Here is a 43,172-nt window from a genome sequence, read left to right on the forward strand (position 1 = left end):
TGGGGAAACGCCCGGTCCCTTTTCGAACCCGGTAGCTAAGCCCATTTCATGCTGATGGTACTGCATTCGTTGGGGTGTGGGAGAGTAGGTTGCTGCCAACACTAAAAATTCATAATGTGGTGGGGTGGGGTAGTAGGTTGTACTACCCCACCCCACTTTATTTGTTTGTGTTTCTTCTTTTTTGTGCTAAAAACACAAACAAAAACACACGGGAAGGAACACGGGTATCGACAGCGTCCCTTCCTGCGTATGAAAATTGACAATAAGTTATATCGAGTATTCTCGTTTTTCCCCGCTCAGCGGATCGGTAAAGGCAAGACCGATGGCCCGCAAGCGCAAGGGACGATCAAAGTCCTCCTCGGTTTGGCTCACGGTCGGATATAGCGGATCGCCGTCAATGGGCACCCCGGCGGCGGCCATGTGCACGCGCAGCTGGTGGGTCCTGCCCGTGTGCGGGCGCAGCAGGTAAGCGGCCTGCTGCGGGTGTGTGAGGCGTCGAACCCCCAGCAGCGTGGTATGTGCGTTGGGCTGTCGTTGCGGCCAGGTGCGGGCCTGGAGTTCCCCCGGGGTCTTGGTGATGTGCGAGGTCCATTCGATGGGGCCGCGGGTGCAGGATTCTGCGAGGGTGGCGTCGTAACGCGCACGGGCCTCGTATGTCTTTGTTACCTTCCGCGAGGCAAAGAGCTCCTGATACGCGCCGCGTATCTCGGGTCGCTTGGTAAAGAGCAGGAGCCCGGAGGTAAGGCGGTCGAGCCGGTGCGCGGGGGTGAGGTCGTTGTTTCCGGTGCGTCGGCGCAGTCGCACGGTGGCGGTTTCCGTGATGTGTTCGCCGCGCGGCATGGTGGCGAGGAAGGGTGGTTTATCTACCACCACGAGCGATTCGTCTTCATGGATGATCGGCATCTCATGGGGTACGGGTTTCTCCGGTGCGGGGGTGCGGTAAAACCACAGGTCCGTGCCGGGGGCTACCTCCTCGTCGGGGGCTATGGCGCGCCCGTCGCGCAGGCGCACTTCTCCGGCATGGAATCGGGCGAGGATGGCCTGGGCGTCGTCGGCGGGGTGGCGGTGCCGCTGGGTGGCGATCAGGTGGCTGAGGAAGTCGAGGGCGATAAGGCGTGTGCCCTCGGGGACGCGGGCGCGGGAGGGGTTGAGCCCGTCGCGGATGGGCAGCGGCGGGGGTAGTCGCCGGCGTCGAAAAGCAATCACGTGTCCACTGTAGAGGGGTAATATGAGGGGTGCCAGAGTCCAGTCTGAGGAAAGGGGACGCGATGAGCGCCGAAGGAATCATCGTTGTGGCAGTTGATGGCTCGGAGGCGGCTAAGATGGCCGTGCGATGGGCCGCGAATACCGCCCAGAAGCGCGACGCGCCGCTGCGCCTTGCATCGAGCTACACCATGCCGCAGTACCTCTACGCGGAGGGAATGGTACCCCCGCAGGAGCTGTTCGATGATTTGCAAAGCGAGGCCCTGGAGAAGATCGAGGAGGCCCGCGGCATCGCCCACGAGGTGGCTCCGGACATCAAGATCGGGCACACCATCGCGGAGGGCTCCCCGATCGACATGCTGCTGGAGATGTCGAAGGATTCCACGATGATCGTCATGGGCTCTCGCGGTCTCGGCGGGCTTTCCGGCATGGTGATGGGTTCCGTGTCCGCCGCGGTGGTCTCGCATGCTTCCTGCCCGGTCGTGGTGGTGCGGGCGGATAACCCGGTAAACGCGAACACCAAGTATGGCCCGGTGGTCATCGGTGTGGATGGCTCCGAGGTCTCCCAGCGCGCCACGGAATATGCCTTTGCGGAAGCGGATGCGCGCGATGCGGAGTTGGTGGCGGTGCATACCTGGATGGATATGCAGGTGCAGGCCTCCCTGGCGGGCCTCTCCGCCGCACAGCAGCAGTGGGAGGAAGTCGAGGCCGAGCAGCGGGAGCTGCTGGATTCGCGCCTGGCCCCTTTCATCGAGAAGCGCCCGAACGTGGAGGTGCGCAAGGTGATCACCCGGGATCGTCCGGTGCGCGCCCTGGTGGAGGCGGCGGAGGACGCCCAGCTGTTGGTGGTGGGTTCTCACGGCCGCGGCGGTTTCAAGGGAATGCTGCTGGGTTCGACCTCGCGGGCCTTGTTGCAGTCGGCCCCGTGCCCTATGATGGTGGTGCGTCCAGAAAAATAGACATAAGGAGTACTGTATGGGTGGCTTAAGCATGGGCTTTCTCGCGTGGATCATCATTGGCGGCCTGGCCGGTTGGATTGCGTCCAAGATCAAGGGCACCGATGCCCAGCAGGGCCTGGTTCTCAACGTCCTCGTCGGTATCGCCGGCGGCTTGCTGGGCGGGTGGCTGCTTAATCTCTTCGGCGTGGACGTGGCCGGCGGTGGCTTGATCTTTAGCTTCCTTACCTGCCTGCTCGGCTCGGTGATCCTGCTGACGATCGTGAATAAGATCAGCCGCTAACCTCCCCGCGGGAGCTTTCCCGGCCCTGGTCTCTGTGCGAGTGCGCACAGAGACCAGGGCCGGTTCCGTTAAACGGACAGATTTGTCTATTATGTGGGGGTACGTATCGCGTCGTGTGTGAGGGAAGGAAGCATCAGTGGCCACCACCAAGGGGCGGAAGTCTGCGTCGAGTACCTCGCGCAGGCGCAGCCGCCCGAGCCCCCGGGAACGCCTGCTGACATCCGCGACGAATCTTTTTACCACCGAGGGCGTCCGGGTCATCGGCATTGACCGCATCCTGCGCGAGGCGGATGTGGCCAAGGCCTCCCTTTATTCCCTCTTCGGCTCCAAGGACGCCCTCGTGGTGGCCTATATCGAGCGCCTCGATGCCGCCTGGCGCCAGGCCTGGACCGAGCGCACCAGGAATGCGCAGGATCCGGATGAAAAGCTCTTGGCCTTCTTCGATCAATACATCGAGCAGCTGCCCGCGGAGAACTATCGCGGCTCTCATTTCCTCAACGCGGTGTGCGAGTACCCCAAGCCGGAGACGGAGGCCGAGCACGCGATCATTCGCGCGGTGATGGATCACCGCCAGTGGTGCAGGAGAACTATCACGCAGCTGCTGACCCTCCGCAACGGCTATCCCAGCGATGCGCAGGCCGGTCACCTGCTGATCTTCCTCGATGGCGGGGTGGCGGGTGCGCGCCTGGCGCACAGCATCGAGCCGCTGGAATCGGCCCGCGCCCTGGCCCGTCAGATGCTCGCGGAGCCTCCCGCGGATTACTCCATCTAAGGCACCCGGCGGTGGCGCCCGCCGTGACCTCGATGGTCCTCGGGTACCTCCACCCGCATGCGGCCTGCCCACTCCCGGTCGAGAGAGTGCTTGCCCACGGTCGGGGTGGCGGAGGGGATCGCCTTCCGGACGTTGTGCGCCTGCGCCCCGGCCCGCTGCTTTTTGCTCGCGGCCTTGGCCTCCGCGATGATCTCGCGGCGGGCGTTTTTCTTTGCCCGGGCGGTATCCCTGCGGTGCTTCTTCTCCGCGGCGCGCTGTATCTTGCGCAGCTGCGCCTTCTGCGCGCCTTGGCGGCGGTGTTCCCGGGAGGTCAGCCCCCGCAGCCGCAGCGCCCGGATTTCGCGGCGGCGCTGGTGTTCACGCTGGCGAATCTTCCGGTGCTCCTCGCGCTGCCGGAGGAAGTAGGCGCGGTGGTCCTTGTCCAGGGGGAGGCGGCGGGACAGCAGCAGATGGATGAGGGCGTTTTGCAGGAGCGTCCAGAGATTGTTGCCAAACCAGTAGAGGATGATTGCCACCGGCAGGGGGCCAAAGAGTCCCGCGTTGACCAGCATGAACGGGATGACGATGGCCAGCAGCAGCGTGATCTTATAGATATTGAGGGCAAAGCTCGAGGCGTAATCCAGCGACTGCCGGTTGCGATGCAAGGAGAGTGCCATGTTGAGGGTGGTAAAGACCACGGCCAGCACGAGGAAGGGCACGATCAGGGCGGTGACCTCGGTGCGCGTAGTGCCAAGCCCGGCGAGCTGCTCGGAGCTCATGGTGCGGTAGGCGGGCAGCGGCACCCCCAGGAACGTGGTGTGGAGGAAGGAATCGACGTCGCCGGCGTTGAGGAAACCGATGCGATGGTGCTGGCCGTCGATGCCCTCGGTGGGCCGCGCGATGCGCAGCAATAGGCGGTAGAGGCCGAGGAAGGCCGCGATCTGGATCAGCGGCGGGATACAGCCCGCGGCCGGCCTGTAGCGGAAGCGCTTGCGCAACCTGCTGGTCAGCGCCATCTCCTCGAGGATGCCGCGCCGGTCGGTGCGCTCGGCGTAGGAGCGGCGTACGGCGTCGAGATGCGGGCGCATGAGCACGGAGATGCGGGCAGCGCGGAACTGCATCCAGGCGAAAGGGGCGATGAGGGTGCGCACCGCGACGATGAGGCCGACGAGGCTCAACAGCCAGGCGTGGTGCTCTTCGATCCCCAGGAGGGCATGGAAAAACAGGTGCCACATCTTCATAATCCCCGAGATAGGGAGGACAAAGAGGTTCAGCACGGTGGTCCCGCCTTTCCGGTTTGTGGTGCGCAAAGAGGTGCTGGGAAACTGCTGCTAAGCGTACCGTGTGGAATATGACCACTGCGGAACGCCCGGAGCGCCCGGGGGAAAATAGCCTGACGAACGGGATTCACGTGCTCACCTCCGTGCTGCTCATCGTGACGGTCAGTGCCTCGGTGCAGCTGGAATGGAAGTTCGCGGTGATCAACGTGATCATTTGCGCGCTTTTTGCCTTTCTCTACTTCTTCGGTTCTGATCTCTGGGAGGGCTGGCCGCCGATAGCACAATCGACGTGGCTGCTGGGCCTGTCCGGGTTGTGGGTGCTCATGCTGCCCTTGGCGGACGTGGGCGTGTACCTCCTGCTTTCGTTGTTCTTCCTCTATCTCCGCGTGTTCGATGACTACCGCGGCGTGGCGGCGGTAGTCATCGCCACGATGGTCTCGATCGGGGCGCAGATACCCAAGGGACTGACCGTGGGGGCCATCATGGGCCCGGCGGTCTCGGCCCTGGTGGTAGTGGCCATCTACTACGCCTTTCGCACCCTGTGGCAGGTGAGCACGGAGCGTCAGGAACTCATCGACCAGCTCATGGCCACCCGCACCCAGCTCGCGGCCTCCGAGCACGCGGCGGGCATCGCCGCCGAGCGACAGCGCATCGCCCACGAGATCCACGACACCGTGGCCCAGGGGCTGTCGAGCATCCAGATGCTGCTGCACGCCGCCGAGCGCGACCTGCGCGACACCGGATTGAGCGAGCGGCAGGCTGCGCCCGTGGTGACCAGGATCGACCAGGCGCGACGCACCGCCTCCGATAACCTTGCGGAGGCGCGCGCCATGATCGCCGCGCTGCAACCCGCGGGATTGTCCTCGGCCTCCCTGGAGACGGCCCTGCGACGCGTGGCCACCAGCTTTGCGGCTAGCGTGGACATGGACATCGAGGTGGATATGGAGGGTGAGGTTCGCGCCCTGCCGATGAAGACCGAGGCCGTCTTGCTGCGCGTGGCGCAGGGCGCGGTGGGCAACGTGGTCAAGCACGCGAAGGCCAGCCGCGCGCGGATCACCGTGAGCTACGAGCCGACGGAGGTGCGCCTGGACGTGGTGGATAACGGGCGGGGCTTTGATCCCGAGGCGGTGGCGCAGCGGCCCGCCGGGTTGGGGCACGTGGGTCTCGACGCCATGCGACGCCGCGTCGAGGAGGTGGGCGGCACCCTCACCGTGGAGTCCGCGCCGGGGCAGGGAACGGCGATGTCGGTGGCCATTCCGGTGCGCAATGAGGTATTAGACTCTAGGAAAGGGACACGCCCCGGTGCGGAAGGGAAAAGAGATGGGTCGTTCAACGATTAGGGTTCTTTTGGCCGATGACCATCAGATCGTGCGAATGGGGCTGCGCGCGATCCTGGATGGGGCGGAGGATATCGAGGTCATCGGGGAGGTGGCCACCGCGGATGCCGCCATTTCCGCCGCCTATGCGGGGGGAATCGATGTGATCCTTATGGATTTGCGTTTCGGTGCGGGCGTGGAGGGCACCAAGGTGACCACCGGGGCGGAAGCAACCCGTGCGATCAAACAGGCAATGGCGCGCCCGCCACGGGTATTGGTGGTGACCAATTACGATACGGATGCCGATATCCTCGGTGCCATTGAGGCCGGGGCCGTGGGCTATTTGCTCAAGGATGCTCCCCCGGAGGAATTGCTGGCGGCGGTGCGTTCCGCCGCGGAGGGAGATTCCGCGCTCTCCCCGGTGGTAGCGGATCGCCTGATGACGCGCGTGCGCACCCCCCGCACCTCCCTGACCCCTCGGGAATTGCAGGTTCTTGGTTTGGTGGCCGACGGCTGCTCGAATCGGGAAATCGGCCAGCGGCTTATGCTTTCCGAGGCCACGGTGAAATCCCATTTGGTGCATATTTACGATAAGTTAGGTGTGCGTTCCCGCACTTCCGCGGTGGCTTCCGCCCGGGAACAGGGAGTCATTTAGACGTAAAGAAAGGCGGTGATCGCCCCCGCACGGGGGCGATCACCGCCGTATACGCTTAGGCCTAGCGCTGGTGGGCCTGGTTATAGGCCTCGATCACCTCAGCGGGGATCTTGCCGCGCAGGGCGATGTCCTTACCCTGATCGAGGGCCCATTGGCGGATCTCGCGGGCCTTGCTGTTGCGCGCCGCGCCGGTGTTGCGACGCCCGCTTACCGGGGTGGCGTGCTTGCGGGCCACGGCCAGGTAAGGACGGAACATCTCGCGGAACTTCTCCGCGTTTTCCGCCGAAAGGTCAATGATGTAGTTTGTGCCATCGAGGGCGAAGCGAACCACGTTGACCTCATTGACATCCAGCGGGGTGCCGGTCAGATCATCAAAGTACTGGGTGACTTCCTTGCGTGCCATGGCGATAACCTCTCCGTTGCGTGACCGGAATGGGCGTCGCCCTCCGGTTTATTTCTCATGGTGACTACCACTGTACATCCTATTGTGTGCGTGTACATAGTTGTGGGGCCACAAAGGAAAATCATAGTTATCTACCAGGAAATATATCGCTAAACGTAATCATGAGCGTTGTTTGAGTCGTCCCTGAATCTCATTGGTCACCTGGTCAATGTCCCTGGAGATGCTGGTATGGGCGCGTCGCCGCTGTTCCTCCGTCATGTACTCCGCATTGTCTAAGGAGGTGGAAAGCTCCGCCAAACGATCCTCCACATCCCGGACAAAGCCGGAGGGCAGACCAGAATCCTTCAGGGATCGAGAAATCCCGTGGATGCGGGCCTTCAGTGGGGCGCCGTAGCCGGAGAATTGCGCCATTTGATCCGGGGTGACGCCGAGCCGTCGCGCGCGGGAGGAGTTGGCCTGCTCTTGCAGGGCGGTCAGCCCGCGGTAGGCAAGGGGCAGAAGAATGGGAGTGAGCAGCCGGGCTGCGCCCGTCCACCGCTTCACGTTATCCGCGTTGAATTTTCCGGCCTGAATCTGTGCCAGCTTTGTTTCTGCCATCTTGCGTTCGTGCTTACGCTTGGCCCGCAGGCCCTTTTCCTCCGCCTTGAGCAGACTCTTTTCCTGTTTGGCCAGCAGTTTTGCCTGACGCTGGCGGGCCTTGGCCTGGGCCTTGACTTCCGCCTTGGCGCGAGTCTTGGCGGCCTTGATCTGGGCCTTGGCGCGGGTGCGTCGTTTTGTGAGGTTTTTCAGGAGTCCCATTGTTCTGCGATCCTTACGTGGTCGGTCAGTGTGCGTCTTCGTCGCTTCAACCTTACCCGCGCCCATGTCTTATGCTCTTGTGCATTGTGGAAAAATCATCGTCGATTGTCCCGGTGGGGACCCAGGAACTTCTGGGATGCCGCTATAAGCAGGTGCAACGTCGCCGTTTCCCCCATACTCCGCCCACCGAGGCGGCCGTGCACCGCGCTCGTCGCAAACATACCGCCGTGGCGGAGGTGGCACGGCTTTTACCCACGGGCCCCGCGCCGGGCGACCCGCGGGCGCGTCGCTTTACGCGCGTGCGCATCGACACCGCGCAACCGGACGCGGATCTCGACACCCTGGAGGCCCTCGCCCAGGGGGCCACCCTGATCGAAGGCGCCGTCTTTGAGGGAACACACGCCGGGCGGCCCTGGCGCACGGAGGTGGAGATCCTGGCGCTGCTGCCCGAGGGCGCCTATCTGCCGGTCGCGGTGACCAATCACCGCGTGGCCCGCCCCGCGCCGGAGGCGGCCACGCCCGTGATCGCCACGCCGCGCCTGGGCCTGAGCCGCCCCCACCTGGAGGAATATTCCCTCAAACACCATTCCTCCGATAGCTTTCGGTTGGCCCTGGCCGCCCGAGCGCTGCACGACTACGGACTCGGCGACGGCCTCGGGGCGCTCATCGGTCAGGATCGACGTCGCGTCTTTCTCACCCCCACGGCGGCCTTCCAGCGCGCCGTCGATAGCGCCCTGGAAGCACCCCCGCCCCCGGGGCCGCGCCGACTCAAAGAGTGCGCCGACTGCCGCTTTTGGTCGCACTGCGAACCCGCCCTGCGGGCCGCCGATGACCTCAGCCTCTTCCTGCCCGGGGATCGCGGACAGCGCTTTCGCCAGCGCGGCATCGAAACGGTCACCGCCCTGGCCGAGGCGAACCTCGGGGAGCCGTCTGCTCTGGCGGCGGCCTGGCAGCGCGGCGTGGCGGTGCTGCGCCGCGACACCGTGACGGCCCCGCCGCGGGCGGGGGTGGAAATCGACATCGACGTGGAGGCCTACCTTGACCAGGGCGCCTACCTATGGGGGACCTACGACGGGGCACGATATCGCCCCTTTGCCACCTGGACGGGCCTGGGCGGAGAGGACGAGGCCCGGAACTTCGCGGCCCTGTGGGACTGGTTGATGCAACGGCGCGCGCGGGCGCATGCGGGCGGGCAGACGTTTCGGGCTTATTGCTACGCCCGCCACGGGGAAAACCACTGGCTTCGCTCCTCGGCGCGCAGATTGCCCGGCGGTCCCACGGAGGAGGAGGTGCGCACCTTCATCCGCAGCGAGGAGTGGGTGGACGTCTTCGACTCCGTGACCGCCTCCCTGGCCGGGCCGCGCGGCCTGGGCCTGAAGACGGTGGCCCCGCGGGCGGGGTTCGGCTGGCGCGACGAGGGCTTTGATGGGGAGGCGTCCGTGAATGCGTATCGGGTGGCCGTGGGCCTGGACGCGGGCGACCCCGAGGCGGCCCGCCGTCTGCTGCTGCGCTACAACGAGGACGATTGCCGTGCCACCGCCGCCGTGCGGGCATGGTTGAACCGGGGCGCGCCGGGGATCGAGGGGCTGTCCGCGGGTTCCTAGGGGGAGGCGGGGTCCACCAGGACGTCGAAGGTCATGCCCTTGGTGTGATGGCCCGCGATAGTGCACCAGCCCGGTACGTCGGCGGTGATGATCCCAGCGTCGATCTCGACGCTTTTCCCGGGGGTGAGCCGCCCGGAGCGCGCCCCGTTGCTGAGCTTGAGATCGTGGGCCTGGGAGTCCTCGTTGCGCAGCTCGATGAGGAGGCGATGACCGGAGGGAACGGTCACGCTGGCGGGTTCAAAGACCATATCCCCGGCGGTGACCTCCACGCGGGTCACATTCCGTTCCTCGGTGTCGGAGGCCGGAGGCGCGGCGCCCGGCCTGCCGAGGCCGCTGCACAGGGCGGTCAGCAACGCCAGCAGCGCCACCCCTAGGGCCACCTGGCCGGAGGTGCCCCGGGCGTGCGGGATCTCGGGGCGCGACTCGTGGTTCTCGAGGCCGCGATTCAGCTGCGCCCGCACCGCGCGCCCCATGAGGGGGAGGAAGGCCACCAGTCCCAGGAGGGCCAGCGCCGAGGCCCCTACCCGCAGCCAGGAGTTATCTGCGGCCAACCACAGGGCCAGCCCGCCGTTGGTGAGCGTGAACCGCAGCATTCCGCCGCGGTAAGTCTCGCGCAGGCCCCACGCCGCGCGCACGCGCATGGTGGTGGGGAGGAGATAACTCATCACGCCGATGAGCAGCTGTCCGCCGAAGCCCACCAGCAGGGCCGTGGTGGGTAGCGCCGCCTGCGTGCCGTGGCGCAGTACCTGCATGGCTAGCCAGAGCAGGCAGGCCAGCAACCACAGCACCGAGGCGGTGACGGACAGGGAACCATACGTGGTCTTGTCCAGGCCCGCACGGGTGATCACCGACGCCCACCGCGCGCAGGATAGGCCCCAGCCCAGGGCGTAAACTAGGAGCCCTCCGCCGGTGAGCCAGGAGGAACCGGCGAGGGCACCCGTGACCGCGAGGAGGAGGCCGCAGACCTCAATCAGCAGGTCGACCCAGGCCCGGGAGCGAGGCGGCCGGGTGCGCCAGATCGCGGGAAAGAGCACTACGAGCGAGGCGGCCGCCGCCAGCCCCAGGAAGCCCAGGACGTTGAGGATCAGGTGCGCCTGGAGGAGACGGGCGTGGAGGGCGACGTCGTGTACGGAATCGGAGGTCGGGGAGGCCAGCAGGGCACCGAGGATGGCCCCGGCTGTGAGCGACAGCGCCGAGGCCACGTACCCGAGGACCGAGGGCAGCAGGCGGCGTGCCGCCTCGGCCTGGTGGCGTTGCACCCGGCGTATCTGTGTGGTGAGGGAACAGGCGTGCCACAGCAACGCGAGTGCCACCACCGCCGCTCCGGCGTGCGTGAGGGGCAGGACACTGGCGATCTGCCCGGCGAGCACGACGACGATTCCCGCGTTGAGCAGCCATATCTTGCGCAGCTGCCACGGTCGGGCCTCCTCGGGGAGGCGCTGGTGCAGGAACCTCTCCGTGAAGAACTGCGACCACACGACGATCGAGTTCGTTACGGCTCCCAGGGTAAAGGCGTGGATGAGCACCCAGCGGTACTCCGGAACGGCGGGATGTCCCAGCCCCACGAGCACGATGATGAGTAACCAGACGGTGATCGGTTTGCTGGCGCGGCGGTGCCAGCTGCGTCGACCGGTATCCGGGGAATTCTGCGCCACTGTCATGGCCTCATGCTATGCCGCGGGGGTGGCGCGGGGGTGGAGGGGACGGGAAGGGCTGGTGTTCGATACGTCAACGCCGCGCCCGGTCCCCGTGGGCGGGGTGGGCGCGGCGTCCTGAGGCCGACGCGGGTGTCTTACTTCTGCGCGGCGGCGAAGCGCTCGGCCACGTCCTCCCAGTTAAAGACGTTCCACACGGCCTTGACGTAATCCGGCTTCACGTTCTTGTACTGGAGGTAGAAGGCGTGCTCCCACATGTCCAGCATGAGCAGCGGGGTGAGGTTCACGGAGGTGTTGCCCTGCTGGTCGGTGAGCTGCTCGACCACGAGGCGCCTGGCGATGTGGTCGTAACCCAGCACGGCCCAACCGGAGCCGTGCAGCCCCAGGGCGGCGGAGGAGAAGTGGTTCTTGAACTGCTCAAAGGAACCGAAGTCCCGGTTGATGGCCTCGGCCAGCTCACCGGTGGGCTCGCCGCCACCGTTGGGGGAGAGGTTCTTCCAGAAGATGGAGTGGTTGGTGTGGCCACCCAGGTTGAACGCCAGGTTCTTGGACAGGGCGCGGATCTGATCGGGGTTGGTGCCCTCCTCGCGGGCCTTCTCCAGCGCTTCCAGGGCGGCGTTGGCGCCGGCCACGTAGGTGGCGTGGTGCTTGGAGTGGTGCAGTTCCATGATCTCGGCGGAGATGTGAGGCTCGAGGGCGTCGTAGGCGTAGTCAAGCTCGGGAAGCTCGTAGACAGCCATGAGGTGTAAGTCCTTTCGTCTAAGTGCAGTTGCGCGGTCACACACCGCGTGCCACCCCATGATAGGAACTTTAGTCTCGGTTGCAATGTTTTATGTTCGCGCGCAGCGGGCGGGAAGAACGTCGGAATACCCCGTGCGCCGCTATGGTTGCTGTACACAACCCGCAGCATGAAGGAAATGAGGTAACCCCCGTGGGCTGGCTTTTTAGCAGCAATCCCGAGCTCGTCGATCCCGCCGAGGCCCTGACGGGGCGCGATACCCCGATTCTGGCCGACCCTCATCCCCACGCCGTGCTGGGCACGCCGCTGACCGGCCCTTGGCGGGAGGGGCAACGCAGCGTGTTGGTGGGCATCGGCTGCTACTGGGGAGTGGAAAAGATGTACTGGCAGATGCCGGGGGTCGAGGCCACCTCGGTGGGCTTTGCCGGGGGTGTGACCCCAAATCCCACGTACCGCGAGGTCTGTACGGGCCGTACCAACCACGTGGAGGTGGTGCAGGTGGTATTCGATCCGCAGCGCGTCTCCCTGGAAAAGATCGTCACCACGGCCCTGGAGGCGCACGACCCCACTCAGGGCTACCGGCAGGGCAACGATGTGGGCACGCAGTACCGCTCCGCCTTTTACACCGAGACCGAGGAGGATGCCGCGCTGATCCGTTCCCTGGTGGGGCGCTACGGGACCACGCTGTCCGACGCCGGCTTCGGCCCCGTCACCACGGAGGTCGCCACGCTGGCGGATACCCCCGCCGGGGCCTACTACCTGGCCGAGGAGGATCACCAGCAGTACTTGCACAAGGTGCCCGGCGGGTACTGCCCCCACCACGGCACCGGCATCGCCTGCGGGTAGGCACCCTGGGTGCGTGTTATTTCCGGCACAACATCCCCGATAGTCCCGAAAGAACGGGCAAAAAGCCAACTAACCGGGCATAATGAGCCGGGAAGGGAGCACAGTAATGAAGCAAACCATTGGCAATAAGGTCGTTCTCATCGGAGCCGGAGACGTCGGCGTGGCCTACGCCTACGCGCTGGTGAATCAGGGGATCATCGATCACCTGGCGATCATCGATATCGACGAAAAGAAGCTCGAAGGCAACGTCATGGATCTTAACCACGGCGTCGTCTGGGCGGGCTCGCGCACCCGCGTGACCAAGGGCAGCTACGCCGACTGCGAGGACGCCGCCGTGGTGGTGCTCTGCGCCGGCGCCGCACAAAAACCCGGGGAGACCCGCCTGCAACTCGTGGACAAGAACGTGGCCATCACCAAGTCCATCGTCGAGGAGGTCATGGCGCACGGCTTCGATGGCCTCTTCCTGGTGGCCTCCAACCCGGTGGACATCCTCACCTACGCCACCTGGAAGTTCTCCGGCCTGCCCACTCAGCGCGTGATCGGCTCCGGTACGGTGCTGGACTCCGCTCGCTTCCGTTACATGCTCGGTGAGCTCTACGAGACGGCCCCCAGCTCCGTCCACGCCTACATCATCGGCGAGCACGGGGACACCGAACTCCCGGTGCTGTCCTCGGCCACCATCGCCGGGGTATCCATGCGCACCATGCTGGAGAAGGACCCCGCGCTGGAGGGCCGCCTGGAGAAGATCTTCGAGGAGACCCGCGACGCCGCCTACCGCATCATCGACGCCAAGGGTTCCACCTCCTACGGCATCGGCATGGGGCTGGCCCGCATCACCCGCGCGATCGTGCAGAACCAGGACGTGGCTTTGCCCGTCTCCGCCTACCTTGAGGGTGAATACGGCGAGAAGGACATCTACATCGGCACCCCCGCGATTATCAATCGCCGCGGCGTCCGGCGCGTGGTGGAGCTGGAACTCTCCGACCACGAGCGCGAACGCTTTGCCCGCTCCGCGGGCACCCTGAAGGAAATCCAGGGGCAGTTCTTCTAGGGCGTCACCCGGTTCTCGCCCGGCGGCGTAGGGAGGGGGCGCTCCCACTGGCGAAGATATTCGGTGACCGAGGGGGCGTGCCGCGACAGCGTGCTCCTCCACGAAAGGATGCCTTCGCTTTGGAGGCGGCCGACGAGGACAATCGGGTGAATCTGAAGTCGAGCCGCTTGCTCCTCGATCCAGGAAGCTTCGATGGTGTTGGGGAGCGCTGGGAGTTGGAGAATGAGGAGGTTTTTTGCGAGTCGATCGGCCTCGTCCTCCCTCTGAGTACTGTTGGCGGAGAGGTCATCGAGGATAATTTTTTCTTCATCATCCACGTGCCCGAGGAAGACGTGAGCCGCCTCGTGGAGAATGGTGAAGAGTACTTTGTCGAGGCGTTTTCCTCGTCCTGATACGCCGATAATGGGGTGATGATCAACGCGCAACGCGCAGCCGTCCAGCTTTCCTTCGGGGAAGGACTCCACATAAACTATCTTGACTCCCGCCGTCGCAAAAAGTTTCTGGAATTCTACAAAAGATGCAGGTTCTTGGGCGCGCCGGGGTAGGGAGATGGCCACGTCGTGCAAAATTTCTGGTGAATATGGAGAGGCGTGTAATAGTTGGGCGCTTGAGCGCACGCACGCGGCCCAGGCTTGCTGGAGGGACGTTAATTTTTCTTCGGTATTACTACGCCGTGCTGCAAAGGCGAGTGTTGAGGGGGCCTCGACAGAGCTCTTCCCATAAAGCGCCAAAACCTCGCTTTCCTGATCGCTGGGGTGCGATGCTGTGATATAGCCTCGTTTTCTGAGCAGGGTCACGGGGGCTAGTTTATACAGCCGTGCGCGGGCGGTAATTGTGTCTATTTTTCTTTTTGCCCGGCATATTTTTCTTGCTTGTGTAGGGGGTAAGAATCCTGGATATTGAGCCAGAACTGTGCTGATGTGCCCAGGGCGGCGCCGATCTGAGCTGCGGATTCCCGGGTGATCTCCTTTTTTCCGGAAATGACTTCCGAGACAAACTGATGTGGTCGTCCAAGGATAGAGGCTAGATCGGCCTGGCTCCAGCCGCGTGCCTCTAATTCATCGGAAAGTATCTCGCCGGCAGAAAATACTTCTGCAGGAGTGAAGGCATCCATCATTGCACTTTTTCTGGTGGTAGTCTACCAATTCTACAACGATGACCGTCCGGCCTTCGATTTCTGTTATGAACCTAAGGATGAGTCTGAACTGTTTATTGAGGCGAATTGATGAGGTGTCGGCTCGGTTACCCGAGAGTTGTTCTAAGTGGAGGGAGCGTATCGCATAGAGATCGCGTTCGTCGGTGGCACTGTGTAGAATGCTGATCTTTTTTCGGTATGCCCGTATAAGTTCGTGGTTCCATCGCTTTGGCTTGTAAGAAGGATCCTCGGCCAGGCGGCGGAGTTCGTCGGTGTGAAAGCGAATCTGTATGGTGATGCCTCGCGTGGTCTTGGCGGCCTTGTCCTTGACGGTACGGAGGTCTGCATAATGCTCATCACCCCTTGGGTGACGATCGTATAACGCTTGCTCCTTAGCGGTCAACACCGCCCGGCGGCGTAGCCTGTGGGCGTGAAGATCATCGCGCACCGCGGCTATTCCTCCTGTTACCCGGAGTCCACGGCCCTCGCCTACGAGCGGGCCCTCGATCTGCCTATCCACGGGGTGGAGTGCGATATCCGCCTGACCAGGGACGGCGAGCTGGTCTGCATCCACGATCCTCTTGTGGATCGCGTCTCCACCGGCAGCGGCCGGGTCTCCGCGCACACCCTGGCGCAAGTGGAACGCCTCGATTTTGGCACCGAGGAGTATCCGCAGCGGGTGCTCACCCTGGATCATCTGCTGGAGATGATCGCGCCGGGCCCGCATCACCTCTACATCGAAACCAAGCACCCGCTGCGCTACGGCCGGATGCTGGAGGAGCAGCTGGTGCGTCGGCTCGCCTACCACGGGCTGCTCGATGATCCGCGGATTCACGCGATGAGCTTCGCGGGGGCGTCGATACGCAGGATGCGCGCCCTGGCGCCGCAGATTGACCGCATTTACCTGCGGCGTGCCTGGCACAGGCTGCTGCACCCCTGCGACCCCGCGGTGGGCGCGCCCACGGGACTGGGATTGTCCATTGAGCGGGCGAGGGAGCACCCGGGGCTGATCGGGGCGCGCGGCCTGCCCACCTACCTGTGGACGGTGGACGAGCCGGAGGACATGGTCTGGGCGTGCGAGCGCGGGGTGGACATGCTGGCGACCAATAAACCCGAACTGGCCTTGACGTATCTTGGAGGGCATGGCCAAGAAGAATAAGAAGAACGACGACCTGCCCGAGGGCATGAGCCGCCGCCAAGCCAAGCTCGCTAAGCGCGCCGCCGAGCGCGCGGCCCTGGAAAAGGATCCCCGCCCGTACGGCGGTTTTGCTGCCGAGGCCGACCTGGTGGCCCTCCAGGAGTTCGTGCCGTCCGCCACCGCTGCGGTGGAGGTCAAGGGGGCCGTGCGCCCCATACGCCTGGTGACGGTACTGCCCGGTGCGGCCGCCGCCCTGGTGCGCGAGGAAAAGCACGGCGGCGAGGCCCTGGTGGCCCTCCAGGTGCAGGCGCGTTCCCACAACCCCGGGCGCGACCTCGCCTACGCCCTGAAGTGGGCGGCGCAGGCGGGGCCGGGGGAGACCCTGATGTCCACGGCCGCCGACGGCACCCAGCCCGCCCTGGTCGACCTGCTCGACCCCGCCACCGCGCTGGACATCGAGGTGCATCAGGACTTCTCTTGGTGGGTTCCCGAATCCATGGCGGGCGACGCCACCACCGTGCGGGCCCTCCAAGCGGCCAACGACGCCATCGTGCCCTCCCACTGCGTGGACGCCGAGGTCCCCGGGGCCGCCTGGTGGGTGTACCCGGGTGGCGACAAGGCGCACATCCGCTGGGTGCGCACCGAGGACAACGAGGAGCGCCTGCTTGCGGCCCTGGCCCGCATCGCCGCCCGAGGCGAGCTGAACCTGGGCGAGGGTTCCCGCTTCGCCGGAACCTTCCGCACCCACGGGCTCGTGGTGCCCGTCTTCGACCTCGACCCCGCCCGCGCGCACGAGACCTACGCCCAGGACTTGGCGGCCCTGAACACGGCCATCGAGGCCGAGGTGGCCAACGAGGCTCCCCTCAACGCCGAGGAGCGCAAGCAGCTGCAAAACATCAAGTCCCGCCAGGTGACCATCCGGTAACGGGCCGAATGGCAAGGAGGAGCTAAGAGCGGTGCGATGGAACAAAGAGACGGCGCGGGATGGCAGCATCATCCTTAGCTGTGTTTTGTCCTCGCCCTCGGGGGAACCGTGGCGGGGGCGATCAATAACGTCTATGTGGCCCGCCAATTCGCCCGCAGCCTCGGCGACGGCGGCGTGGAGGTGGCCGCCAAGCTGGAGCGGGCCTGGGAGTTTATCCAGGCGGCCGGGTATTGCGCCCGTGGGCGCGATGGCGTTTGCGGCGCTGGCGATGGCGCTGAGCCGGGGGCTGCGGGACTTAGGGCGATAGACGGGGTTTTGTGTGCTGAAAAGCGCGCCGGGGCTGTGGAATAAGGAGGTTATCCACAGGGGCGGTCATGCCGGAGGTACGTCGGCGGCTGGGGCGGGGCACGGTGGTGGGCATGGGTGTTGCGCTGTGGTTATGTCGGGTGGATTGGGACGTGGTGATTCGTCTCTTGCAGGTGTTCATTGCCGGGGCGGTCCTGGTGATCGCGCAGCGGGGACTACGGAATACGACGCGGAGCCTGGTTCAGAAAACCGAGAGTGATAACCGCACCGAGTGGTGGAAACGGTACACCTGGGCGATGGAAAAGGTATATGATCGGCGGGAAGAGGTGACGGTTATGGGGTGGGATGCGATAAATGTCCTCAGCCGGAGTTCCCTGGCCACGCAGACCGAGGTGGAAATCATTAATTGCCTCGTTATGCGGCGCTTTAGCCGCGCAGAACCTGAGGAAGGATGAAAACCGATGTCTGAATCTTACTTTTGGGAAGGAGAGACCCCGCTCGTGGCGGCGGCCAGGGCACGGGCCACCATTACGGTTCGGCACCGCCTGGGGAAGTTCCTGCCGCGTTGGTATTACGAGATGGCTGGGCAGCCCGTGCCGTCAGAGGTGATAGAGGCGGAGGAGAAAGGTATTCTCGTGGAGGAGATAGACGCCGTCCCCCCGCAGCCAAAGCTCATAGACTGGATCTGATGATGGGCGTGGTGGCAAATCTGGAGATGAACGGCCACAACCCATTGCTGCCCATGACGTACAACCTTGTGTGGAGCGGGCTGCTGCTGATCTCGTTGATAGTCACGGTCGTGCTCGTGGTGGACATCATCAGGCTGCCAGCCACCGTGGCTGAGACCGTGGTCTTGATTCTGCTGGTGCTGTTAGCCCCGGTGGTGGGGTGGGCAATCTATCTCGTGCTGCGGCCTAGGATCACGGTGCGGCGGAAAGGCTAGCTGACGGGGAGCATTGAAGTGTCCTGGAGGCCGTGGCCCGCTGAAGGTGGATGGGATCAGGGCGCGAAGAATTGCCCCTGGAGGCTCCCCGTGAGTTCCGGCCCCTCTGGATACTCCCCTGCGAGAATGATGAGGCCGGGGTATTCCATGCCTAGGAAGTTTTTCCGTGGCTGGGGGAGAATGAGGGCGGAGCGCCGTCCCTGGGCGTGGGTCAGCCGCCAGTCGTTGGCCTCGATCACGGAGGTGGCTCCTTCTAGGGCGAAAGATTCCCGCCGGTAGTGTTTCTCCCCATCGAAGAGTTCCTCCGTCCAGAAGAATACGTAGTAGGTGGGGTTGGTTTCCTCCGGTGGGTAGACGTTGTGGTGGATGATAATTTTTCTATATTCATTAGATATGGACACATCCTTCCGGTTGTATTATTTCTTGCATGTATAAAGTACGTTCCTTTATCTCTACCTGCTGGATTGTTCGCGGGGACCATCCTGGAGGTCCCAGCATGAAAACTTTTGCTCCAGCAACGTAGGTGTGTTCCTTTCCGTCGCATGGCATAGCTGCATTGGCGCGCCAGCGGGCGCTAGCATTCTTTTGCACGAAGCCTGATGATGAAGAGACGCCATCGTCACGGCGTAGTATAACGGTTCCTGCTATGGCGGTGATTGGTGCATCACAACTGAGGGTGGCTTGCACATTGACTGTTCCGGGGACATGGCTTGAAGAGTGGGGGAGATTCAATCTCCATCGCAGTTCACCGTTCCTGTGTTCATGGCTTTTAATATTCCGGGAGGTGTGAATCTTTGCCCGAGAGATTCACTTTTATTTCTGGGCCGAGTAGTGATCCGAAGATCTTGAAGGGGTCAACTTCTCCTATGAGGGGGATGTTGATGGTAGAGGAAAGTTCGTTATGCCTGCGAAGGGACGGAGCTTCCGGTGACGATGATGGTGAGTGAGCTGAGTAGAGCGGGTATCGCTCGGGGTATTCGCATGAGATCTTCCTTCGGTGAGGTGCTGTACTGGTAGAAAGGTATCACCTAGGAAGTCTTTGTGCCTAGAGTGTATATTATGGTATATCACTTTTCGGTTCGATATTTTTCCTTCGGAACCCTGCGATTGTTCGTGTGGTGTGCTATAGGCGACCTTCAATGCTCCTTTTATGCTGGCTCCCTGGAGCCTGCCCCAGTACCTTCCTCCACCTGGGGGTTCCAACTCCACCTCTGTTGGGCTGGGTGCTCTACCTGTTGTGGCTGCGCCCCGCCTCGGTGGAGGGAACAAGGGGGTGCCGGAACTGAGCTGGAGAGTCTCGGTCCTACCGCAGTGAGGCCCATAGTTCTTCGGCGGCGGCATCGTCCCAGAGCACCACGTTTCCCACGTCGTAATCGGCAAAGCCTGCGTAGGGTACCGTGACCGTTTTGACCCCGGAGCGCATGGCCAGGGCCAGCCGGGCGAGGTTCCACACGTGGTCGGAGGAGCCGACGATAAAGGAGGAGGCAGTATCGGAGATCAGAGGGATCATGCGGAACGGGTTGATCAGCGTGCCCGCGCTGGTGGTTTGTTTGAGCAGCGCGGCGAAGAACTCGCGCTGGCGCTGCACGCGGTCCAAGTCGCCGCCTGCGGTGGCGCGGGTGCGCACGTAGCCCAGTGCAGTGGGGCCATCGACTTTGTGGCAGCCCGCCTGGATGGAAAGTTGTGCGAGGGGGTCCTCGATCGGTTCTTCCGGGCATACCTCCACTCCGCCCACGGAGTCCACCACGTTGGCCAATCCGCCCATGCCGATCTCCGCGTAATGGTGAATGCGCAGCCCGGTGGCCTGCTCTACCGTCTCGGTCAGTAGCTGCGGCCCGCCGTAGGTAAAGGCCGCGTTGAGCTTGTCCATGCTGTAGCCGGGCACCGCCACGTAGGAATCGCGGGGTAAGGAGACCAGGGTGGCCTTGCCGCCCCTGGGAATGTGCAGCAGCATGACGGTGTCGGTGCGGCCCACGCCGATGTCCCCGCCGGTGCCCAGGCGCGCCACGTCCTCCTCGGAGAGCCCCTGGCGGGAATCGGACCCCACGAGCAGCCAATTGGTGCCGGAGGTCTTGGCCACCTGGTGTTCGGGCAGGGCCTCCACGCGGGTGAGCTTGGTATCCGCCCAGAGGGTGAGCACGATGCTGAATACCAGGATGATGGCCAGCGGCCAGCCCACGCACCCCAGGCACCCGAAGGAGGGGAGGGCGAGCCTTTTTGCTCCTTTGTCTCCTCGTACCGCCGCCTGCGGCACACGGGGTGCGCGCCGGGGCGGGCGTTGCTGCACTCGGGCCGGTTCGGGCCCGGCGGGTGGCGCGTACTGCCGGGTGTATCGGGGGCCTTCCGGATAGGCGCCGCGCGGTGGCGGTGCCTGCTGGGTGCGCGGGGGGTACTGCCGTGGATACTCCTGGCGTGGGGTCTCGCGGCGCGGTTGCTGGTGAGGGGCCGATGAGGAGCGCCGCCGTACGGGGCGGCCGTAGCGGTCGGTCAGCGGGGTGCCGTCGGCACGCAGCACGTACTCGCCGCGCGGATCGTGACGCTGCTGGGCCCCGCGATTCCGGCGATGTTCCTCATAACCCCTGGAATCCATGCGTACAACACTAGATCACCCGAGGCTTCCACCAAGGGCAGAGTAGCCCAGGAAGGGCAGGGCGTCGATGAAGAAATGCGCCGCCACCAGCGGCTATACCTGGTCGGTGCGGCTGATCCGGTTTCGTGTCCTAGATGGAAAATTGGTTGGAGCGTGTAACCATGAAGGCCGTCAGCTACCCATTGTCAGTTTGTCGATGACCACTGGTTCCCCAAAGCACCGCTGGCCGACAACAGCAAGTGGGGCCCTACCACCGCACCTTAGGGATGTCTTACATCGAAGCCAATCCCACGTGCAGGTGGTCTTTGATCATCACCGATCACGACGAAGGAAGCGCCGACGAGATACCCGGCCTGCTTGACCTGCCTCAACCATCCTGGATAGCCTTCAACTCGCATACTCGTGGCGAGCACATTGTTTACGTCTTCGGTACCCCGGTATGTCTGATCAACGCCGCCCGGTGACCTGCTCGCCTGCATTGAGACCGGGCTGACCAAGGCTCTCGGTGGGGACCCTAGGTTTTGCCGGGAGGATCACCAAACCCCTGCTACACCGATCATCTACCCCTATGGGGTGAGATCACTGCCGTCTACGGGCTAAAGACCTCGCCCGTGCTCTCTCCGCCTAAGAATTGCGTCCAGCCTATGACAACCGCAAAGCCACCCGTATCTCTGGAGCTGGACGCAACGTCGATTTATTTAATTACCTGCGCCAATGGGCTTACCCTAGACGCGGTTGTTATGGCATTGGAGCCGCCAACCAGGAAGAATGGGAAGCCGTCTGCCTAGAATGGGCTATACTGCGCGATGAAGATCATATCGGCAATGAATATGCCCGCGGCTTCCTCGGCGCGGCGGAAGTTGTTTACCTGGCACGGTCAGCGAGCAGGTGGGCATGGTGCAACATTGCTCCTATTCCCTCCGACGTATGGCTAAGCCAATGCCAAGCATAACGCGGAAGAAAAGGCGGAGACCGTTCCGGAAAAGTACGCCGCGCTCAAATAGAAGCACTCTTCGAGGTGGTCAGCAATGCCCACGAAGCCCCCGTTGCGGCTCGGGAAACGCACACCAGATCTTACTGCCCGCCAAGCCGTCTTATTAGTCGGACGCTCCCCACGAACTATCCGCCGATGGACTAGCGAACCCAGAGAAGATTACCTAGCACGCGTAGAAGTAACGTCGTCAAAAAGCCCGTGAACTCCGTGCCACCAGCATGACCTTCCAAGACATCGCACACCAATTAGAGTACTCGATAGTCACAGCGCATAGATATGCTGCCAAAATAAAATAACACCGTTAGTCGGTAAACTCCAGGTTCAGCGCACTTCTTCGCTCTTATTTCTCAGAACCATGAGGAGCGTCTGGTAATTTTATAGGAGTAGGTGAAAGAAACTGCTCTAACTCGCGGTGCTCCGGCCTAGCGCCAAGCACCGGGGAGTTGTTTCACTCGCCGCCCGTCCGGCGCGCGTGCAACCTGTCTTGCTCGACTAGCGCGACCTGTTACACTGGCATCTAGATTGTTTAAGTGATAAGAAGGTCCTCCTGCACACGGTCGGTGTGTGGGAGGACCTTCTTCTATCGGCGTGTCCCACAGAGAAAAGCACTGTCTCAATAGCACCGAAGCGACGGTGATGGTGACGTGAACTCCTATTTCCCTGCGGAGCCTAGAATTTTCCGCGATGATGTTTTCTTTTGCACGCACACCGCAGTGGTGGCGGGCCTGCGTATCCATTGACGTACGCTGTACCAGAAGACCTCTAGTTTCGGAACAGCTTCTGAACATGCCCTCTGTTGAGAGACGATCTTCCGCCAACAAAACCACGAAGTCTGTGGCATCCTAGACAAATCCATTTGGCATTGTTGAGATTTGTACGTCTAATCGCGCGGGAAAATTATGGCACCTAATTACCTTGACCGATTAGAATTATTCCAGTACCTAGCAATGGATACTAAAGTCGATATGACAATGGCCACCACGCCAGCCATCCCTCCAGCATTCCAGCTGATTAAGTCAAAGTAAACTAAGAGGGAATAAGCAAAAATCCTAAAGCTGCAGATGTAAAAATCCTAGCGCACACGCCCATGTCACACCATCCGTCGAAGCTAGAGTCTGTTCTGCTATCGGCGTGTCGCACACTATTTGACTACAATACGTTTCATGCCCAGTTCTCACTCTCCAGCACCCTCTGGGTAAACAAGCCACTGGAATAGATAAACAAAAATAATAAGAGGTGCCGCGATGAAAGGGGACCCTACATATAAATACCTAACAGTATCATCTTTCATCCCGTAATGCTCTGCAACACCAGCACACACTCCACCTACTATCGCCCGATCCTTCAATCGGTAGAATTTATTTCTTGGAGAAGAGTCCAGGCTGCTAAACGTCTGCCCCTTATCCATTACTTGCAATTTCCTCCGGTATACTGGAATGTGGACACTGGTCCATTCCATCCGGGCCCACTAGCTGGTTCAACAACTATTCCAAGGCATGCACCATTTCTATGGGCCCGAATTGCGTCATAAGATATCTTGCCTGCAGCTCCCAAAATAGCTATTCCAATAGGGCCTGAAACACCGAGAGCTGCAAGCCAGGGGATTGCGGCTAAAGCCCCCGCTCCAGTTACACGGGTTTCTTCTTTACTCAATCGAACGGTAGTTTTGGACCGACCCCAATCTACCTGGGGATCGGCGACAATCGGGAAAGCAGTATTCGAATCATGCGAAACCGTCTGGGTGAGGACGTCACCCTCAATGAATATGCCTGTTTCTACCGGATCACCGTTTGTATCAAATGCCCACGGAATTCAAAAGTCGCAACCAGTTCCTCTCCGTCAAAAATCGCAAAACCGCCATCGTTAAATGGAGTTATTTCCGCCCCTTCAGGGAGATCGATTGGAAATTCATACGAAGTAGGTGCATTTTCATTTTCGATATGTATTAGAGTCTGAATACCTTCTTCAGTATTGATATTTTCGAAACTATAGTCTCGAGACGGTGTAGATCTAAATCCGCTCGATGGAAGATCATTCCCATCGTCAGTGGTCCAACCAATAGAATATTCTTTTCTGTCAGGGGAAACACTACCTGTCCCCACATACTCCTCTTGCGCAGAAACCCCTGGGGCAGTGACGGTCAATGCCGCAGAAGTAGATATGACAAGCAATGTAGCAAGGATCTTTTTTAAACCTATGCATTGTACTCCTTTCGGAAAAATTCATATTCGTTTTTATCCTACAGGCTTTTCCCGCATCCCGCAACGGTTCGATATTGTTTCCGCCGGTCAGAGCGCAGAAAATAATTCTGCCCAACGCCCGACTAGGGGGTTCCCGAGGGTGGGTGAGTGCAGCATCTCAAGGCAAGACACGCGCCAACGGGCGCCGGTAATAATCATTATGTCACATGGCGCATACCTGCTGGTTACAGCACCGCGCTCAGCAGTGTTGCAGCCACGACCTCCTTGCTCGGCCCAAGGTGCGGGGTTCAGAGATAAAAGAGCATGCTGGGAACGCCAACGAGGGCAGCCAGCCCTGCGCCTCGGGGAAGATCGCTGTGGTGCGAGGGGCAAGGAACGAGGCGGTCGCAGGCCAGCAGGAAGAGCACCAGCCCGCCCCAGACAAAGAGCGCATACGTGCAGGTCGATATTGATCCAGGCGTGCGGACTGGGGGCGTTGAGAGTCATCGATGGCGCGGACAACGGTGAGCCTAAGACCAGGGCGCCGAGAAGCCGCAGCGTGGCGCGCGCCCCGGCGGTGCCATAAGGTGAGGGCCAGAATCAGCGGAATCTCATAGCGTAGGCGCGACGTCGTCGCTGATCTCCCGGGCCAGGGCCAGCAGGATCGCGGGGGAGACGCGCACGGCACCAAGATGCACGGAGGCCCCCGCCCCGCCGCAGGGAACGCTCACCGCCGCCTGACCGCTCATGTTGAACCAGGACGCCCAGGGCGTCCAGCGGGTCTGTGCCCAGAAATCCTCCTCCGGTTCCAGCGCGGAGAAGGCACCGATGGGCGGGGGATCGTGGGCGAGCGTGGGACTGAGCACCACGTCCACGTCCGCGAGGGCGGGCATGGTGGCCTGCACCCGCAGGGCCTGCGCCAGGCGCCGCGGGCCCAGGCGTGCGCCCCGGTCTCGCAGGTGGCACACCATCGCCCCGCTGCCGCTTGCCGGGGGCGTGGCGGCGGCCCGCGCGCTCAAGATCGTGCGGAAGGCCTTGAATACCTTTCCGGCCTGCGGCGGGGCAGAAACGGGGAGCACGCGGTGCCCTGCGGCCGCCAGCAGGTCTGCGGCGTGCTCCGCCGCGTGAAGCCAGCGGGAGGCAACCTTGGTCTCGGCGAAGAGGGGCTCGGTGAGCAGCCCCACCGTCAGGGGCGGGGCCTGCGCGGGCAGCGCGAGGTCGTGCAGCCGGGCGGTCACCTCCACGCTGCGGGTGATAAATCCCTGGGTGGACAGCGCCCCGCCGGTGGCGTCGTGCGGGGGCTTATACCCCACCACCGCGCACGCGGCGGCGGGAATCCTGATGGAACCCCCGCCGTCGGAGGCATGCGCGGCGGGCACCAGCCCGCGTGCCACCGCCACTGCAGCCCCGCCCGAGGAACCGCCGGGGGTGCGGCCCGGCCAGCGGGGATTATCCACCCTCGGTAGCCCCGCCGGTTCCAGGTACGCCGTCATTCCCAGCTCCGAGGTGGCGGTCTTGCCGGGGATGACCGCGCCGCGCTCCAGCAGCCCGCGCACGAACGGCTCGGTGCGCCTCGCCAGGTGCGTGCGGGCGCGGGAACCAAAGGTGGTGGGCAGTCCGGCGACGTCGTAGAGATCCTTGACCGGAATCAGCATGCCCTGAAGCGGTCGGGAGCACAGGCAGGAGGCGCGTTCCAGGGCCTGCGCCCGGGCCCGGGCGCGCTCCAGGCACAGGTGGCTAAAGCCATGCTCGCTCGCGTTGAGCCCCGCTATGGCGCGGGCGAAGTCCGCCACCGCCCGGGTAGGCGAGGCGGCATCATCGGGAGGTGCGGCATGAGACATGGCCACCAGGATAGGCTGGATCACCATGACGATCACCGTGGCATACCTGGGGCCCGCCGGCACCTTCACCGAGGCAGCCCTGTGGCAATTCGCGCAGGAGGGGGCCATGGGGGTGTCGTCCGGCCAGATCACCGCCCTGCCGGTGGACAGCCCCGCGCGCGCCGTGGCGGCGGTGACCGCCGGGAGCGTGGACTACGCCTGCCTGGCCATCGAAAACTCCGTGGACGGCCCCGTCACCCAGGCCTTCGACGCCCTGCGCGGCGCCGGCGTGCAGATCTACCGGGAAACGGATCTGTGCGTCGCCTTTAGCCTCATGGTGCGCCCCGGCACGGAGAGATCTGCCGTACGCACCCTGATCACGCACCCCGTGGCCCACCAGCAGATTCGCGGCTGGCTGGCGCGCAACCTGCCTGAGGCCTCCTTCGTCCCCGCCTCCTCCAATGCGGCGGCCGCCCGCGCCGTGGCGGAGGGCCGGGCCGACGCGGCGGCCGCCCCCCACCGCGCCGCACAACTTTGGGGCCTTGACGTGCTCGCGCAGGACATCGCGGACGTGCCCGGGGCGCGCACCCGATTCGTGCTGGTGGGCCCGCGCGGTGTCCCCACCCCCCGCACCGGACACGACCGCACCTCCGTGGTCTTTACGCTGCCCAACCAGCCGGGCACCTTGGCCGCCGCGCTCGGGGAGTTCGCGCGCCGGGGCGTGGACATGAGCCGCATCGAGTCCCGCCCCACCCGCGACCAGATGGGCGCCTACCACTTCTACGTGGACCTGGTGGGGCACATCGACGACGCCCCTGTGGCCGAGGCCCTGCGCGACCTCTGGCTGCGGGCCGAGACTCTTACCTTCCTCGGCTCCTGGCCCGCGGGCCGCGAGGATTCCCCGACCGCGACGACCCCCGGGTGCGCCGAGCTCGACTGGGTGACCGCCGCGCGCACCGGAAAGGAACTGCCATGACCACCCCGCACCTCATCCTGTTGCGCCACGGGCGCACCTACAGCAACGCCTCCCGCCTGCTCGATACCCGCCCGCCGGGCGCGGAACTCACTGAGATCGGCAGGGCGCAGGCGCGGGAGGCCGGGTGTGCCCTGGCCGCCCGCCCGGGGCGGGTGCGCGAGATCGTGACCTCGGTGGCCCTGCGCGCCCAACAAACGGCGATGGGCGCGGCCGCCGCCTACGAGGAGGCCCGGGGCCTGCCCCGGGGCCGCGTGCTGGTGACGGTGCGCGCCGGCCTCCACGAGGTCAGCGTGGGTGATCTGGAGATGCGCGGTGACGACGCCGCCCACCGCGCCTACCAGGAGGCCTTCGCCGGGTGGCTGCGCGGTGAGGACTCCGCCCGCCTGCCCGGCGGGGAGGGCTACCGGGACGTCCTCGGCCGGTTCCGCCCGGTGCTCGAAGAACTCGCGGCCTCCCTGCGCGCCGCGCCCGAGGCGGGCGACGTGGTGGTGGTCAGCCACGGCGGGGCCATCCGCACCGTGAGCACGCACGCCACCGGTGCCAACCCGGAGGCGGCCTGCGCCGCCTACCTGGCGAACTGCCAGTACATCGAACTCGCCCCGGGGATCCGGGACTTCGGGCAATGGGGCGTGGTGAGGTGGGACGGGTTAGATCAAGGCTAGGCCCCCGCCTGCTGCGATGACGGTTCCCGCGACGCACGGGAGATGGGACGTGCTGTGCCGGGCCTATATCTGCAGCGGCTCGTGGGCCATCACGGTGGCGTGGGTGGCCTCCCGGGGCTGCGCCACGACGCTGAATGACCTGCTGCCATCGCGGTGGGTGTTTCGGGGCTAGGGCTGTGCCCCAGGTTATCCCCACCCCAACCGGTGCAGCTCCTCCTCGCTCATGCCGAAGTAGTGGCCCACCTCGTGCATGACGGTGACGTACACCTGCTCCTCGAGGTCTGCTTCCGAGGTGCAGTAATCCATCAGCGCCCCGCGGTAGAGCGTGATGGTATCCGGCAGGTAGCCGGTGTGGGTGAACTGCCGCTTCGGCAGGGCCACCCCCTCGTAGAGGCCCAGGGTGCGGGAGTCGCCGTCGCGGTAGTCGCGCACCAGGATCACCACGTTGTGCATGTGCTCGGCGAACTCGTCGGGAATCCGGGCCAAGGCGGAGTCCACCAGCTCGTCGAAGCGTTCGTCGCTGATGTCGATCATGAGGCGGGGGCTTGCTGGCCCGGTGTGGCGGGGGCCGGCGCGGGGGCGGCGGTCGTGGCCTCGGGGGTGGGTGGCGCGCCGTTGATGGTGAACTCCCCGGTGGCGCTGCCGCGCAGGGAGTTAAAGCCGCTTTCCCCGTGGGCGCTGATTAAAGAGCAGTTCACGCTGTGCGATCCGCCGATCCAGGACTCGGTGGGGATACCGCCCCAATAGATCTGGAGCGTGGTTTTTTCCAGGTTGTCCGCCCCGCCCAGGTAGTCCTCGGCGGCCTGGGTACAGGCCTCCCGGAGGTGCTTGTCTTGATCCTCCGCGCTGGGAACCCCCTCGGGGAAGGCCTCCAGGAGGTTGATGACGGCGGTGGTTTCCAGCTGGTGGTCCTCCCCGCAGTCCACCACGCTCAGGGAATTGGCAGCGGTGACGGTCACGCACTGTCCGGGCTGGGTCACCCGCGCCTGATCCTGGCTGGCCACGGTGCCGTGGGTGAGGTTGGGGGTACCGGCGGCGTTGGTGGATTGCAGCCCGCAGAGCATGGTGCGGTCGCCGGCGGCCCAGGCCTCGGTGGGCGGCAGGATGGAGGCGATGGAGTAGCGCCCGGTGGGATCAAAGTGCCCGTCGAGGTAGCGCAGCGTGGGGTTGTAGCACAGCTCGGAGCGCAGCTGCGCCTGGCGGGTGAGATCCGGCGGTGCGGCCTTGTCCCCGAACTCGGAGGCGGGGTAGGCGCCCAGGTTCTGGCGGGCAGAGACCTCGAAGCGGTGGTCGCCCTCGCAGGGGGCTTCGTGGAAGTTGCTCACCGCGCCGTCCTCGGCCACGTCCCAGCTCAGGCAGGCCCCCGGTTGGGCGTCGGTGAAGGGCTCCGCGACCTTTTTCTTCGTCGCGGTGCGCTCCAGGGTGGTGGCGCTGGTGGTGTCGCTGGGTGCGGCCTGGCTAGGGGCGTCGTCCCGGTCGGAGGCGTAGCCGAAGGAGGTCAGGCAGACGGCCGAGGTGAGCGCGCCGACGAGGGCGGTGCGTATGGAGAGGGCGGTGCGCCAGGTTTCAGGGAGGCTCATAACAGTTACCCACTGTAATCATCTCGGGATCGGGACACGCGGGCCTTCATTTGGTAGCGGTCCGTGCGGTACACGGAGGAACAGTATTCCACGCGGGACTCGCCGGCCCGTGACTGCCTCTCGATGCTCAGGAGGGCGGTCTTGGGGGCGACGTCGAGGAGCACGGCGGCCCCGGTGGTGGCGTTGACGGCGGTGATGGTCTGGGTGGCGTCGGTGATCCGCAGGCCGTAGCGCCGTTCGAGGATCGTGTACACGGAGTTATACACGTCCGTTTCGAGCAGGTCGGGCGCCAACCCGGCGTGGTACCAGGCGTCGTCGATGGCGTAGGGCTCATTATTGCCCAGGCGCAGTCGGCGCAACCGAATGTGGGGGTGGTGCTCCGGGGTACCGAACCAGCGGGCGACCTCCGGGGGCGGGGCGCTGCGTTCGGCCAGGAGGATGCGGGAGGAGGCCTCCACGTCCTGGGCGCGCATCTCCGAGGAAAAGGAGGCGAGGTGGGGCCGGGAGACCAGGGGGCTGGGGGCGACGAAGGTGCCCTTGCCGCGCTCGCGGCGGATCTTTCCCGCGGCGACCAGATCGCCCAGGGCGCGGCGCACGGTGATGCGCGAGACGCCGTACTGTTGCTCGATGGTGCGCTCGCTGGGCAGCATGTCGCCGGGGGAGAGCCGGGTGGCGCAGAACTCCTCCAGGATTTCCCGCAGCTGCGTGTGCTTGGGTGGACCGCCGCCGAGCACCTCGGCCGGGGGAAGATCGGGTTGCGGCATGGCACCGAGTGTACGTCCTTGCCGCGGCCCGCTTGCCGGTAGGCTTAAGCGCGTGATTGATCTGAAGTTTCTCCGCGATAATCCCGATGTAGTGCGCGCCTCGCAGGTCACCCGCGGGGAGGATCCCGCGCTGGTTGACGCCCTGCTCGCCGCCGACGAATCCCGGCGGCAGGCCATTCGGAGGGCCGACGAGCTGCGCAGCGAGCAGAAGGCCTTTGGCAAGAAGATCGGTCAGGCGGCTCCGGACGAGCGTCCCGCCCTCCTGGCGGGCTCCAATGAGCTCAAGGAGCGGGTCAAGGCCGCGGAGGAGGAGCAGAAGGCCGCAGAGGAAAAGGTGCAGGCCCTGCAGATGAAGCTGGGCAACGTGGTGGAGGGGGCGCCCGCCGGCGGCGAGGACGATTACGTGGTGCTTGAGCACGTGGGCCAGCCCCGCGAGTTCGACTTTGAGCCCAAGGATCACCTGGACCTGGGCGAATCCTTGGGGCTGATCGACATGAAGCGCGGCACGAAGGTCTCCGGCTCGCGCTTTTATTACCTCACCGGCGATGGTGCCCTGCTGCAGCTGGGTATGCTCACGCTCGCGGCGCGTAAGGCGCGCGACGCTGGCTTCCAGGTGATGATTCCCCCGGTGCTGGTGCGCCCGGAGATCATGAACGGCACCGGCTTTTTGGGCGAGCATGCCGAGGAGATTTATTACCTGGAGCGCGATGACCTGTACCTGGTGGGCACCTCCGAGGTGGCGTTGGCGGGATATCACTCCGAGGAGATCATCGACCTATCCCGAGGGCCGATCAAGTACGCCGGTTGGTCCTCGTGTTTCCGCCGCGAGGCGGGTTCGTATGGCAAGGACACCCGCGGCATCCTGCGCGTGCACCAGTTCGACAAGCTGGAGATGTTTGTGTACTGCAAGCCGGAGGAGGCCGCGGCTCAGCATCAGGCCCTGCTTGATATGGAGCGCGATATGCTCTCCGTGGTGGAGGTGCCCTACCGCATCATCGACGTGGCGGGCGGCGACCTCGGCTCCTCCGCCGCTCGGAAGTTCGATACGGAGGCGTGGGTGCCCACCCAGCGGACGTACCGGGAGTTGACTTCCACCTCGAACTGCACCACGTTCCAGGCCCGCCGCCTGTCCACCCGCTACCGGGATGATGGCGGCAAGCCGCAGGTGGCGGCCACCCTCAACGGCACGCTGGCCACCACCCGCTGGCTGGTGGCGATCCTGGAAAACAATCAGCGAGCGGATGGTTCCGTGGTGGTGCCGGAGGCGCTGCGCCCCTTTGTGGGGAAGGAGGTCTTGGAGCCTCGGTGATTCCCGGCTCGCTCCGGGCAAATCCCCCACCGATTATCGGCGGGGGATTTATATATTTTATTGGGAACAAATGCAAATCATACTACACCCAAATGGGGGTAAATGTGGCGATGTTACCAGGGCTTTTTGCCCATCGCGAAGGGGAGTATTTCTCGGAGCTAAGGCTATGGTTATGATTCACCTCAATAGCCGGGCGCAGTGCGTGACGCGCCACCGCGTTGGTTCCGCGCCGCAGGCTGCCGTGAGAGATACAAGGAAGAGGAAACTCATGACCCCCCAGCGCATTAAGTCCCTCCGCGTTGTTGCCGCAGGCTCGGCCCTGAGCCTGGCTCTGGCGGGCATTGTCCCCGCCGAGGCTGCCCCGGCGGCCCCGGGAGCGGCTCCCGTGGCTGCCGTCTCCCAGGCCGAGGTGCAGGAGGGCTTCTTCACCAGCGCCGACGGCAAGAACACCCAGGTGTATTGGAAGTCCCAGACGGTGCCCAATGCCAAGGGCAACGTGGTGGTAGTCCACGGTGCCGCCGAGCACTCCGGCCGCTACGATTACGTGGCCGATCGCCTGCTGGCCGACGGTTACAACGTGTACCGCCTGGATCACCGCGGGCACGGCAAGACCGCAGACGCGGGGAACTCCGTGGTGCGCGGCCACATCGATGACTTCCACTACCTGGTGGATGATGTGAACATTCTGACTCAGAAGGCCAAGGCCGAGCACCCGAACGTCAAGACCTTTATGCTCGGGCACTCGATGGGCGCCCTGGCCTCGCAGTTCTACGGCATCAAGTACCCCGGCGAGGTGGCCGGCATCGTCACCAATGGCGGCGGCGCGCCGATCAACCTCTCCGGGCGTAACGAGCCGGGCCCGGTGGTGACCCCGCAGGAGATCACGCAGATCCAGCGTGAGCTGGATCCCACCCTCTCCGAGCGGCTGCCGCTGGCGGAGCTGACCAGCTTCAACGGTCAGCTCGCCCAGCAGGTGATCCCCGGCCGCCTGGACGTGCACGTGCCCTCCCCGGCCTTGACCGATAAGATCCAGGTGCCCAACGCCTTTACCGACGGCGTGGCCTCCGATCCCGAGATCGCCGCTCAGTACCAGACCGATCCCCTGGTGAACAAGAAGCTGAGCCTGGGCATGGTGCAGCAGATGGTGTTCGGGGCCCTGTATGACGGCGTGAACGCGGATCGCTTCACCACCCCCACGCTGATCATGCACGGCACCAAGGACGGCCTGGTGCCCAGCTACTTCGCCCAGGACTGGTACAACGGCATCGCCTCGCAGGATAAGGAGATCGTGTACTGGGAGGGGCAGATGCACGAGGTGTTCAACGAGCCCGCCAAGGGTGAGGCCATGGACAAGGTCCTTGGCTGGCTGAACGCGCATAACGCCTAAAGAGGGCTGCACGCGCTCTGAAGAAAACATTGCGCGCCGCGCGGATACCCTGAACTATAATCCCGAATATGTTGCTGAGGGATATGGTTTATCGGGGCATCGTCCGCGTGGCGCGCGTTGTTATTGCGGCTCAGGGACTCCAGATGCACGTGGAGGGCCGGGATCGGATACCGCGCAAGGGGGGAGCGGTGTTGGTGATGAATCATTCCGGATACATGGACTTTGTACTCGGTGGTTACGCGCCGTACCTGCGCGGGCGCCTGGTGCGCTATATGACCAAGGCCGCCATCTTTGACAAGCCCGGGGTGGGCGCCCTCATGCGAATGATGGGGCACATCCCGGTGGATCGCATCGACGGCGCGGCCTCGTTCGAGGAGGCGGTGCGCAAGGCCGCGTCGGGGCAGATCGTGGGGATCTTCCCGGAGGCCACCATCTCCCGCAGCTTTGAGATCAAGACCCTGCGCACCGGGGCGGTGCGCATTGCCCAGGAGGCGGGGGTTCCGCTGATCCCCTTGGTATCCTTCGGCTCCCAGCGTCTGTGGACCAAGGGGGGGAAACGCAACCTCGGCCGCAGCCACATCCCCATCTATCTCTCCGTGCTGGAGCCCTGGGAGCCGGTGGACTCCCCGGAGGAGGCCACGGAGGCCCTGCGCACCCAGATGCGGGAGGGGCTCTCGGCCCTGTGGGATCAGTACCAGCGCGATTACGGGGAGTTTCCCGCCGACGAGTTTTGGGTGCCGGCGCGCTTCGGCGGGGGCGCCCCCTCCCCGGAGGTCACGCAGCGCGAGGATAGCGCGGTGGAGGAGGAGCGCTACCGCGTGCGCAAGCTCAGCGAGGATCTCGCCGGGCTGAGCGAGAAGATCAAGGAGGTCAGCCGTAACCTGGTGGCCGGGGCCTACGAGGCCTATGATTCCGCGCAGGAGAAATTCACCCAGGCGCAGGGGGCCTCCGGGCATCAGGATCGCACCGCCATGATGGTGTGGTTGAAGAACACCATGGATGAGCTGGCCGCGGAGGCCTCCCAGGGGGTCAAGGAGGGACGCGATCGCATTGCGGCCGGGGTGGATCAGGCCAAGAACAGCGCCGCCATGCTGTATTCCCAGCTTTCCACCGGCGGGTGGGAGCGCTATGAGGGCTCGCGGCTGGACGAGGCGCTCACTCGCCTGGCGGCGCAATCCAAGCTGATCGTCAGCAAGCTGCCGCACCGGGTGACCTCGCAGGTCAGCGGCATTCCGGCGGCGGTCGTGTGCAATATCGAGGGCACCTTGCTGGGCACCGACGGTGCGATGGACGAGCGCGATGTGCGTGCCCTGCGCCGGGCCGCGCGGGAGGGGGCGAGCATCGTCTTGACCACGCAGTTTGGCCCCGATGAGTGGCGGCGGGCGGCCGCAGAGCTGAGCTTGCCCACCGTGGGAGTGTGCTACGAGGGCGCGGTGGTGATGGGTTCCGAGGGGGAGGTGCTGGATCGGCAGGTTTTCTCCGGGGACGAGGCGCTGGCGGTGGAGCGTGCTGTGGCGGCCGCAGCACCGGGTGTGTCTTTCGAATGGCGAACCGGCCCCAATAGTGGGGAATATCACAAAGTAATGGGGGTGCTGAGGGTGGCGCCGGGTGATGCGCAAAAAATGGCCTCTCACCTGCGTAAAGAGCTAAAGGGGGTGGCGGAGGTCGTGCCCGCCGCGGGGCGCGGGCTGCACCTCCTTCCGGCCCGAACAAATAAAGGTCTAGGCGTTTTTCGGGCGCTGGATTTTCTGCATATCACCCCCGCTCGGGTGGTCGCCTTCGGGGCGTCGGCCTCGGACCTCCCGGTGCTCGACGTCGTGGGCACGGCCGTCGCCATGGCCGACGCCCCCCCTGAGGTGCTGAAAAGGGCGCCCAGCGCGACGTCGATGAGCGACGAGGCGGGCGTGGCGGAGGTGCTCAACCCGTTGTTGGACGCCGCGGCGTTGGCGGAGGAATAGGGGCGGGGCTACCCCCGAAAACCCCACGTGCTCCGCAGGTCAAAACAATAATGTGGACATTTTCGCCAGAGATCTTTTACGCACCTTTTTGCTAGTGTGAAGCCGTAAATCGCGAGCGATGACGTGCCCGCACCGGCCGTAACCAACCGTGAAGAGAGGGGTAGAGCTACTACCAATGGCTTCCACAAGCAAGCAGACTTTTAATCCCGAATCCTACGAGAACGCCTGGCAGCGCTTCGGCGAGGAGGAGTTCGACGTCGTGATCATCGGCGGCGGCTCCGTGGGTGCGGGCGCCGCCGTGGATGCGGCCACCCGTGGGCTCAAGGTCGCCGTGGTGGAGACCCGCGACTTCGCCGCCGGCACCTCCTCGCGCTCGTCCAAGATGTTCCACGGTGGCCTGCGCTACCTGGCCATGTTCGATTTCCGCCTCGTGGCGGAGTCGCTGCGCGAGCGCGAGCTGAACATGTCCACCCTGGCCCCGCACCTGGTCAAGCCGCTGCGCTTCATCTTCCCGCTCACCCACCGCCTGTGGGAGCGCGTGATGATGTTCGGCGGCTTCACCCTCTACGACCTCATGGGCGGCGCTAAGTCCGTGCCCATGCAGAAGCACCTCACGCGTAAGAGCGTGCTCAAGCGCAATCCCGGCCTGCGCGAGGACGCCGTGGTGGGCGGCGTGCGTTACTACGACACCCAGGTTGACGACGCCCGCCACACCATGATGGTGCTGCGCACCGCCGCCGAGTACGGCGCCGTGGTGCGCACCTCCACGCAGGTGACCGGCCTGGACAAGGTCAACGGCCGCGTGGTTTCCGCCCGGCTGCGCGACACCGATACCGGCGCGGAGACCACGATCCGCGGTTCGGTGTTCATCAACGCCACCGGCGTGTGGAACGACGAGATCGAGAAGATGGCCGGCACCAAGGGCAAGTTCTCCGTGCACGCCTCCAAGGGCGTGCACATCGTGGTGCCCAAGGAGGTGCTGGAGGCGGATTCCGCCCTCACCTTCGTGACCGATAAGTCCGTGCTCTTCGTCATGCCGTGGGGCGATTACTGGATCATCGGCACCACGGACACGGATTGGGCCAAGACGCTGAGCAAGCCCGATCCCGCCCCCACCCGCGCGGATATCGACTACATCCTCACCGAGGTGAATAAGCGCGTGCGCCGCCAGATCACCCACGCGGACATCGTGGGCGTGTACTCCGGCCTGCGTCCGCTGCTGGAGGGCAGCTCGGATTCCACCACCAACCTCTCGCGCAACCACGCCGTGGCCCGCACCGTGCCCGGCTTGGTCTCCGTGGCGGGCGGCAAGTACACCACCTACCGCGTGATCGGCAAGGACGCCGTGGATCTGGCCCTCCAGGACGTGCCGAAGAAGGTCTCCGAGTCCGTGACGGATCAGACCCCCATCCTGGGCGCCGATGGCTACCACGCCCTGACCAACCAGGTGCCCGCCCTGGCCGCGCGTCACGGGCTGAGCGAGAAGCAGATCGAGCACCTGCTGGGGCGCTACGGCTCCCTCTACGAGGAGGTGCTGGCCCCGGCCGCCGAGGACCCGAGCCTGCTGGAGCCCGTGCCCGGTGCCCAGGGCTACCTCAAGGCGGAGGCACTCTACGCCGTCACCCACGAGGGCGCGCTGCACCTGGAGGACGTGCTTGGCCGCCGCCTGCGCGTGGTCATGGAGTACGCGCACCGCGGTCTCGATTCTGCCGAGGCCGTGGCCGAGCTCGTCGCCCCCGCCCTGGGCTGGGACGACGAGGCCAAGGCGAAGGAGATTGCCACCTTCCGCGAGCGCATCGAGGCCGAGCTCGCCGCAGAGAAGGCACTCACGGATGAAGATGCCAACACGATCATCACCGAGGTTGCCGATTCCCGACATGCTATTGACACTTCGGTGGAGGACTGATGCTTACTGCTACTGATGCTTTCCTGTGGGAGTTCCTCGGAACCACCCTGCTGTTGCTCCTCGGCAACGGCGTGTGCGCGGTCAACGCGCTGCGCACCTCCGGCGGCAAGGGGACTGGTTGGATCCTCATCGCCTTTGGCTGGGGCCTGGCGGTCTACGTGGGCGCCAGCGTGGCCGACGTCTCCGGCGGCCATCTCAACCCGGCCGTGACGGTGATGCTCGCGCTCAAGGGCGCGGTGGCATGGTCGTTGGTTCCGGCCTACGTGGCCGGGCAGCTTCTGGGCGCCATCTTCGGCGCGGTGCTGGCCTGGGCGGCGTTTAAGCAGCTCTTCGACGCCAACAACGTCGATGAGCGCGGCAACGTCACCGGTGCTAACCGCGAGACCGGTGGGATCTTCTTCACCGGCCCCGCGGAGCCGAACAACGCCTGGAACACCGTGACGGAGTTCATCGCCACCTCGGTGCTTCTGATCTTCATCGCCTTCGGTCCCACCGGCGGCGAGCTTGGGCCGCTGACCTACTTTGGCGTGGCCTTCGTGATCGTGGCCATCGGCATGTCCCTGGGTACTCCCACGGGCTACGCGCTGAACCCGGTGCGCGACTTCGGGCCCCGCCTGGCCTACGCCTTCCTGCTGCCGATTCCCGGCAAGGGGAATCCCAACTGGGGCTACGCCTGGGTGCCCGTGGTGGGTCCCATGCTGGCGGCCGTGGCGGTGGGTCTGCTCGCCGCGCTCTAGATCGCTAGAGTCGTGGTGAGAGATCTACGGCGCAAAGCACAGTAGCAGTACCTCGGGCCCCCTCGCGGGGGCTTAGCCGTAGAGCAATACGGAATAATTTTCAACGGAGCAAGTGAAACTAATGAGCCAGAACAAGTACGTTGCGGCCATCGATCAGGGCACGACCTCGACGCGCTGCATCATCTTCGACCATGACGGCAACCAGGTGGCCTCGGGGCAGTTCGAGCACAAGCAGATCTTCCCCCAAAAGGGATGGGTGGAGCACGACCCCATCGAGATCTGGGACAACACCCGTCGCGCCGTGGGCAGCGCGCTTGCCGACAGCGACGTCGCCAGCCACGACATCACCGCCGTGGGTATCACCAACCAGCGCGAGACCACCGTGGTCTGGGACAAGAACACCGGCGAGCCGGTGTACAACGCGATCGTGTGGCAGGACACCCGCACCAGCGATCTGTGCACGGAGCTCGCCGGGGAGGAGGGGCCGGATCGTTGGCGCCGCACCACCGGGCTGCGCATCAACTCCTACCCGTCCGGGCCCAAGATCAAGTGGATCCTGGACAACGTAGAGGGCGCGCGCGAGCGCGCCGAGGCTGGTGACCTCATCTTCGGCACCATCGACACCTGGCTGCTGTGGAACCTCACCGGCGGGGCCGAGGGCGACGAGGGCGAGTCCGCCGTCCACGCCACGGACGTCACCAACGCCTCGCGCACCCTGCTCATGGACCTGGAGACCCTGCAATGGGACCCCGAGCTGTGCAAGGCCATGGACATCCCGATGTCCATGCTCCCGGAAATCCGTCCCTCCCTGGGCGACTTCCGCAAGATCCGCGCCCGCGGTTCCCTGCCCGGCGTGCCCATTCGCGCCGTCCTGGGTGATCAGCAGGCCGCCATGTTTGGCCAGGGCTGCTTCCGCCCCGGCGATGCCAAGAACACCTACGGCACCGGCCTCTTCCTGCTGCTGAACACCGGCACCACGCCCAAGTGGAGCGACAACGGCCTGATCACCACCGTGTGCTTCCAGATCGAGGGCGAGCGTCCCGTTTACGCCCTGGAGGGCTCCGTCTCCATGGGCGGCTCCCTGGTGCAGTGGCTACGCGATAACCTCCAGATCATCCCCAACTCCGGGCAGATCGAGAATCTCGCCCGTGAGGTGCCCGATAACGGCGGCGTGTACATCGTCCCGGCTTTCTCCGGGCTGTTTGCGCCGCACTGGCGGCCCGACGCCCGCGGCGTCATCGTGGGCCTCACGCGCTTTGCCAACCGCAAGCACCTGGCCCGCGCCGTGCTGGAGGCCACCGCCTACCAGACCCGCGAGGTGGCCGACGCCATGGTGGCCGACTCCGGCGTGGAGATCACCGACCTGCGCGTGGACGGCGGCATGACCATGAACGAGCTGCTCATGCAGTTCCAGGCGGACATCCTGGGCACCAATGTGGTACGCCCCAAGAACATCGAGACCACCGCCACCGGTGCGGCCCTGGCCGCCGGTATCTCCGGGGGCTACTGGGACAGCCTCGATGTGCTGCGCAAGAACAAGGAATCCACCACCGTGTGGAAGCCGAAGATGGAGCAAGACCAGGTGGACAACCTCTACGGCGAGTGGCAGCGCGCCGTCAAGCGCTCCCTGAACTGGGAGTACGACGCGGACTAGTCCTGTTCAGTCAGCGGCGCGGGCGATGGGTGTCTGCGCCGCTTTCTTCATGGATGCCTACAATCGATCCCGTGACTACCCCGCCGCCCCTGCTCATCGTCAGCGATATTGATGGAACGCTTATCACCTCCGCCGAGCGGGTACCGGAGCGCCTGCGGGCGGTGCTGGGGCGGGCCGTCGAGAAGCGGTGCGCGGTGGCGCTGGCTACGGGCAGGCCGCACCGATGGCTCTTTCCGGTGCTGGAGCAGCTGCCGGTGCGCCCGCTGTGCGCCACCGCGAACGGGGCTGTGCTCTACGATCCGGCCACCGATACCGTGCTGGGCGCCCACGAACTCGCGCCTGTAGCCATGCGCGATGTGGTGGTGCGGGCACGGGCGGCGCTGGGGGAGTTCGGGGAGCCGCTGAGCGTGGCCGTGGAGCGCTGCGGGGCGTCTGCCTTTGACCCGGAGGAGGAGCTCTTCGTGGTGAGCCCGCAGTACGTGCACACCTGGGAGGCGCAGGGTTTCTTGGTGCTGGCGGAGGAGGAGGTGCTGGCGGAGCCCGCCGTGAAGCTGCTGCTGCGCAACGAGCGCATGACCTCCGCGCAGATGTACGAGGCGATCGCTCCGGCCCTCGACCCGGCGGTGGCGCACCTGACCTACTCCATGCCGGAGGGCTTGCTGGAGGTGGCGGCGCCGGGGGTGACCAAGCAGGCGGCGGTGGCCGACCTGGCGCGCCGCTACGGCGTGCCCCGGGAGCGGGTAGTGTGCTTTGGCGACATGCCCAACGACGTGGAGATGCTGTGCTGGGCTGGCTTGGGGGTGGCGATGGGCAATGCGGCCCCGGAGGTGAAGCGCGCGGCGGACCTGGTGGCGGCCACGAACGATGAGTGTGGGGTGGCGCAGGTGCTGGAGGAGTGGTTCTGAGGGGGAATTAGTTTTGTCCGTGTGGTAATATCTGGTATATTTACTCGCAGTATTACGGGGTGTGGGGACGGTTGGGGGTGATGATGCGGATACTGGATTCGGCTTTGCGGCACGGTATCGATCCGATGGAGATACGGCATAGCCTTGCCGTGCCGGTGTATAGTAAGCGGATACGGGATGACCCTCCCAAGTACTTTGTTATCGGTGTTGATTCCGCGAGTAGATTGCTAGAGATAGTTCATGTTTCTGATGCTCGCGGTGAGATCATCGTTATTCATGCGATGAAATTGCGTAGAAAATACTATTCATTATTGAGGGGTGGAGGCAATTATGGCAGGGCAGCCGCTGGAAATAGTAGATCACGTTGACGGCATGAGCGAGGAAGAACTGTCGCGTGTGGTGGCCGAGGCCGAGGAGGGGTATCCCCTCGAGGACCTTGAGGGGGGACAATACGGGGCGGGAGCCGTGTTGATGGACTTACCGCGGAATATCCGGGTGGCGATCCTCGGCCTGTGCGCAAAGAAGGATTCCACTCCCCGGCAGGTGATCGCGCAAATCCTTACCGAGCACTTTTCGAGAGCCGCGTGACGCGCGGGGGATAAGGCCCGGAGGTCTAGCTACGCCTCCGTGGTCTCCGTGACCATGGGCTGTGCGATCTCTGCCGTGGGAGTGGTGGCACTGGGCACCTCGGCGGTGCCGGGTTCGCGCATGGGTTCGGTGGTGTTGTTCGTCCCCGGTATCGTGGCGGTTTCACTGGGCTCTGTGGCCGCTGCTGGGGCCTCGGGGGTTGCGGAGGCTGTCGCGGAGGTTTCCCCGACGGCCTGCCCTGCCGCGGTGGTCGTCGGTGCGGTATTCCCAGACGTCGTGGCCTCGGTGGTGCTCAGTGTGCCCGCCAGGGAATCGTAGGTCTCCTTGGCGATCGCGCGGATGGTGTCCATCTGGGCGTAGCCGGCGTCGCCGGGGCAGGTGGTCAGGCCCACGTCTCGGTGGGCGAAGATATTGGGCAGGGTGACCTCGGTGCCGTAGGCGTACTTGGTGAAGGAGGTGCCCTCGGAGTAGTGGGTGTCGCTGCCGGTGGGATCGAACCCGGCGAGCGCGGCGCGCCACCCGGCCAGGCGGCCCACGGCGTCGAGGGTCTCCTGGGGCGGGGTGAGGGACTCGTAGTTGCCCATCATGGAAATGCCCCAGGTGTTCTGGTTGAAGCCGCCGGCGTGGGCACCCTGCACGGCCTGGTGAAGGCCGCCGTAGCGGCCCTCGTAGATGGTGCCGTACTTGTCCACCAGGGCGTTGTAGCCGATGTCGCACCAGCCGAGGGTCTGGGCGTGGTACTGGTAGATGCCGCGCACTACGCCGGGGGCCTGCTGCGGGGTGTAGTTATTGGAGCCGGCGGTGTGGTGGATGGTCAGGGCGGAGACCCGGTCGTCCACGGTGGGGTCCTGGCAGCGCAGGGACTCGTCGGCACCCCACCCGGCGCGGGAGACCACCTCGGGCATACCGTAGGTCTCGGTGTCGGCAGTCGGCGCGATGCCGCCGCCCGGGGCGTTGCCGTCGATGAACACGGCCTCAAGGTCGGTGGCATCGGCGACCTCGGCCACGGGCTTGATGTCGCCGTAGTTGGTGGGTAGTGGCACACCGGTGGGGTGCGGGGCGGTGCCTTCCGACGTCGTGGGCTGTTCGCTTTCCACGGGAGCCGGGGCCTCGGCGGGGGTCTCGGCCTGGGGAGCGTCGGTCGGGACGCCCACCACGTCCACGCCGCTGACCGATACCTGCACGCGGTGGGTGGGCTCGACGTAGATGAGCTCGGTGCCGGTGGTGCCGGTGGGGGAGGGCTCGTCGAGGGGTTCCGCGCTGTACCAGGGGCCCCAGGTGCCGTCGGTGGCCTGGGCGCGCACAAAGGCGGCGATGTCGCGCTCGCCGTTCCAGGTCAGGGCGAACATGGAGAAGAGATCGTCGCGGCCGAATTCCTTGACGGTGCGGGAGGCCTCGCCCTCGCCCTGGGTGGCGATGGCGGGATCGTCCACCACCACGTTGGTGCCCTCGGCGAAGGAGACGCTGGATTGGGCGGCGGCCACGGGGGCGCTCCCGGTGACGTCGGTGGGCAGGATGCCGGTGCCGATCCCCAGGGCGGCGGCGACCACGAGCGAGGTGGTCAGGGCCGCGGCGAGGGTGGGGGTGCGTCGGGGCGCGATCAGGTGGCGGCGGTGCTGCACGGTGGCGTTCTCCTCGGCGTGTTCTCGGGGCATGGGCGGGCTATGAGTGATAGTTGCTATTTATTGTAGACAATTGTGACTAAAGAAGCCAGTGTGCCCATAGGGGCTGAATATAATCAGAGTTTTTCTGTGGGGCCGTGTCCCGCGCGCCTCCGCCCGGGAGGAGCGGCGTCGATTAGCCTGGCAGCTATGACCTCACAGACCTATGACCTCATCGTGGTGGGTTCCGGCCTGTTCGGCCTCACCGTGGCCGAGCGCGCCGCGAGCCAGCTGGGCAAGCGGGTACTCATCGTAGAACGCCGCGAGCACATCGGCGGCAACGCCTATTCCGAGGCGGAGCCGGAGACGGGCATTGAGATCCATAAGTACGGCGCGCACCTCTTCCACACCTCCAACAAACGGGTGTGGGAGTACGTCAATCAGTTCACGGACTTCACCGACTACCAGCACCGCGTGTTCGCCATGCACGGCGGCACCGCCTACCAATTCCCGATGGGCCTAGGCCTGATTAATCAGTTCTTCGGCCGCTACTACTCCCCGGAGCAGGCCCGCGCGCTGATCGCGGAGCAGACCGACGGCCTTAACCCCGCCGAGGCCACCAACCTGGAGGAAAAGGCGATCTCGCTCATTGGCCGCCCCCTCTACGAGGCCTTCATCCGCGATTACACCGCCAAGCAATGGCAGACCGACCCCAAGGAGCTCCCCGCGGGCAACATCACCCGCCTGCCGGTGCGCTACACCTTCGACAACCGTTACTTCACCGACACCTACGAGGGCCTGCCGGTGGACGGCTACACCGCCTGGTTGGAGCGCATGGCCGACCACGAGCTCATCGACGTCGCCCTCAACACCGACTGGTTCGAGGCGCGCGAGCGGCTGCGCGCGGCCTCCCCCGAGGCCCCCGTGGTCTACACCGGGCCACTGGACAGGTACTTCGACTACTCCGAGGGGCGCCTGGGCTGGCGCACCCTGGACTTTGAGGCCACCGTGGAACCGGTGGGTGATTACCAGGGCACCCCCGTGATGAACTACAACGATGCCGACGTCCCCTGGACGCGCATCCACGAGTTCCGCCACTTCCACCCCGAGCGCGCCGACCGCTACCCCAAGGATAAGACGGTCATCATGAAGGAATACTCGCGCTTTGCCGAGGAGGGTGACGAGCCCTACTACCCCATCAACACCCCCGAGGACCGCGAGATTCTGGCGGCCTATCGACGCCTGGCCGCCGCCGAATCCCGCGACAACAAGGTGCTCTTTGGCGGCCGCCTGGGCACCTACCAGTACCTGGACATGCACATGGCCATCGGCGCGGCGCTCGCGCTGGTGGACAACCACCTCGCGCCTTTCTTTGACAACGGGGAACCGCTGGAGCAGGCCAGAGGACACTGACTCGCCCCGGGAGTGTGAGGGTGGGTGTTTAAGCCGCGTGGGCTTCTGATTGCTCCCTGTTGGGATTGGTGAGACGGTACCACATTTCGTGTTCCTTCGGTGGGATGTAGTCAATGGATCCGTGTAGTCGCTCGGTGTTGTACCAACTCACCCAGCTCGCG

General features: G+C 64.6%; 44 protein-coding genes and 1 rRNA gene. 27 read left to right on the forward strand and 18 right to left on the reverse strand.

The window, feature by feature from the left end; genetic code table 11:
• Positions 1–101: ribosomal RNA gene (gene rrf, locus H7347_RS09550) — 5S ribosomal RNA — on the forward strand; the annotation flags it as partial.
• A 166-nt stretch (positions 102–267) separates the two neighbouring features.
• On the opposite strand, the gene H7347_RS09555 is transcribed toward rrf, so the two are convergent.
• A complete protein-coding gene (locus H7347_RS09555) occupies positions 268–1,206 on the reverse strand; it encodes a pseudouridine synthase (RefSeq protein WP_186337462.1) in 939 nt (312 codons plus the stop codon).
• A 62-nt stretch (positions 1,207–1,268) separates the two neighbouring features.
• Between H7347_RS09555 and H7347_RS09560 the strand changes: the two genes are divergently transcribed.
• From H7347_RS09560 to H7347_RS09570, 3 genes are all read left to right on the forward strand, one after another.
• The gene (locus tag H7347_RS09560) at positions 1,269–2,162 is read left to right on the forward strand and encodes a universal stress protein (RefSeq protein WP_152823291.1); all 894 of its coding nucleotides are present in this window, start codon (positions 1,269–1,271) and stop codon (positions 2,160–2,162) included.
• A 16-nt stretch (positions 2,163–2,178) separates the two neighbouring features.
• Positions 2,179–2,442 (forward strand): GlsB/YeaQ/YmgE family stress response membrane protein, encoded by a 264-nt coding sequence (locus H7347_RS09565; protein ID WP_152823292.1) that lies wholly within the window; start codon positions 2,179–2,181, stop codon positions 2,440–2,442.
• Between the two features lie 136 nt (positions 2,443–2,578).
• Positions 2,579–3,214: a TetR/AcrR family transcriptional regulator gene (locus tag H7347_RS09570; protein WP_186337463.1), complete on the forward strand. Its 636-nt coding sequence runs from the start codon at positions 2,579–2,581 to the stop codon at positions 3,212–3,214.
• On the opposite strand, the gene yidC is transcribed toward H7347_RS09570, so the two are convergent.
• A complete protein-coding gene (gene yidC / locus H7347_RS09575; protein WP_152823293.1) occupies positions 3,211–4,470 on the reverse strand; it encodes a membrane protein insertase YidC in 1,260 nt (419 codons plus the stop codon). The two genes, H7347_RS09570 and yidC, sit on opposite strands and share 4 nt — an antisense overlap.
• A gap of 74 nt (positions 4,471–4,544) precedes the next feature.
• Between yidC and H7347_RS09580 the strand changes: the two genes are divergently transcribed.
• Positions 4,545–5,813, forward strand: coding sequence for a sensor histidine kinase (locus H7347_RS09580; RefSeq protein ID WP_152823294.1), 1,269 nt, complete (start codon positions 4,545–4,547; stop codon positions 5,811–5,813).
• Positions 5,794–6,444, forward strand: coding sequence for a response regulator transcription factor (locus H7347_RS09585; RefSeq protein WP_152823295.1), 651 nt, complete (start codon positions 5,794–5,796; stop codon positions 6,442–6,444). Before H7347_RS09580 ends, H7347_RS09585 begins: the two co-directional genes overlap by 20 nt.
• A 61-nt stretch (positions 6,445–6,505) precedes the next feature.
• Here the strand turns inward: H7347_RS09585 and H7347_RS09590 are convergent, their stop codons facing one another.
• Together H7347_RS09590 and H7347_RS09595 are read right to left on the reverse strand one after the other, a co-directional pair.
• The gene (locus H7347_RS09590; RefSeq protein WP_152823296.1) at positions 6,506–6,847 is read right to left on the reverse strand and encodes an Lsr2 family protein; all 342 of its coding nucleotides are present in this window, start codon (positions 6,845–6,847) and stop codon (positions 6,506–6,508) included.
• 159 nt (positions 6,848–7,006) lie between these two features.
• Positions 7,007–7,645: a DUF6474 family protein gene (locus tag H7347_RS09595; RefSeq protein WP_152823297.1), complete on the reverse strand. Its 639-nt coding sequence runs from the start codon at positions 7,643–7,645 to the stop codon at positions 7,007–7,009.
• Between the two features lie 86 nt (positions 7,646–7,731).
• Between H7347_RS09595 and H7347_RS09600 the strand changes: the two genes are divergently transcribed.
• A complete protein-coding gene (locus H7347_RS09600) occupies positions 7,732–9,249 on the forward strand; it encodes a TM0106 family RecB-like putative nuclease (RefSeq protein WP_370513962.1) in 1,518 nt (505 codons plus the stop codon).
• Here H7347_RS09600 and H7347_RS09605 read toward each other — a convergent pair.
• Both H7347_RS09605 and H7347_RS09610 read right to left on the reverse strand, forming a co-directional pair.
• Complete coding sequence (locus H7347_RS09605) at positions 9,246–10,910, reverse strand: cupredoxin domain-containing protein (protein WP_152823299.1); 1,665 nt, start codon at positions 10,908–10,910, stop codon at positions 9,246–9,248. The two genes, H7347_RS09600 and H7347_RS09605, sit on opposite strands and share 4 nt — an antisense overlap.
• Positions 10,911–11,041: 131 nt before the next feature.
• Positions 11,042–11,644, reverse strand: coding sequence for a superoxide dismutase (locus H7347_RS09610; protein ID WP_152823300.1), 603 nt, complete (start codon positions 11,642–11,644; stop codon positions 11,042–11,044).
• 191 nt (positions 11,645–11,835) lie between these two features.
• Between H7347_RS09610 and msrA the strand changes: the two genes are divergently transcribed.
• Positions 11,836–12,489, forward strand: coding sequence for a peptide-methionine (S)-S-oxide reductase MsrA (gene msrA / locus H7347_RS09615; protein WP_186337465.1), 654 nt, complete (start codon positions 11,836–11,838; stop codon positions 12,487–12,489).
• Between the two features lie 106 nt (positions 12,490–12,595).
• Complete coding sequence (locus H7347_RS09620; RefSeq protein WP_152823302.1) at positions 12,596–13,540, forward strand: L-lactate dehydrogenase; 945 nt, start codon at positions 12,596–12,598, stop codon at positions 13,538–13,540.
• Here H7347_RS09620 and H7347_RS09625 read toward each other — a convergent pair.
• From H7347_RS09625 to H7347_RS09630, 3 genes are read right to left on the reverse strand one after another with little or no spacing between them, the layout of a single operon-like run.
• Positions 13,537–14,337 carry an ImmA/IrrE family metallo-endopeptidase gene (locus H7347_RS09625; RefSeq protein WP_370513963.1) on the reverse strand — a complete coding sequence of 267 codons (801 nt, stop codon included), beginning with the start codon at positions 14,335–14,337 and terminating at the stop codon, positions 13,537–13,539. The two genes, H7347_RS09620 and H7347_RS09625, sit on opposite strands and share 4 nt — an antisense overlap.
• Before the next feature lie 41 nt (positions 14,338–14,378).
• Positions 14,379–14,657 carry a HigA family addiction module antitoxin gene (locus H7347_RS10845; RefSeq protein WP_227659117.1) on the reverse strand — a complete coding sequence of 93 codons (279 nt, stop codon included), beginning with the start codon at positions 14,655–14,657 and terminating at the stop codon, positions 14,379–14,381.
• On the reverse strand, positions 14,599–15,195 hold the full coding sequence (locus tag H7347_RS09630; RefSeq protein WP_370513964.1) for a type II toxin-antitoxin system RelE/ParE family toxin: 597 nt from the start codon (positions 15,193–15,195) through the stop codon (positions 14,599–14,601). Before H7347_RS09630 ends, H7347_RS10845 begins: the two co-directional genes overlap by 59 nt.
• Between H7347_RS09630 and H7347_RS09635 the strand changes: the two genes are divergently transcribed.
• The 6 genes from H7347_RS09635 (at position 15,106) to H7347_RS09660 (ending at position 17,987) form a co-directional block, all read left to right on the forward strand.
• Positions 15,106–15,834 carry a glycerophosphodiester phosphodiesterase family protein gene (locus H7347_RS09635; protein ID WP_186337466.1) on the forward strand — a complete coding sequence of 243 codons (729 nt, stop codon included), beginning with the start codon at positions 15,106–15,108 and terminating at the stop codon, positions 15,832–15,834. The genes H7347_RS09630 and H7347_RS09635 overlap by 90 nt on opposite strands.
• Positions 15,818–16,738 carry a DUF5926 family protein gene (locus tag H7347_RS09640; protein WP_152823303.1) on the forward strand — a complete coding sequence of 307 codons (921 nt, stop codon included), beginning with the start codon at positions 15,818–15,820 and terminating at the stop codon, positions 16,736–16,738. Before H7347_RS09635 ends, H7347_RS09640 begins: the two co-directional genes overlap by 17 nt.
• Positions 16,739–16,846: 108 nt before the next feature.
• Positions 16,847–17,089, forward strand: coding sequence for a hypothetical protein (locus H7347_RS09645; protein ID WP_152823304.1), 243 nt, complete (start codon positions 16,847–16,849; stop codon positions 17,087–17,089).
• Positions 17,090–17,112: 23 nt separating this feature from the next.
• On the forward strand, positions 17,113–17,499 hold the full coding sequence (locus tag H7347_RS09650) for a hypothetical protein (protein ID WP_186337467.1): 387 nt from the start codon (positions 17,113–17,115) through the stop codon (positions 17,497–17,499).
• Between the two features lie 6 nt (positions 17,500–17,505).
• Positions 17,506–17,733, forward strand: coding sequence for a hypothetical protein (locus H7347_RS09655; RefSeq protein WP_152823306.1), 228 nt, complete (start codon positions 17,506–17,508; stop codon positions 17,731–17,733).
• Complete coding sequence (locus tag H7347_RS09660; RefSeq protein ID WP_152823307.1) at positions 17,733–17,987, forward strand: hypothetical protein; 255 nt, start codon at positions 17,733–17,735, stop codon at positions 17,985–17,987. Before H7347_RS09655 ends, H7347_RS09660 begins: the two co-directional genes overlap by 1 nt.
• Positions 17,988–18,043: 56 nt before the next feature.
• Here H7347_RS09660 and H7347_RS09665 read toward each other — a convergent pair whose 3' ends face one another.
• Together H7347_RS09665 and H7347_RS09670 are read right to left on the reverse strand one after the other, a co-directional pair.
• The gene (locus tag H7347_RS09665) at positions 18,044–18,388 is read right to left on the reverse strand and encodes a hypothetical protein (RefSeq protein ID WP_152823308.1); all 345 of its coding nucleotides are present in this window, start codon (positions 18,386–18,388) and stop codon (positions 18,044–18,046) included.
• A 902-nt stretch (positions 18,389–19,290) separates the two neighbouring features.
• Positions 19,291–20,577: an LCP family protein gene (locus H7347_RS09670; protein WP_227659118.1), complete on the reverse strand. Its 1,287-nt coding sequence runs from the start codon at positions 20,575–20,577 to the stop codon at positions 19,291–19,293.
• Positions 20,578–20,816: 239 nt separating this feature from the next.
• On the opposite strand from H7347_RS09670, the gene H7347_RS09675 reads away from it, so the two are divergent.
• Positions 20,817–21,041: a replication initiation protein gene (locus tag H7347_RS09675; RefSeq protein WP_370513965.1), complete on the forward strand. Its 225-nt coding sequence runs from the start codon at positions 20,817–20,819 to the stop codon at positions 21,039–21,041.
• Between the two features lie 1,704 nt (positions 21,042–22,745).
• Here the strand turns inward: H7347_RS09675 and H7347_RS11035 are convergent.
• The 3 genes from H7347_RS11035 to H7347_RS09690 all read right to left on the reverse strand — a co-directional run bounded on the left by H7347_RS11035 (position 22,746) and on the right by H7347_RS09690 (position 25,592).
• The gene (locus H7347_RS11035; protein ID WP_152823310.1) at positions 22,746–23,030 is read right to left on the reverse strand and encodes a PspC domain-containing protein; all 285 of its coding nucleotides are present in this window, start codon (positions 23,028–23,030) and stop codon (positions 22,746–22,748) included.
• A gap of 316 nt (positions 23,031–23,346) precedes the next feature.
• A complete protein-coding gene (locus tag H7347_RS10850; protein WP_227659119.1) occupies positions 23,347–23,715 on the reverse strand; it encodes a hypothetical protein in 369 nt (122 codons plus the stop codon).
• Between the two features lie 647 nt (positions 23,716–24,362).
• The gene (locus H7347_RS09690; protein ID WP_152823311.1) at positions 24,363–25,592 is read right to left on the reverse strand and encodes an amidase; all 1,230 of its coding nucleotides are present in this window, start codon (positions 25,590–25,592) and stop codon (positions 24,363–24,365) included.
• 25 nt (positions 25,593–25,617) lie between these two features.
• On the opposite strand from H7347_RS09690, the gene pheA reads away from it, so the two are divergent.
• The gene (gene pheA / locus H7347_RS09695) at positions 25,618–26,547 is read left to right on the forward strand and encodes a prephenate dehydratase (protein WP_152823330.1); all 930 of its coding nucleotides are present in this window, start codon (positions 25,618–25,620) and stop codon (positions 26,545–26,547) included.
• The gene (locus tag H7347_RS09700; RefSeq protein ID WP_152823312.1) at positions 26,544–27,209 is read left to right on the forward strand and encodes a histidine phosphatase family protein; all 666 of its coding nucleotides are present in this window, start codon (positions 26,544–26,546) and stop codon (positions 27,207–27,209) included. Before pheA ends, H7347_RS09700 begins: the two co-directional genes overlap by 4 nt.
• Positions 27,210–27,395: 186 nt before the next feature.
• Here H7347_RS09700 and H7347_RS09705 read toward each other — a convergent pair whose 3' ends face one another.
• Genes H7347_RS09705 through H7347_RS09715 form a run of 3 tightly spaced genes read right to left on the reverse strand, consistent with a single transcriptional unit; the run spans position 27,396 to position 29,553 of the window.
• Positions 27,396–27,743, reverse strand: a complete 348-nt coding sequence (locus H7347_RS09705) for a metallopeptidase family protein (protein WP_152823313.1) — start codon at positions 27,741–27,743, stop codon at positions 27,396–27,398.
• Entirely contained in the window at positions 27,740–28,789 is a 1,050-nt protein-coding gene (locus H7347_RS09710) for a septum formation family protein (RefSeq protein WP_152823314.1), read from the reverse strand. Before H7347_RS09710 ends, H7347_RS09705 begins: the two co-directional genes overlap by 4 nt.
• 5 nt (positions 28,790–28,794) lie before the next feature.
• Complete coding sequence (locus H7347_RS09715) at positions 28,795–29,553, reverse strand: GntR family transcriptional regulator (protein WP_152823315.1); 759 nt, start codon at positions 29,551–29,553, stop codon at positions 28,795–28,797.
• Between the two features lie 52 nt (positions 29,554–29,605).
• On the opposite strand from H7347_RS09715, the gene serS reads away from it, so the two are divergent.
• The 8 genes from serS to H7347_RS09755 all read left to right on the forward strand — a co-directional run bounded on the left by serS (position 29,606) and on the right by H7347_RS09755 (position 39,997).
• Entirely contained in the window at positions 29,606–30,862 is a 1,257-nt protein-coding gene (gene serS / locus H7347_RS09720; RefSeq protein WP_186337469.1) for a serine--tRNA ligase, read from the forward strand.
• 268 nt (positions 30,863–31,130) lie between these two features.
• On the forward strand, positions 31,131–32,249 hold the full coding sequence (locus tag H7347_RS09725; RefSeq protein ID WP_152823317.1) for an alpha/beta hydrolase: 1,119 nt from the start codon (positions 31,131–31,133) through the stop codon (positions 32,247–32,249).
• A 68-nt stretch (positions 32,250–32,317) separates the two neighbouring features.
• A complete protein-coding gene (locus H7347_RS09730) occupies positions 32,318–34,207 on the forward strand; it encodes a 1-acyl-sn-glycerol-3-phosphate acyltransferase (RefSeq protein ID WP_152823318.1) in 1,890 nt (629 codons plus the stop codon).
• Positions 34,208–34,382: 175 nt separating this feature from the next.
• On the forward strand, positions 34,383–36,113 hold the full coding sequence (locus H7347_RS09735; protein ID WP_152823319.1) for a glycerol-3-phosphate dehydrogenase/oxidase: 1,731 nt from the start codon (positions 34,383–34,385) through the stop codon (positions 36,111–36,113).
• A complete protein-coding gene (locus H7347_RS09740; RefSeq protein WP_152823320.1) occupies positions 36,113–36,850 on the forward strand; it encodes an MIP/aquaporin family protein in 738 nt (245 codons plus the stop codon). The genes H7347_RS09735 and H7347_RS09740 overlap by 1 nt, the downstream gene beginning before the upstream one ends.
• Before the next feature lie 121 nt (positions 36,851–36,971).
• Complete coding sequence (glpK, locus tag H7347_RS09745) at positions 36,972–38,504, forward strand: glycerol kinase GlpK (protein ID WP_152823321.1); 1,533 nt, start codon at positions 36,972–36,974, stop codon at positions 38,502–38,504.
• 71 nt (positions 38,505–38,575) lie between these two features.
• Positions 38,576–39,409, forward strand: coding sequence for an HAD family hydrolase (locus H7347_RS09750; RefSeq protein WP_370513966.1), 834 nt, complete (start codon positions 38,576–38,578; stop codon positions 39,407–39,409).
• Positions 39,410–39,781: 372 nt separating this feature from the next.
• On the forward strand, positions 39,782–39,997 hold the full coding sequence (locus H7347_RS09755) for a hypothetical protein (RefSeq protein ID WP_152823323.1): 216 nt from the start codon (positions 39,782–39,784) through the stop codon (positions 39,995–39,997).
• A 29-nt stretch (positions 39,998–40,026) separates the two neighbouring features.
• Here the strand turns inward: H7347_RS09755 and H7347_RS10895 are convergent, their stop codons facing one another.
• Complete coding sequence (locus H7347_RS10895) at positions 40,027–41,652, reverse strand: N-acetylmuramoyl-L-alanine amidase (RefSeq protein WP_152823324.1); 1,626 nt, start codon at positions 41,650–41,652, stop codon at positions 40,027–40,029.
• Positions 41,653–41,808: 156 nt separating this feature from the next.
• Here H7347_RS10895 and glf point away from each other — a divergent pair, with 156 nt between their 5' ends.
• The gene (gene glf / locus H7347_RS09765) at positions 41,809–43,011 is read left to right on the forward strand and encodes a UDP-galactopyranose mutase (protein WP_152823325.1); all 1,203 of its coding nucleotides are present in this window, start codon (positions 41,809–41,811) and stop codon (positions 43,009–43,011) included.
• The last annotated feature ends 161 nt before the right edge of the window (positions 43,012–43,172 follow it).

It is taken from the genome of Corynebacterium sp. zg-331, assembly GCF_014267345.1.
In the GTDB taxonomy this organism is placed as follows: Bacteria; Actinomycetota; Actinomycetes; order Mycobacteriales; family Mycobacteriaceae; genus Corynebacterium.

What these genes read in the sequence shown, in the direction of transcription:
- H7347_RS10845 (WP_227659117.1), bottom strand. Translation starts at nt 14,657, where the DNA reads ATGATGGATGCCTTCACTCCTGCAGAAGTATTTTCTGCCGGCGAGATA.
- H7347_RS11035 (WP_152823310.1), bottom strand. Translation starts at nt 23,030, where the DNA reads ATGGAATGGACCAGTGTCCACATTCCAGTATACCGGAGGAAATTGCAA.
- H7347_RS09690 (WP_152823311.1), bottom strand. Translation starts at nt 25,592, where the DNA reads ATGTCTCATGCCGCACCTCCCGATGATGCCGCCTCGCCTACCCGGGCG.
- H7347_RS09620 (WP_152823302.1), top strand. Translation starts at nt 12,596, where the DNA reads ATGAAGCAAACCATTGGCAATAAGGTCGTTCTCATCGGAGCCGGAGAC.
- H7347_RS09640 (WP_152823303.1), top strand. Translation starts at nt 15,818, where the DNA reads ATGGCCAAGAAGAATAAGAAGAACGACGACCTGCCCGAGGGCATGAGC.
- H7347_RS09560 (WP_152823291.1), top strand. Translation starts at nt 1,269, where the DNA reads ATGAGCGCCGAAGGAATCATCGTTGTGGCAGTTGATGGCTCGGAGGCG.
- H7347_RS09655 (WP_152823306.1), top strand. Translation starts at nt 17,506, where the DNA reads ATGTCTGAATCTTACTTTTGGGAAGGAGAGACCCCGCTCGTGGCGGCG.
- glpK (WP_152823321.1), top strand. Translation starts at nt 36,972, where the DNA reads ATGAGCCAGAACAAGTACGTTGCGGCCATCGATCAGGGCACGACCTCG.
- H7347_RS09605 (WP_152823299.1), bottom strand. Translation starts at nt 10,910, where the DNA reads ATGACAGTGGCGCAGAATTCCCCGGATACCGGTCGACGCAGCTGGCAC.
- H7347_RS09585 (WP_152823295.1), top strand. Translation starts at nt 5,794, where the DNA reads ATGGGTCGTTCAACGATTAGGGTTCTTTTGGCCGATGACCATCAGATC.
- H7347_RS09735 (WP_152823319.1), top strand. Translation starts at nt 34,383, where the DNA reads ATGGCTTCCACAAGCAAGCAGACTTTTAATCCCGAATCCTACGAGAAC.
- H7347_RS09670 (WP_227659118.1), bottom strand. Translation starts at nt 20,577, where the DNA reads ATGGATTCCAGGGGTTATGAGGAACATCGCCGGAATCGCGGGGCCCAG.
- H7347_RS09700 (WP_152823312.1), top strand. Translation starts at nt 26,544, where the DNA reads ATGACCACCCCGCACCTCATCCTGTTGCGCCACGGGCGCACCTACAGC.
- H7347_RS09715 (WP_152823315.1), bottom strand. Translation starts at nt 29,553, where the DNA reads ATGCCGCAACCCGATCTTCCCCCGGCCGAGGTGCTCGGCGGCGGTCCA.
- H7347_RS09725 (WP_152823317.1), top strand. Translation starts at nt 31,131, where the DNA reads ATGACCCCCCAGCGCATTAAGTCCCTCCGCGTTGTTGCCGCAGGCTCG.
- H7347_RS09660 (WP_152823307.1), top strand. Translation starts at nt 17,733, where the DNA reads ATGATGGGCGTGGTGGCAAATCTGGAGATGAACGGCCACAACCCATTG.
- H7347_RS09705 (WP_152823313.1), bottom strand. Translation starts at nt 27,743, where the DNA reads ATGATCGACATCAGCGACGAACGCTTCGACGAGCTGGTGGACTCCGCC.
- H7347_RS09740 (WP_152823320.1), top strand. Translation starts at nt 36,113, where the DNA reads ATGCTTACTGCTACTGATGCTTTCCTGTGGGAGTTCCTCGGAACCACC.
- H7347_RS09590 (WP_152823296.1), bottom strand. Translation starts at nt 6,847, where the DNA reads ATGGCACGCAAGGAAGTCACCCAGTACTTTGATGATCTGACCGGCACC.
- H7347_RS09755 (WP_152823323.1), top strand. Translation starts at nt 39,782, where the DNA reads ATGAGCGAGGAAGAACTGTCGCGTGTGGTGGCCGAGGCCGAGGAGGGG.
- H7347_RS09610 (WP_152823300.1), bottom strand. Translation starts at nt 11,644, where the DNA reads ATGGCTGTCTACGAGCTTCCCGAGCTTGACTACGCCTACGACGCCCTC.
- H7347_RS09650 (WP_186337467.1), top strand. Translation starts at nt 17,113, where the DNA reads ATGCCGGAGGTACGTCGGCGGCTGGGGCGGGGCACGGTGGTGGGCATG.
- H7347_RS09580 (WP_152823294.1), top strand. Translation starts at nt 4,545, where the DNA reads ATGACCACTGCGGAACGCCCGGAGCGCCCGGGGGAAAATAGCCTGACG.
- H7347_RS10895 (WP_152823324.1), bottom strand. Translation starts at nt 41,652, where the DNA reads ATGCCCCGAGAACACGCCGAGGAGAACGCCACCGTGCAGCACCGCCGC.
- H7347_RS09595 (WP_152823297.1), bottom strand. Translation starts at nt 7,645, where the DNA reads ATGGGACTCCTGAAAAACCTCACAAAACGACGCACCCGCGCCAAGGCC.
- glf (WP_152823325.1), top strand. Translation starts at nt 41,809, where the DNA reads ATGACCTCACAGACCTATGACCTCATCGTGGTGGGTTCCGGCCTGTTC.
- pheA (WP_152823330.1), top strand. Translation starts at nt 25,618, where the DNA reads ATGACGATCACCGTGGCATACCTGGGGCCCGCCGGCACCTTCACCGAG.
- H7347_RS09710 (WP_152823314.1), bottom strand. Translation starts at nt 28,789, where the DNA reads ATGAGCCTCCCTGAAACCTGGCGCACCGCCCTCTCCATACGCACCGCC.
- H7347_RS09730 (WP_152823318.1), top strand. Translation starts at nt 32,318, where the DNA reads ATGTTGCTGAGGGATATGGTTTATCGGGGCATCGTCCGCGTGGCGCGC.
- H7347_RS09565 (WP_152823292.1), top strand. Translation starts at nt 2,179, where the DNA reads ATGGGTGGCTTAAGCATGGGCTTTCTCGCGTGGATCATCATTGGCGGC.